Raw genomic sequence first — 57127 nt, forward strand, 5'->3', positions numbered from 1 at the left:
AAGTGTTATTGGGCTGTTGGTTCTTTATAATCAGTTACGGCCACGCCACCCGTTGGCATGTGGGAATATGTTGCGATTCCAGCCCCATTTAGGATCTTGGTTCTGTGCATCCCAACGTTCAAACTCTGCTAAAAGACGTTTAACTTGTTCTGGGTGTTTGTCGGCGAGATCGTTTGACTCACTGATATCTTTTGAAATGTTATACAGCTCAGGCTTTGGATTTTTAACCAGTGTGTTATGGATCACAAGTTTCCAATCGTTGTCACGAATTGCACTCTTGTTGATGGTATGCCAGTAAAGGAAGCGCTCATCAATCTCTTTTACTTCACCCGTTAGGAGAGGCAGTAGGTTTTCGCCTTCCAGCTGCCATTCGTCCTGCACTTCAACACCCGCCATTGCAAGAGTTGTCGGCAAGATATCGAGTGAAATCATCGGCGTATCAATGACTTGCTCGGCTGGAACAGTGCCGCGCCATGTTATTGTGGTCGGTACTCTTATCCCACCTTCCCAGTAGGTATTTTTATAGCCATTTAATGGCGTATTGAATGACCCGTTACCGTTTGGTTTTCCGCCATTATCAGACATGAAGATGATCATGGTATTTTCCATGAGATCATGCTCTTCAAGCTTATCAACCATGCGGCCAATATTAAGGTCCATGTTGTACGTCATAGCGACCATTTTACGGCGTAATTCGTCATCAATATGGGAAAACTTTTCAAGATCGGATTCTTTAGCCTGCATTGGACCATGTGATGCATTGAACGGTACATACAAGAAGAAAGGCTCATCTTTGTGGCGTTCGATAAACTCGACCGCTTCACCGCCAAATATGTCGGTAAGGTAGCCATCGAAATCGTCAACCAGTTCATCGTTACGGTGAATAGAAGAATAAGCTTTCTCTTCGGCATTCATGTTATTAAAGCCGCTGACAAAGTAGTCGGCCGCGCCATTGTTAAAGCCGTAGAATTCATCCCAACCACGGTTATGTGGCCAGTATTTTTTATCGTCACCGTCGTGAGACTTACCGATAAAGCCCGTTACATAGCCAGCGTCTTGGAAGTAGTTACCAATGGTTTTAGCACTTAAATCCAATCCTTGTTCGATATCTGGTTCACTGACAAATGGCGCGGTATTATCGTGGTAGCCATAGCGTTGTTGATAGCGACCGGTTAGTAGGCCTGCGCGAGAAGGGCCACAAACAGAAGCGGTAACGTAACCAGCTGAAAATATTGCGCCTTCAGCCGCAATTTTATCCATGTGCGGTGTCACAATATCTTGGCTTTGGTTTTGAAAGCCCATGTCAGCATAACCAATGTCATCAACAAAAATGAACAGAACGTTAGGTTGTTGCTGAATCGGTTCTACTGGTGTATCGGCAAGTGCTGGACCGCTAATAGCGGTAGCCAGTGCCAGCGTGAGCCCATGCTTTTTAAACGCAGATTTCATTATATTCAGTCCTTGGAGAATGAGAAAACGGCCATTTAGAATGGCCGTTGGAAAGGATAAATCAGTGTTTATTCAGCGTCTGGGTTCATGACCAATTTGATATCTGCAAGACCGTATTTAAAGCCAGCAAGATTTGTAAAATCAGCCTCACCATCTTCCGTTGCTCTTTGTTCAATATGCGTCGTTAGTTTTTCGACATATTGCAGTCCATTTAAAGATGTCGTTCCATTTGGCTTCACAAAGAAATCATGAAGAGATATTTTAACGTGGTGTGCTTCACCGTTAACAACACCAGCTTGCGTTAAGTTATAAGACACAGTTTGTGAAGTAGGATAACCACCATTAGGAAGTCCAATAGTATTATTTACTGGCGTGTCCAGCGTTAGTACCAAATATGTATCATCGCCCGCTGGAAGGTGTGTAGATGGTAATAGAAGCGTCATTTGTAACTCGCCATTTGCCATGTAATGACTCATGTCTAAACGAGGTACTGTCATATCTTTTAGTTCTGATGCTTTATTAATGGCAAAAGCAAGAATACTACGTCGAGTTGAGTCGAATTTCTCGTCGTACTCAATACCTTTGTATCGAATCGTACCTTCATCAGTATTGTTGCCTGGGTTCGGGTTAATACCCTTACCACGAGTAATGCGAACATCATCTGCTTCGCCTTGGATGGCCCACGCACCATCTGTTCTAATGTCTTGATTAATGATAGTGGTGCTATCGATCAGAACTTTGCTGTTGTTGTTACTTAAACAACCTTGGACTTCTTGTGCGCCGGGTTGTTCTGGCACGGAATTAGACGCTAGGCGAGCTTGACTAAATTCATACTCAATTGCACCTTCACTTTCGATGCCCATAGCAAAATCAACACCACCTAGATCTAGCCCTTGCTCAACAAAACAGCTTAGTGGTACGCGGATCCATTGTGCAGTCCCCGTTTCAGTTACAGCAGCTGCAGCCATTGCACTTGTGATATCAATACTATGGGTATTATTACCATTACCCATCGTCAGCATGACTTTGTTGCGTTCTTCGCCTTCACCGATATCGTAATGTTTTGTCTGAACGTAGAATTGAACAGTACCGCCTTGGTCGTCGGCACTGTTGTTAGCCGCATTAATGTCATATTCTTGATTAGCTTTGAATACAAGCGAAGCCTTATCATCGCTTACTTCAACGGTTAATGGCTTAACATCGTAGAAATCACCTGTAACTTGAATATTATCCAGCGCACCATTTTCCTGTCCGTCGACATCAACTTCCATACCGTGTGCATCAACTGCTGTCATAGTATAAGGGCTGGTATGATCTTTTGGGTCATTGTGGTAAAGAGGTACTTGCGCGGTCAGAGATTCAGCATCACCACTATAATCGTAGTCATCACTTAAACAACCGGTAAGGGCTACGGTTGAAGCCATCATTAAAGCTAAAGTGGATTTTTTAAAAGTCATTGTAGGGAGCCTTATAAAATTTTTGTTAGAATTCGAAATTAGCTTTTAGATGCATTGAAACGGCGTAGATCCTCACGACTTACAATCGTTCGTAAGTTCTGTTGGTATGCGCGAAAATATGGTTTTCTCGCCTCTTTAAACCCATCCGTACCACGGCCGTGCTCTTGAATGAGTTGAGCGTTTGCTTTCGCCATGTCTGCTTTGTACTGAATGATTTTGTCGGCATCTTTTTGAGACAACGATAAGAAAACTTGTAATTCGTGAACTTCAGAAGAGATGCGTTTTTGATCTCTATAAGAGAGGTCATCAAATGCGATTGCTTGGCTAGACATCATTAGTAATAGAGCAGTAGAGCAAGTAATAATTGTTTTCTTCATGGCGTAAGTCTCCGAGTTGAGCTAGTCATATAAACGTTTCAATGCAGCGATGGGTGAAACATACAGAAGTTAGTTAAACGGTTCAATAATTACAGGCAGTAGAATAAAGAATATGCTGTATTTTCCTTGAATATGTGATGTAAATCTTATTCACGCACCGATTTAAATAAATATTGAGTTAATTATAAATAGTACTTTTATTGCCAAAGCATATATGTGCCTATCTGCATTATAAATACAGGGAATAAAAAGGTGACATCCATAAGTTATTGATTTTAAATGAACTGAATATATTATCGGTACGGTTTTAATGTGACGTGACTCATATTGTCAGAAATTATATTGATTGGTCTTATATAAAGTTTGTATGTTTTTTTCTGTTAAATCAGTGCTTTATTTATCAAATGTGATTTATTGACATAGATTGACATTCATGTCGAAACGTTTATCTTACACTTATTCATTTGGTGTCAAGCGCATAAGAGATTTACTTTTATGTTTAAAATACAAATAACGTATGACACCAAATTCAAAATCATAAATAACTTTAATTTACCGATACGTGAGCAGGGTTAAAATGAAGAAGACATTGGTTTTAAGCATAGGGACATTGTTGCTTTCTAGTGGAGCTATAGCGTCACAAGTCGATTCAAGTTCATATCAGATAGATATGGATGGGGATATAGATACAATTCAAGTTCGATCTGGTGAAAGTTCAAGTGCTAGCCAACGTCGTACGAACTTCTTTACTGGTTTGGTATATAACGAAGCGGTATTTGACCGTGCACCAAAACGCTCATCGTATCGTTTTGTTTATTTAGATGGCTCAACTCGAATAAATGAAAACTTTCGATTCCGACATGTATTGTCTGAGTCTTGGGTAAAAGAAGACAAAAGAGAGAAAACAAAAGACGGTCGTGTAAGCTTTACGCTTGCACCACGTTATGAGCAGTGGGTAAACCCAAATGTTAGCTGGTTTGCTGAACCTGTTTATATTCGTCAGGCTGAAGCTCAAGGTACAGCGACGCAAGAACTAAAATTGAAACCCGGTGTACAGTTTACATTTGGCCAGCATTTTATTTCGACCACGGGTGACTATCAATTTAAGTGGCGTGAACGTTACGACCGTAGTGTTCATAGAGATAGCAAAAACTGGCAAGGTTATTCAGCTGATGTGAACTATGTTTACCGCTATAGCCCACAAGTCAACTTCGGTGCGAGTGTTTCGTATAACGGTACAACGGATCATAGTGATTATGAGACTCGCCGTAAAAGTTATAATGTAAAACCATTTGTTCGCTTTAAGCATTTTTACGATATCACGACTGAAATGAGTACTGTAATCGGTCATGAAGAAAGTGGTCAACATTGGAACGGGTATGATTATGTTAAATTTAACATTAATAACAACAAACGTATAAATTCTAACTTACGTTTTGTTGCCAACTTCCAGTATGGTGATAATGAACGCCACTCACCTGCGGGCGTTACTGACTACAGTGGTGGTGACAAGCAAGAAATGCAGGTTCGTGTAGGCTTTAATATTACCTTGTAAGTAAGTGTAAAAATAATAAAAAGGGGCTTCAGCCCCTTTTTATTGATGGTTAATATAACGTCATTTTTATAAATACAATTTTATATTGAGCTTGATGTTTTCACTCAGCTAAATGTTCTTTTTAATAAACATCTTACATATAGCCTCAAATATAACGTTACTTTTTTGATCGTATAAGGTTAAGGAGTAAGCTGTGTTTATAGCGTGGAATATTAATAATGCAAGCCAGTTGTCAAAAGTATTTCATTTTATGTATAAAGAAATTTTACATTTATACTGTTGCTTTTAAAATGGTGGGCACAGTTACAGTGTCTGCCTTCGCTCTCAAATAACCAATATTTTTCTTTGTATAGCGCTTGCGCATCCTTCTTTCGTACGAACTTCACAAAAAATGACGCGTGATTTGAATGTGCTAGTTGAAACGTTTATATTGGTTTTTTCACAGTCAATACGCCACACATTTTAGCCGTTTTCATTCGTTTTTATCTTAGCTGATTTTTTGGTTTGACCATTTCTATTCACATAATTAATTGATATAACACAATAAATAGGTTTACCTCTAATTATGAATTTTCAATACTCTACCTTAGTCAAAGGACTTGGCGTGTTGTTAGCAACAAACACGGCCATGGCTCAATCAGCAGAAGCTGCTCCAGAACGAACAGGTCAATCAGAGCAACCAAACATCGTTTTTATCTTTTCTGATGATCATTCAAATCGAGCGATTAGTGCATATGGTTCAGATCTTGTCCAAACGCCAAATATTGATCGAATTGCTAATGAAGGCGCAATCTTCGAGAACACTTTTGTTGTGAATTCTATCTGCCAGCCGAGTCGCGCATCGATCTTGACGGGCAAGCATTCTCATCAAAATGGTGTCATTGACAACACATCTCGTTGGAATCCCAATCAGCTGATTTACCCACACTTGTTAGAAGAAGCGGGTTACGACACGGCATTGATTGGTAAGTGGCACATGAAACCAACACCGGTTAATGAGTTTGGTTACTCGTTTGTCCTAAATGGTGCTGGTGGCCAAGGTACATATTACCAACCTGAATTTATCGATCAGAAAGGCAAGAAAACCGTATTACAGGGTTACTCAGCTGACTTGATCACCGATCTATCGATTGACTGGATAGATGAGCATAAAGACGCTGATAATCCTTTCCTTATTAAGGTTCAGTTTAAAGCGCCACACACACCGCGTCGACCAGCACTTCGTCATCTAACAACGTTTAAAGATCATGTCTTCCCTGAGCCTGCAACCCTGCATGATGATTACACAACACGTGGTGAACATGCTCAAAAAGCGTGGATGCAAATGTACGGTATGGGGGACGTTGGTATTAATGCTTTCCCACCTGCGGCAACCACACCTGAACTTGCTGAAATCCGTGAAGAATGGTTAGCAAAAATGACGCCGCGTGAGCGTCGTGTCTTCAATCAATGGATGAATCGCATGTCCAAAGAGCAACGTGACGCATGGCACGCAGCTTATGATGACATTAACGTTGAACATTGGGAATTGCTTAAGAAACCTGAGTACCAACGTAGTCGCGCTAACCTAACAACGGAACAAAGAGCAACGCGTTTAAGCCATATGTATCAGCGTTTTATGCGTGACTATGCCGCAACTGTATTAGGAATTGATGAAAACGTAGGTCGAATTTTAGATTACCTAGAAGAGCAAGGTTTAGCTGAAAATACGATTGTGGTTTACAGTTCAGATCAAAGCTTCTTCATTGGTGAGCACGGTTGGGCAGAAAAGCGTTACATGTATGAAGAAGGCATGAAAATGCCATTCATGATCCGCTGGCCAGCTCAAATCGAAGCAGGTCAACGTCCAGAGGCAATGATCCAAAATATTGACTTTGGGCCAACATTCCTTGAGTCAGTAGGCTTACCTGTACCAGAAGAAATGCAAGGTATGTCATTTAAAGGTGTACTGGATGGTAAAATAAGCACGAGTGAGTGGCACAAAAAGCGTGAAGCGGTGTATTACCATTACTACATGGAAGGCGGCCACAATGTACCTCGACACGATGGTGTGAGAACTGAGCGTTACAAGCTAATTGACTTCTACTCTCAGAACAACGGTGAAGGCTGGTTAGAGTTGTACGACTTAGAAGAAGATCCGAACGAAATAAACAACGTGTATGAAAATGCTGATTACACCGACGTTCGAGCCGCTATGCACAAGCGCCTAGAAGAGGCTCGTGCCAAATACGAAGTTCCAGCTGATGTTTTTGAAGTACCTTATCCGTACATGCACAGACGTGAACGTAAAGCTCTCGGCTTGATTAAGTAGTAATGGCTAACTGGGCGTAAATAAAGACAATACGTCTAACAGCAACTAAAACTAGCGGGGGCTTTATGCCCTCGTTATTTGTTTCTATTGCAAGGTTTCTACACGCAATATCTCTCACTATAAATGCAGTGTTTATAAGTGCAATGTATCTAAACGTAAATATCTATTAGTAAAAAAGAAGATAAGCACTTTTGCCGTGACCTGAAGCACACTATAAAAATCTGAAGATTGCACTTGCAGTCGAAACGTTTATATTGAGTGCCAAGTGTTACCCATTTTGATGCTTTGGATCTTGTTAACGCATCGGTTTCATTACCTGAGCTTGCAATACATCAGCATCCCTTTTGAAGTTGAAGGAATAGAAATGAAAAAGAAGTTAGCTGCGCTGCTAGTTGGAGCAATGTTACTACCAGGTATGGCATTTGCTGAAACGGTAAAAAATGAAACCGTAATTAGCGAATCGGTGAAAAGTGATCAAGAGATCATTGATAGTCTATACCGTGGTGGCTATGCCTACTGGCAGCAACTACGTAATGAAAACGGCACTTATGAAGATAAACTGTTTCTAAATGGTGACCGCAGTTATGTCGGCTCTATTGCTAACTCTGGTATGGGTTTAGTTGCTTTAACCATTGGCCATGCTAATGGTTGGGAACCAGAAGCTGAACAACTTGCTTTGCAAACGTTGCGTAAGTTAGCTGGTCAAGATCCTGAATTTACAGTTCCACAGAACGCGACTAATACTTTTATCCATTTCTACAACACTCAAACGGGTGAAGCCGTTGGTGATGACTGGAGCCCAGTTGATAGTGCGATTATGATGTATGGCGCATTATTTGTTAAAAACTACTTCAGTGAAAACGACGAAATCGCCAAGCTTGCAGATTTCCTATACCAAAATACAGATTTAACGGACTATATTGCTGATGTAAGAACCGGCCGTATTTATCTTGCTCAACATACCGATGGCACATTTAAACCACATCGAACTAAAGCCTTTAATGAATATATGCTCGTTGCAGGTTTAGCTAACCAGCAAGCTGATGACCTGAAAAATGCTTCTAATGCAGCAAACGCTAAGAAATTTTGGGATATTTGGTATTCAACAACCAAGTTCTTACCAGTCGCTGAATATAATGGTATTCCGGTACTTTCAGAAGGTAAGACGTGGTTTACATCGCAATTTAATTTCTTATTCAATAACTATTTAATGCATGACTTTTCTAATAATCCAGAATTTGTTACCGCATTAGAAAATTCAACCAAAGCGGATTATGCATTCTGGCGTGATGTTGACGTTGAAGGTGTTGAATTGCAAGAATATGAGTGGGGTAGTGGTGCAGGTTCATGTCCAAATGGTTATTGTGTAGACCGATTCCACTTTAAAGGCGACCGTCAATTTAATCATAACTTAGTGGTTTCACCGCATATTGTTGCTGGTTACATTCCATTTAATGATAGAGCTAAAGATGATTTAATTGCCACCTATCGTGATAATACCATTAATGCTAAACATGTATTAGAGGGTGGTTATGAGATTTTATGGCGCTATAGCCATGACCAACCAGAATGGAAAGCAGAATTTATTGAAGGTGTTGATTTCTCAACATTTTTGTTTGGATTGGCTGCAATGCCTGACCACTTAGGAATGGACTTCTTTAATAAGTATAATAACTACTTTGAGTAGTTATACCGTTTAGATTATACCCGAATTTAGATATCTTATTGATCCTCCCTCCGTATTGGAAGGGAGGTTTTTTTATTTCTGTGAAGAAATATTATCAGAAATAAAATATTGAAATTAATGTTTTTACCGTGCATTAAAATGCTTTTTCTCTTTATTTTATCAAGAACATAATCTATATCACATTTTAAAATCAAGGAATTGACGAAAACAGTCGAAACGTTTAAATTACAGTTGTGAAAAGGATAGAGATTCACTTCAGTGTAACTAACCTGTTAGGTTGAGCATGTTATTTTACTGAATAGCTTATGCATGGATATGGCATATGAGCATGGTTTTATCGCAAAGCGTTAAAGTTAAAAATGGTTTGAAATCATCAAGCTGTTTATTTTTATATTAGGCAAGGACAATATGAATATTAAACGCTCAACCCTTTCAAAAGGGATCGGCTTACTGTTAGCTTCTTCTGCAATGACAAGTGTTGCCGCTGAACAAGAAAGACCAAACATTTTATTTATTTTCTCTGATGACCATGCCAATCAGGCTATCAGTGCTTATAACCCAACCCTTGGCCAAACACCAAATATTGATCGTATTGCCAATGAAGGTGCTATTTTTGAGCGTGCTTATGTAACGAACTCTATTTGTCAGCCAAGTCGTGCATCTGTTATGACGGGCAAGCACTCTCATAAAAATGGTGTACTTGATAACAGCTCTCGCTGGAATCCTAATCAGGTTATCTTCCCGAAAATCATGGAAGAAGATGGTTACGATACAGCCCTAATTGGTAAGTGGCACATGCACCCAACACCAGTTAAAGAGTTTGGTTACTCGTTGGTGTTAAATGGCGCAGGTGGTCAAGGCACTTATTACAACCCTGAATTTATTGATCAGGAAGGTAAAACCCAAGTAATTGAAGGTTATTCGACTGACCTTATCACTGATATGTCATTAGATTGGCTTGAAGAGTCTTGGGAAGAAGATAAGCCTTTCTTATTGAAAGTACAATATAAAGCGCCTCATACCCCTCGTCGCCCACCGGCTCGTCACATGGACACCTTCATGGATCATAACTTCCCGATCCCTGATACTCTGTTTGATGATTACAAAACCCGCGGTGAGCATGCTGAAAATGCTTGGATGCAACTTTACGGTATGACGCCAGTTGGTATTAATGCTTTCCCACCTGCACCGACAACACCAGAAAAAGCGCGTGTTCGTGAAGAGTGGATTAATAGCATGGATGGTGATCAACGCTGGCACTTTGATCAGTGGATGAATCGCCTGACTGACGAGCAGAAAGCGGCATTCCATGAAGCATACGATGACGCAAACGTCGACTACTGGGAAAAGATGAAAGATCCTATGTACAAGCGTCGTTGGGGTGATGTGCCACGAGATCTAAAAGTAGCACGTACCGAGTACATGTATCAGCGTTTCATGCGTGATTACATGGCAACGGTATTGACTATCGATGAGAACGTTGGCCGTATTCTTGATTATTTAGATGAATCAGGTCTTGCTGAGAACACCATCGTTGTTTATAGCTCAGATCAAAGCTTCTTCATCGGTGAGCATGGTTGGGCAGAAAAGCGTTACATGTATGAAGAAGGCTTTAAAATGCCATTCATGATTCGCTGGCCTGGACAGATTGCACCTGAGCAACGTCCACAAGCGATGATCCAGAATATGGACTTCGGCCCAACATTCCTTGATGCCGTTGGTTTGAAAGCACCAGAAGAAATGCAAGGTCTTTCTTTCCTAGACGTTCTAACGGGTAAAGTGAGCGATAAAGAGTGGGAAGAGAAACGTCCTGTTGTTTACTACCACTACTACATGGAAGGTGCACACAATGTACCACGCCACGATGGTGTGCGTAGTGATCGCTATAAGCTGATTGACTTTTACTCGCAGAACAAAGGTGAAGGTTTCTTAGAGCTTTATGATTTGGTGACAGATCCAAATGAAGTAAACAACGTTTACGAAAGCCCTGAATACAAAGACGTTCGTGAAATGATGCATAAAGAGCTGGACAGAGTACGTGCTGAATACGAAGTACCTGATGATGTGTTTACACCACCTTATCCGTATATGACTCGTAAAGAGCGTAAGGAATTAGGTCTTTAAACCGACAGTCTAGTCTGTTAATAAATCAAAAAAGCCACCTCTGGTGGCTTTTTTTTATGGTTTTTATTCTTAGCCGCTTGAGCCTTATATCTCTATGAACATACAAACCACGAGTTGGCAGAGGCGGTAATGTATGCCTCGTTATACCATTCAAGCCTCTCCCAAGCAGGTGCTGTTCGAATATCGCCTTGCCATTTTTCGGTTGCTAATACTTTCACCGTGCCATTGTTTACACTGTAAACCTGCCCTCGATAGGTATATCCATGTGGTGAATTATTGGGGTGATCATAAATACACACAGTAGCGCCGATGTTGGAATAGATAAATTCACTTTCATCGCTCCAAGTATTGACAGTATTCGTTGATACGGGGGACGCATAAAGGGGAGACATTGCCGCCGCGGGCACTGTGAGTACCCGGTGTGGTGTGTATGGCTGATAACCGAGAACTTGCGAGGATTGGTACCACTCCGTGATTGAAGCCGTCGTATTTTCAACCATTTTTAATGTGACGAAAGGTCCATCAAGACATAAATCAGCCCATAATGCTGTGCTAGATATTCGAGCAGAAAAAAGCGGTCGTTCATCAAATGTATTGGCTGCGGTAACGCACCATGCGCCTGACGGCTGGTAAATTAATTGCCCTGTATTCGCCTCGCACACGCGTTTCGCAAGTGCTAGGTACTCTGCAATGTCTTCTGCTGCATTTTGTTCGCTTGTTGAGCAGTATCGATAGGTAAATGAATAAGCATTTTTGGGATAAAATAACCCTTTATCAACAACAGCACCACTGCTGCGTATTTCATTTAATGAGATAAAACTCTGGGTTGAGTCGTAAAAGCTGTATTCCCCCGTTTTACGTACAGTAGAGTCAGGGGTAGAACTACAACCAATTAATATCATGCTAAGGCAAGTGGAAAGTACTGCGATGGTTATTGATCGAATATGCATACACACACTACCTTAGGTTCAAATTCGAATAGTAATAAGTATATAGCGTGCTGGTGTGGCTGGTTGAAATGTTACAAGTGAATTTGCTTCTATGTCATAGTTGAGAAAGCACTGTTGATAACAGTGCTTTCTATTTATAAACGCTTGGTATTTATTGGGTTACAACGGTCGCTACTGCTGTGGCATTTGCTTGTAATTCATAAGTGATATAGCTTACAACAACGCCATTAACGCGCTTTTGTTCGGCGTGGTGCGCAGTATTATTAATCAGTATTTGCGGGTGATCACCATAAAAGCGTGCTTCCCAAGTCAACGCTTGATCTGAAGTATTGGTGATTTCAGTATGGTTTAAACCTTCGTGACGAACTTTAAGCTCATGCTCTCCCATTGGTAAGTATTCCACCTCTAACCATTCAACATCTTGTGGTAAGTGAGAGGCGGTAACGATGCGATTGTCTGCAGCATTGGGCTCAATACCCATTAAACCTTCGATAGTATTTGAAATGAAGGTAAATGAGATTTCAGGGTAATCACCATTGGTACCTTGCGTCGGGCGTTCATGTGGCAAGTCTTTTTTATTGATGATGTAGTTCATCCACTTCCATGCTTCCTCGTTACGGTTATACGGGAAGTAAGTTTCAGGGATATAGGTGTAAGCCTCAATATTGTTTGGTGCCTCTGGTGTTGAGCCGATGCCATCACCGAGGTTTAATGAGATAAAGTCGAGATAATTATCATTTCGTACACCCGGTTCAGTAATGAGTTTCATCGGCATGAACCAGCTGTTCTCTTTACCAAAATCATTTAATCGTAGGCCATCTTTTTGGATAATATTGACGTAGTTATCTAATGGCTTATTAGGGTCTTTAATGCTCCACTCTTCATTAAAGAACTGTTTTAAATCATCCGCTTTTTCAGCCCATTCAAGAGCTGCATCTGTTTCGCCACGTGCTGTAAGCATGGCGGCATACGAAACCGTTGCTTGGTACTGGGAACCTATACCATCTCCCGCTTCAATTGGAAATTCGCCACGCTCATTGTATGTGGCAGAACCTTCAAATATGCCACCATAGCCTTCTGCGATGCCATTGGGTTCTTGATCGTCATGTAATTCGATGTAGTCAGTGAGCACCTTGGTATAGAAAGTCCATAACTCTTCATCTTCGATATAGCGTCGGTCACCTGTCCATAAAAATTGCTCGTAGGCTTTTTCAACAAACTCGAACTGGGCGGGAACTTCACGGACAAAGTACTCATCATGGTGATAATCAATTGTGTGTGGTGTGCCATCGAAATTAATCGCCCACAAGGTATACCATTTGCGTGGTTCGGTAGAGTGACGAGCAAATGTTTTGAACATCGAGAAATTTTCAGGTGCAAGCCCTGCCAGCCACGCCCCTGATGCTTGGTGAAGGAAGTCACGTGAATAGAAGGCTGTTCGATCAAAATACCCAGCCCAGTACGATGGGATATAGTCAGCTCGGCCGCTGCCATCGTTATTGTTTTCATCTCGGTTTACGAGGCCATTTTTGCCTGTCATGACAAACTGGTTGGTTTTATCGATTGCCCAGTTGAATGAATCTTCTAAATTCTTATTGGAAGAGCTAATCGTTACCTCTTTATCTTTGACGGTTGCAGTTGCCGTCCAGTTTTCTGTGTTCCCTTTTTTGTCGGTAACAGCAATCGTAACTGGGTTGGTGAAGTTTAGTTGATCGCCATTACCAATCGATGCATAGCTATCAGGCGAGATTGAGATATTGGCAATTTCTAAGTTAGTGATGTCAGTACCATAAGGTACAGCAAACTCGACTGTGCGGTTGTCACGATGAATACCGGCCATTCCCGTTTGCTCAGATACGGAAAAATTAATCACTTGGTTAAAAGGCGGTTGTTTGTTCTTTTTTGACTTAATGAGTTCAACGTTATCAATACTGACAGCGCTGCCATCAGAACCAGCAAAGAAAACATTCAGCGCCTCACCTTTTTCAAGTGGGATATGTTTTAGCGTGACTTGTTTATATTTTTTTTGCTTAGGGATCGATTTAGATACTAGCAAGTCATTGTGTAAGTTTTTCAAACCTAGCTGCCCCCCTTTTTCAGGGCTTAATACATAGGCTGATAAGTCGTAATAAGCGGTTTCTGGTACATTAATCGTTTGGCTAATATGATGATCAGAGCCGATAGCGATACGGCCGCGATAAGTACCTTCATAAGCGTTATCGCTGCGAATATTGGCGAAATGATAGTGCCACCCTAATCCTTTATCTTCAAATCCAGGGTTAGAGATAATGTTGTTTTCTTGTGGGGAACTGGCGAAACTACTTGTCGATATCAGGATGGTTGAAAGTACTGCTGCAAGGTAATGCTTTTTCATGCTTAGCCTCATGTATTGAATGTGAAATATTGTTGCTTTAAATAAAGTGAGGGTGACTTCTTATCATTGTGATTTCCCTCACTGGTGATACACGGCACATCATTACATGTTGAAATCGCTTACATCGTCTCGATTAACGTTTAGGTTGTCCTGTTTCCTAAGATCTTGGAAGGTTGAGGGGAGTGAATATAATAAAGTTGGGATCAACATCGATGATAGGCACATATACATTGAGCAGTGATGATGATCATTTGGGGTGAGTGCGAAACAGTGAGGTTCCTATTCCGTAAGTTCCGTTTTCACTGTTCGCACAGGTAGCAATATAGTTACTGGCTAAGTGGCAGGCTAGCACCTAAAAGTGCAAATACACCGCCACAACTTCGGTTAAATATCTTACCTTTACGCTCTAGCCAAGGGCGTAATGTATAAGCCGTGCAAGCCAGTAAGTATTCGACGAAAAATTCAACGAAAGCAAATGTAGCTGCCATAACAAAGAACTGTTGAAGCAAAGAATGATCGGGTGACATAAATTGTGGCAAAAACGCCCCGAAGAACAGCAATACTTTGGGATTTGAAATTGCGGCAAGTGCTCCCTGTCGAAATAAACTGAGGTTGCTTCTGTGATCCTCGGCTTTCAATTCACCGATTTGAATACTAGGGCTGCGCCATAACTGGACACCGAGATAGATTAAGTACCCCCCGCCAACCCATTTAAATACCGTTAATGCTTGTGAAGATGCCAGCATGATTGCCCCAATGCCAAACATAGACAGTGCAATTAATATGATAAATCCAGATATCCCACCTGAAATGGTCGCGAGAGCTTTTTTCTTGCCATACATTGCCCCATGGCTTAGTGCGAGAAGTCCATTAGGGCCAGGAGCAAAAGCAAGGCCAGTTACAGCAAATAGATAGAGAAGCCAAGTCTCGAATGACATAGAGTACCTTAGGGTAATTTTATAGGTTAATGACGGCAGTATAGGTGGAGAGAGGAAATATATTATGGTGAAAACTGGACTATATAAGGTACAATTTAGACACGATTGAAAAGTTAACGTTTTAGGCGATGTTCATGGCGCAATTACAGAGTTCAGCAGATGTACGGTTTTTATTACTGCCATTACCTGAATTCAATATGCTGCCGTTTGGTGGTTTTCTCGACAAGTTACGCTTTTCCGCCGATGACGAAGATTATAGCCAACAACGTTATTGCCAATGGATTGTCGCGGGGCTAGAAGCGGGAGCGATTGTGTCGAGCAGTGCCATTACGGTTGAGGCTCAGTACGCTCTGTCAGAGGTTGATATTGAAGAATATGACTATTTGGTCGTGTTCGGCAGCCGTAGTGCTCAGTCTAGTATGCGGCTTGCTGAAAGCTATAAACCATTATTACGCAAGGCTGCATCGAAAGGGGTAACCCTAGTGAGTGTAGATAACGCATGTTTTCTATTTGCTGCTGCGGGTCTGCTAAAAGGAAGAAAAGTCGCGGTACACTGGCGACATATACAGGAATTTAGTAGTGCTTTTCCTCATATATCAATACAAGCAGAGCAACTATACTGTATCGACGGAAAAAGAATTAGCTGTGCCGGAGGGACTGCTGCGATAGAACTTGCTGTGGAGCTCTTATCTCGCCACTGCGGGAAGACGAAGGCACTAAAGGGGTTAGCTGATATGTTGGTCGATGAAACTCGACAGCAGCAGCATCACCTGAAGTCTCTAGAAGAAAATAATCAGTCAAGCGTGTATGTCGGCCGACATGTTAGACGTGCTATAGGCTTAATGCGACAACATTTAGCACATAATGAGACTGTAGAGAGTATCGCAGCACAACTTGGTGTGAGTCGGCGTCAATTAGATCGACTTTTTTTTCAAGGGTATCGTCAAACAGCGAAAGATTATTGGTTAGCAATGAAAATGAATCATGCTAAATGGCGTTTAACTAATTCAGCGATGAGTTTGCAGCATATTGCGGAAGAAGTCGGAATATCAGATGTCAGTAATTTTTGTAAGGTATTTAAACGATTCCATGGTGCCACACCTGGTTCACTGCGGTAATCTAATAAAGCACAGCCTAATGGCGTGCTTTATTAAGGCATACTTATATTGGTAGCTCTAAAAAATTATTTATCACAGCTCTATTAAGGCGGCCTTTAAGTAAAGGGAACCGATAAGATGTAACTTTATCATTAGGCTTTAACTGAATAGCATGTAATGGTTGAGTTAAATTACACGCTAATGATGGGAATATCTTATAATTTTGCTTTTTCATTGCTAGTAGTCGCTAATTGGTTATATATAAATACAAGTTTATTTTTAATTATCTAGTATATATTGAAGGTATCTTGGTTTATTTTTTTAGATGCGAATTTTTATTACTTCACGGCAATTGGCACAACGGTAAATAGATGAATAAAAGATTTTAGTTAAACCTCGACGCTTTATTCGTTGGTAATTTTTTCCTTTACAGCAATTCATATGAGCTTCCTTTTTATTATTTGTGTTTTATTGCGCATATTATGCGTGGATACAAATGCGAAAAGTGTGATATTGCTCTAGGTTTTTATTGTTCGCATTGTTGCATGCAAAAGGGTGCTGATGGGTAAATACTGTGGTGTGCTATTAATTGGGCAGTAATGGTGGATTTGATGCTTATATGTACTAATTACAGTACACGTCTCTGTTGTTTTAAATTGTTTTGTTACATATGAGATTGCTGGAAAACTCATTATTTAATAGCTGATAATAGTATTTAGAAGCTATTATTTGTGACTGGTAACGTTATTTCGTTGCTGTAAATGTCTATTTTGGTAAATATAGAAAGAATATTTACCAAATGGGCCAATCTGCAGCATCAACAGAATCTAAACCACCATCATGTTTATCGCCTTGCCATTTTTTAATAAAAATACCATTAGGATCGAATAGTGAAGATTGCTGTTCAATATCATAATGAGGCGGTGATTGGGCGTTAGTACTTACACCTGCAAAATATTGCCAGCTTCCCCAGTTTATCGCAATGTCATAATCAATCAGGTGTTCTTCGAAGTAGCTCGCTCCATAACGCCAATCAAGGCTTAGTTCATTGGTTAGGCAGCTAGCGACAATTTCACGCCCGCAATTTGGCATATAACCAGTATGTTTCAGTTGGTTCATTAAGGCATTGACCAATGGGTAGGGGGTGTTGCCTTCACACCAACGCTTAAAACGTTCAGGGTAGAATGCAGTATGGGGTGCACTTTCTTTGATACCCTTAAACTGGAATAGTTTGCAGCCATATTTATGCGCATACCACTGGAAATATTCTCGCCAGAGTAGCTCGTGTTTAATCCAATCGGAGGAACCTGTCGGCTCAGTAGCTTGCTGTTGATCCTGTTCTAACGTTTGTATCACTTGTTTAGCAGACAGACAGCCAAGTGCTAGCCAGGGGGAGCACTTTATTGAATATTCTCTGGAATCAAGTTCGTTATGTGTCTCTTTATAAAAGCTTGGTTTCTGCGTTAAGAAAAAGGCTTGGAGTTGTTTTAGCCCAGCAGTTTCGCCGCCTTGAAAAGTCGATCGGCTTATTGTATTGAGCATTGGCGAAATTACATCATATGCCCTAAATGAAGGGGGAGGAGGCGGTAGTTTATGAACTTTATCAAGCGCTGATTCAATTGGTTGGTTTTTGATAAGACGACGAAAGGTTGAAAAAGAGGTTGGTAAAGAATCAAGCGTAAAAGGGAGTTCTGTTTGATCAAAAAGGGTGTGAGTTGAGGCCTGTTTAAAGCTGATATACGGGTAGCGACCTTTCAGGGTGAGCCAATTACGCTGCTCGTACGTACCGACATGTTCACTTGAGTAAATTGAAGAAATATTATAGCGAGTTATCAGCTCTGGCAGGATATTTAAAGGGTGTTCTAAGAGAACCAACAATTGTTGATTATGTTGTTCCAGCCTTTGCGATAAATCATCAAGTGATTGAAGTAGAAACTGAAACCGGTGCTTGCCATATTGTGAAATCGAGTAAGGGTAATTATTAACGCGGCCGTTGGGCATGCAAAAGACACAAATTAATCGATCAACTTCAGCTGCAGCCAGAGATAAGGCAGGGTTATCATGGAGCCGAAGATCATTTTGAAAAAGGAACAACCCTGTCGCCATTTGAACTTCCTAGAAAAAACGAATGTCTTAACTATAGGAAATAAATGAGGACAAGGTTGTAGCATTAAGCTTTTTATTGCTCTTCTTGTTCGGAGGCTATCACTTTCACAACCTTTGCTGGTGAACCCGCGACCAGACAATCAGGTGGCACATCTTTGGTTACCGTAGAATTTGCGGCAATAACAGAACGGGCACCGACAGTCACACCTTGGCAAATAACCACTTGTCCGCCAACCCATACATCGTCTTCAATCACGATAGGTTTACTGTAGGTTTCCCATCGGCGACGGCTAAGGTGGTCGAGTGAATGTGAAGCCGTATATAGCTGGGTATTTGGACCAATAAGTACGTTGTTGCCAATGTGAATCTCGGTATTATCGAGCATGGTTACACCCATATTAAGGAATGTATCTTTACCGATATGGATCGTTTTGCCAAATTCACATAAGAACGGCGGAGTGATCCAACTATTTTCGCCAAATGTGCCGAATAGCTCTCGGTAGTAGTCAATAACAGGCTCACCCATGCTGTTGTTTATTTTGTGCTTGAGTACATCAGCTTTTTTACGGATTTGGCAAATTTCAGGATCTAGCCCATTGAATGGCTGGCCACTGCACATCTTCTCGAATTCAGTCATTGCATGCTCACGGTATTGCGATTAATAGCACTATTGTATTGGTAATAGGCTGAATAGTGGTTGATAAAGAGCAAAAAAACTAGCACAAGGATTGATGTCTTTAAATACCGTATTTACGGAAAGGTAATATTTAGTCATTATCTCCATAAGGCTTCAGTATGCTAATCTTTGATCCTCGTATCATTTTATAAGGTAAGTAAAAGAAAGAGGGTGGTATTATCTACGTTTTTGAAAGTTAACATAATTCATAATGTCACTGGATATTGTGTATTGGTGCATATTAATTTGAATTTTATTCACATAAACATTACTTGTTAATACTATTTAGAGGGTATTTTGTACCTGTTGATTTTCATGTATTACTTATCCTTATATTATATATAGGCCCATTTCATACAGTACCGCTTCAGCTGGTAAGCTCATACTGAGTCAGTAATACATTAGGCGATTATTCTATTTAGTACATATTATATGGTATGTAAAAGCGTTTTTGTGCGCGGGTGAAGGGTTTAAGCAAGTTGGATTTAAGATATCAACTATTTAAATATCGAATAGTTGTAGACAATGCATATTATTAAGTAATATTATTATCAAAAAAAGTAGCTTGCACATGGATAAATTAAATGACGTAGCATTAGATTTTAATTTGTTACGAATATTTCAAGTTTTATATATTACTCGGAGTACGGTGGAAACCGCTGAGAAGTTGAATATTAGCCAATCGCAGGTTAGTAGGTCACTACAAAAGATGAGGGCTTATTATGACGATGTACTTTTTATTCGAACAAAACAAGGGTTTTCTCCAACACCATTAGCGATACACCTTGCTGATGTAATACCAAGAGCTTTAGATATTATCGAGATTGGTAATTTTCATTTAGATTTTAACCCAAACACATCAAATGATGAAGTAACAATTGCGTTGAGCCCAGCATTTCAAAATTCGATGACATTTAATTTATTGGATAAAATATCTAAAAATGCGCCTAATATGAAAATAAATTTTTTAAATTGGGATAAAATACAAACTTTAATATATCATCAAATTTTATAGATATTGGAATAAACTACTCTTATATAACTGTGACTAAAGATATATACACAGAAAGAATGTATAAAGATAATTATAACTTTTATACAAGAAAAGGTCATCCTATAAATAATAAATTAGATATCTCATTAAAAGATGTTGTTGAGTATGAGTTATGTTTTTCTATTCTTAAAGGTTTTAATGATAATAAACCTATAGCGATAGATATTCTTAGTAGTTTAGGCTTGGATGTAAGTGTAAAATTACGCTCTGAAGTAATGTCCATTTTGATCAATTATGTTAAACATAGTGATGCAATTTTATTGGGAACAGAAACGTTTATTATGGACAATAAAAATGACGTTCTAAGGGTGAATATGGATATGGATAATTATGATAGATATAATGAATCAGAAGGTCTTTACACAAGCCTATTTTATCATCAAAGCAACCGGAAAAATGACAAAACTATTTGGTTGGGTGAGATGATAAAAAGTGTATTTAGAGATGAAGGAATAAAAATATAAGTAAGGACTATTTATGGATGAGATGTCATTTAATTCTCTACGAGAAATAAAAAGTGCGTCATGTGATTTTTCGTATGATAATTTTTCATGTTTATTAAAATCACACAGGAATAACAATAAATTATCCCAGCAAGAATTGTCGTTATCATTATCTATTAACCATGATGTTTTTGAAAATGTAACACAATCAATGGTTAGTCAATGGGAGAATGGAAAAAATTTACCATCTCTTATGCGTAGAGTTGGTATAGCGACATATTTTAATGTTAATTACCATTATGCAAATTTTGAATTGGTTCTTTTAAAACGTTCTTTAAAAAATGAAATGTTCTATGACCCCCATATAATTATATATCCGATTAGAGTTACACATACGGAAAATATTAAATGGAATAATGCTAAAAGTAATATAAAAGAACAAATACAACACGCTTTTAGCGTGAGGCACAGAGGTTGCTTGGGTGATTTTATAAATCATAGAGAGTTATCTGATGTGAAAATAAGGTGTTACTATTATGATAATATGCTTGTTGGTCATATATTATATTGTATAAATGATGGAGTTTTTCATTATATTTGCGCTGCTGGGATGAATGCTAATATACATGCAAAAGTTTTGTTTGATATGAAGGGGTTATGTTCAACTAAAACAGTTTACATGCCTGCGACTATACCTGCAATAAAGTATTTTTTAATGTCAATTTATGGCGTTGAAATTTGTAGATTAGATACAACCATTATATATTCTTTTAATATGGAGCGTTTTTTTTCTAATCCATATGTAAAAGCTTTATTTGTTAAAAATCAAGATTTTATTTTACTAAGTTACCAAGTGTATATCGATAACTTAGGATGGAGATATATACAATTCACTATAGGAATAAATCAGTTTTTTATGTCTGATTTATTCTTATAGCTTTGGTCTTACCGATATTGTAAGAGTATCAGTATATAAACCTGAAAGCTTCGATGCTGTTGTATCTTCAATTTTAAGGCTCATATTTATTCTTTTGTTTTTTTCTGAATTAATAATGAAATTTTTTATGTTTTTATTTTTATTAGATAAGTTTGGTTTGAATTTTAATGTATCTATACTTACTGAATAATGTACTATATTCTCTGAGTATTTTGTATGAGTAAGCGCACCTTTTTTAGATTCAATGTTTAACTCGAGTCGCGTGTTAGTGCTAATATCTAATGGTATATCAATACTTGTCCCCTGTGTAAATGGTTTGAAGTTTATTTTTTTTGTTTGTTTTGAGTTGTCTAAGAGTTTTATTTTTGCTGATGGTTCAATATTATATTGGACTTCGTGATTTCTAATGTTTTTTCCTTCGTGCTTTGTTGCTAGACCTAGCTTTAAATTGCTTAGGTACCTTCCGGGTTTAATATCTATTGCATAAGGAACAGATAACCATATTGTATACTTTTTACTGTTTGATGCTCTGTTTTTATTTATGGTAGTGAAAGTTTGGTTATTTCCTTTGTTCTCAAAAGGTTGTAAGTCTTCATTGTATATTTGTGATAAAAAGATGTTATTGTGGCTCTTGAAGTAAATTCTTTGTTCTCCATCGATTATAATTCCTTGAATGCAGTTATTTATTAGTGGTTCTTTAAACGTTATCTCGACTGGAAGTAATAGAGTATCCTTATTATAAGTTATAAGCCTTTTGGGGTTACTACTGACACGCCACTCTATATCTGAACAACTAGTATTTAGTGAGCTGCTCATTGCGGTTGAATACTGGCATATCATCGCAATAACTAAAAATAGTTTGTATTTATTCATGAGCAACAACCTCTATGATTTTAACTATTGAATTGTTGTTTTTTGGTATGGTAATGATTGCATTCGAAAGTTTATGATTAACTTTTAGGGTGTATTCACCATCTCTTACCCCTTCGAGTACAAAGCGACCTGCATTGTTAGTAAAGAAACTAACAGCATGCTCATCGTTTTTTGCAAACCCGCTGACAAGAGCAATGGCTTGTCCTGTACTATCAACCAATGTACCTATAACTGTTTTAGAATATTTTGAGCCAACAGTTATGACGTGTCCGGTGTATGTACCAGGTGCTACATTGATCAGGCCATCCCCAATGCTATAACCAATGGGGGCATTAGGTGTGTCATAGAACACAGTGTTATTTAGGTGGGGAATAAGCGTGTAATGATTATCTAAAATACTACTTGATCGTACATCATATTCATTTTTAAAGGTTGGATTAATTACGACATCGCTACCAAGGTCGTTATAAGGGTGAAACAAGGCGATAGCACCAATAGGCTGGCTACTGATTGAATAGTAACCATCAACTAGTGCGAAGGTTGAGCTCATAGAACCTGTTATGTTGGTATCGTTATTACCTTCATTAGAGACTGTAGAACTAATATTACCTCTGAGTTTTGCACGATTACTCAGGTAATCTGCTTCTAAATCCATTTGTTGATAATCATCATTGTATTCGTATGTTAAGTACCCCCCTAAGCTACCTATTGTCGAGCCTTGTCCTTTACTTAACTCAAGCCTTGCTTGGTTGTCTCTGCTTTTATAATCAGCAGAAAATCTGACGTTTTTTATTGGTGTTGATGTATTGTAACGTAGCTCAAAATATAAGGTGTTATCGGTTTTATTTCTTTCTTTTTCAAACTCGTATCCAAAACGAAAATTAAAGTTATTTATGTAGTAGTTGATGGCTGCACCGAGGTTATACTCTGAATCTTCATCTGAGAAGTTAATGTAACTTCCAGTTATATCAAGATTAGTATTGCCAGTAATATCTTGGTTAAGAGAAAGGCGGTAAGTATCGTAGTTTTGACTTGAAGAGTTTGCTACCCAAGGGTCGGTGCGGTATTCGTTAAATGTTTCAGCATTCATTCGGATTGAAGTACTGAGGTTTCGCTGTGTGGTTAAAAACGCATAGGAGTAATTAAAACTAAACGCTGTACCTGCTTGTTCATACTGCTCTGAAAGTTGTGCATAGGAGTAGTTGGCGGTAATTGAAAAGTTACCAACGTTAGACCCAAATACCCCTGATGATCCTGCAACAACTCCATCTGGGTGATAGAAGAATGCAGCACCTAAAGTAACATTATCTGTGACACCATAATTGTAGTTACTTGATAACAATATATTCGATTCATGTTCGCCGATGAATGTGTCGCTATAATCAACCGGATAACCAATAGCAAAATTAAAGTCATCATAACCTTTAGAGAGGAGGTTCGCGTCATAGAAGTTACTTATCTGAAATTCTTCATAGCGACCGGAGGTATAGTTAACCTGTAAAGTAATGTCGTTAGCCCCACTACTAATTGGTAAGTCTTTTAAAGTGTAGCGACCAGCAGGCAATGATATTCGTTGGTAGAAATATCCGTTAATTAAAATAGTAACTTGTGCGCTTTCCAACAATAAAAATTCGTCGTTAGGTGTTGCATTGGTTTTTTCTGTTGGGCGTAATTGCGAACGAGATCGTGAAATACCAACACCGCTGACTTCTACAGATGAGATGTATGATGAACTAGGGGTATTGATGTTACCGATAGAGAGAATTAAGGGTATATCAGGTCGCTCAAAAAAGGCCTGAATCGGTCCCCGTTGGTTGCTGTAGCCACTTTGTTGTGAGTAATTTAAATTGCCGCTCCAAACTAGGTTCCCCCCGTATACACCACCTATATTCATTGCTCCAAGAGCCTCAAGGTTATAATTTGTTTCTCCTGCATATGTAGAGTGGTCAATGTTAGTATTAAATGTGTTCTGCAACGTGTAATTGGCAGAGTTTGCATAGTTTGGCAGCGCGTACCCATCACTTAAAAAAATGTCTTTTTTCACTAAAATGTCACTATCAAAGTTGACGTTTAATTCAACTTGTTTTGGTTTGTAATCTAAGTAAATACCATAGTGTTTAGCGTCTTCAATAGATAATTTTATTGGGTTATTTGTTGTTATCTTATCAATGATGTCTTTATTAATATATTTCTTTAAAACGTATAGTAAACTATGAGAGTCAATGTTAATTATATTTATTCCGTCGCTTTCAATGATGACTTCTTTGACTTCTGTTCCATCATAAATAAGGGGTATTTCCATTTGCCACAAAGATGCACAAAATGAAGAAACAGAGAAGGTTAATATAGTAGTAAATAGGAATAAATATTTCATAATACTTACTCGTTAATCGCGATACTAACTAAAGTACCTAATTCATTAGGTATCTTGTCTTTGGATATGAAAAATGACCGTTCACGGTTCGGTAGTATAAATTGAATGCCAGAAAAATAACTGACTTCTAACCAAGATAGTTGTTTTTTTGATTTGGAACCAATTAAACTTACGTTATATTGTGAGAGATCAAGAACTTTGCTCCCTTCATTTTTAATGGAAATATTAACACCATTATCTATGTTTTTAATATTTGATATGGCGACAGGCTTACTATTCTGAGGTGATACAAATACAAGCGAACTAAAGTTAAAGAGCATTTTCACCGTTGCTTCTTTTGTATCAATATTATTCTCTAGCGATAATTGATTAAAGTTGATTCGGTAGGCTTGTGTTTTATTATTAGTGCTAGTTCCAATGTATCTGACTCTGAATGTTTGGCTTTCACCAGCTTGAAGAAGGGATTGAGGTGGCATAATGAAGAAGTCTTCGTCATTAGGTTCAGATGTTTCAATGTTATTATTATCTAGATCTACCTTTAATACATTTGTCTCAACAGCAATAGCGGTATCTTTATCGTTTTTTACAATAAACAAAGCCGAAGATTTTTTTCCTATTGAATCTAAGTAAGCTAAAAATGGAGTGACTTCCATTGCTTTACAGGTGTTACATAAGAGAAGTGTTATTACAATAATGACCATTTTCATGATTTACCCCGCAGTAAATATGATAGGGGAAGCAAAGCTTCCCCTTCGGTATACTAGAGAGCTGTTGGAGAAATAGTTAATGTTATTTCTTCGCTATAATTTCCTGAGCGTTCCCAGCCATTAATAGCGATAGGCTTGATGTATAACTTCTTAATCTGAGGGGTTTTCGCGATTACTTCAGGATTAAATGCTTCACCATCAGTACTTGCCCAAATATTCTCAACAAACTTTTGACGCTTGCGTAAGTTAAAATATTTGTCGTCACCAAGGGTGGTATTATTATGGAAGCGGAATAAGTAATCGATTTTACTGGCAGAATTACCATTTACATTATCGCTAACAAACTGACCATTAACTGCATCGACAGCCACGTCTGCTTTACCTGTTCCATCATTACACCAAACAACAACTTCAGCAACTTGCTGTTCTAGATCATTTTTAAACATGACAGTTGCGAGCTGATTAGTCCCTGCAATATTATTGTTATAGAACTGCATCTTACACACTTTTTCGATGTTCCCACTTAACTCTAGGGTAACTTCATCACCGCCATTAACGAAGCTACCAGCAGAATTATTGCTTAAGGAAGCCGTATTATTATCTGCAAGTGCTGTTCCTGCGATGAACGACGTAACTATTGTAGCCAATACTAACTTTTTCATAACAGTTGTCCTTTTATTGTTTCTCCGAGGTTCGATATAACTGTACGAAATTTTCCCTATGTTAACATGGCCTAAAAATCACTATTTAACGGTATTACAGGTACTATTTTAATTGAAATTAACAGCTAAAAGTTCTTTTCTTGATGAAACACCAATCTTTGACATGATATGTGACACATGGTTTTTTACTGTATGGACACTGATGTATATATGGGTTGCTATTTGCTGGTTACTTAGCCCCTCAAGCATATAGAATAAAACATCTCTTTCTTTATGTGTTAGTTGATATTGATTAGCAATTAGTTCAGCAATACATTGATGAGAAATACCATGTTGATGGTGGTTTTTAATCGCGGATGATAGTTCTTTTCTGCTATACCAATATTCGCCATTATCAGTGAATACATTCAGTGCTTTTACCAAATTAGAGATGGTTCGATGTTCATAAAAAATGCCACAAAAACCATTATCAATCCAAAACGATGCTGATAACAAACAGCTTTCAGGAATGTTTATTACAAACCAAGAGTTACCTGAGTCAGAAGTATTAATATCATTTATTTTTTCTATTTTAGTTGAATTATAATCTAGAAGGATAATATGGTTTTTTATACCATCAATTGAAGATATATCAGAAATGGCGAAAAAAACACTTTCATCATAGAAAAAATCACCGATAAGTTTTTTAATGATATTAGCTTGATGTAGGTCGCTTGAAATTAAACATATATGATATGATTTACCTTTGGACATAATATCAGCCTTAGTTATATAGTTACTTTAATACTGATACTATGGTAGTTATTGTATTGCTTTCTATTTCATTAAGATAAAATAAATTAGAAATGACATAAAGTTGACTAAAGAGTAATTATTTTTGAGCTAGATCATATATAGAACGAGCAAGAAGACTTTAACAGGCTCATGTGAGCCTGTTAAAGTTGATTAAAAATGCTGCGAGCGCTTCGCAACTAAAGTGAACTTATAGTCTGATGATTTGAAGTAGTTACGGCTGAACTCGAACACTGTCCCGTCGTTTAGGTAGCCTTTAGTGATCTTCTTGATGATAGGCTGATCCGCTGCGATCCCGAGTTGTTCTACGACTTCTTCAGGTGGTAGAACTGGGATGATTTCCTGTTCACTACGGTCGATCACCATTTTCTTCTGGCCTTCAACATACTCATATTTCGAGCCCTGCATGACTTCATAAGTTAAATCAGGGAACAATGAGAGTGGCATCCAAGTTTCTTCGAGCGTCGCTGGGTTATCGTCGATATACCTGATCCGCTTCACATAGAAGACACGTTCGTTATCAGCAATTTCCAATGCTTCGGCAATGGTGATTGAAGCTGGCTTGATCTCAAACGCTAAAATGTCACTGCGGGTTTCAACATTCAGGAGGCTCAGTTTCTCATAGAAGCTGGTGTACTGGTACATATCGTAGTTGGCTTTGTTTTCTTTTACATAAGTCCCACTACCTTGAATACTATTTAATACATCCTGCTCGACTAATAACTTCAATGCTTGGCGAACCGTTACTCGGCTGACTGAGAACTCTTCTCGCAGTTGTGCCTCGGTTGGTAAAGCCTCTCCTGATTTGTAATCACCAGTCTTGATTTTTTCCCTTATTGCGTCAGCAATCTGACGATACATCGGAAGGCGTGCCACGTACATCTCCTTCGGCAAGGCATGTTGCCTCACCCTTACTTATCGTTAGTACCCTTTGGCTCATTTATTGCCGCATTAAATGGTACAAGCATGGTTATATTTTACCTTTAATTCAGCTCTCTTGAAAGTTGTCACATACAAAGTCTAAAATCAGGTAATACAACATTAATACATATATTAATACTTACGTGATCTTCATCACGGTTAGATTGTGTGAAATACGTATTATATTTGTATTAACGTGGCGTAGGGTACTTGAACATCTATAGATCAACAGCGCAGAGGGTTGCAGTACCTACCATAAGTCGTTGAAGTCTTGGTAAACGACACCTTAGGGCTGAGAGACTGTCTTTATGCATTAGATGAAAAGCTCGACCTGCAAGGTAAGCTTTATGATACGAGACCTTACCCTGATATTGTTGTTCGTGATTAATAAATAGAAAAACAAGATAGTACACAGAACAACAATACAAAATTGATAATACAACGACAATACAAGTGAATGGTGTGAGACGAATGTTAGTGTACTGATTACCTTGTCGATAACTGCCGCTAGACCTTATATAGCGCCTTGAAATTGAATGTGGTGAGATTTTTCTGGACGAAAGGCCATTGTATGTAATGGCAATCCTGAACGAGAACAGAGTAAATGTCCGTTTAGCCAATTGAATCGGTGTCAGGCAAAACGTTACGAATTCGATTCTAAGTTCTCACTCTTGTCTTTACGAGGCATACCAACTTTACGTGAATTTATTTCGTGTTTCTGACGAGCATCCGCTCGGCAGGTTTTCACGGATCGTGTTGATAAAGATAAAATAAAGAGTAAGAAGATTATGTTTAAACTCGGTAACGTTATTCAAAATTATGTGTGGGGTAGCAAAACGGCGATGAATGCTTTATTTGGGATTAACAACCCAGATAATCAACCGCAAGCAGAGCTATGGATGGGCGCACACCCAAATGGTTGTTCCCGCATAGTTAAAAACGAAGAAAGCCAGTTATTATCTGATTATATTGAACAAGCACCAGAGCGAGTTCTCGGACGTTATACTCAAGATAAGTATGGCGATTTACCATTTTTGATGAAAGTACTCTCGGCAGACAAGCCATTATCCATTCAAGTTCACCCTGAAAAAACAAAAGCGATGCAGGGCTTTATTCGAGAAAATAAAGCCGGAATTCCGCTAGATGCACCAGAGCGTAATTATAAAGATCCAAACCATAAGCCAGAGATGGTGTATGCCTTGACCAACTATAAAGCAATGAACGGATTTCGTGTAATTAGCGAAATGGTTGAACTGTTTGAGCAGGCAGACTGTGGTGTCTTAAAGCAGGATGTTGAGGAATTAAAGGCTTATTCAACTCCGATCCAGCTCGGTATTTTTTTCCGCCGTGTCATTTCTTTATCTGGCAACGAGAAAGATCTGGCTATTTCGCAACTGATGGCCGGTATCGAGTCTAAAGGGATTAGCAATAATGCCCGCGAAGCGTTTGAGTTAATTGTTGAGTTTGCAAAAGATTATCCATCCGATGTTGGTTTATTTTCACCGCTAATGCTAAATGTGATTGAACTCGAGGCTGGTGAAGCGATGTATTTAGATGCTGAAACACCTCACGCCTATATTAAAGGTACAGGCATTGAAATCATGGCAAGCTCAGACAATGTGCTGCGTGCGGGCTTAACCCCGAAACATATCGATGTGGAAGAATTGCTGAAAAATACCCGTTTTGAGCCAATTCCTTACTCGTTCTTACGTTTAAAGCCGCAGGTTCAGGGGCACAAACAGCGCTACCTTGTACCTGTTGATGATTTTCGTTTTGAAGTACTGAATTTATCTGCTCAAGCGTACACCGAATATGTACGCAGTGCTGAAATTGTGATGTGCCTTCAAGGTGAGATAAAACTGGAAACCGCTGACACAACCTTGACGCTAAAAACGGGTGAGTCTGCGATGATTCCTGAAAGTTGTTCGAATTACAGTTATACCGGTATTGGTAAAGCGGTACGTGCGTTTAATTGAGTGCCTGCACTACTAAATATTTGAATTAACTGAGCGTTTTTACCGAACTCCCCCTTTCGGTATAAGCGATAGAGTGAGTAGTTACTTCTGTTTCATTACAGAAAATAAAAGAGCCTCGTTGAGGCTCTTTTGCTATTTTGGGCTTAAAAATCCAGTAGCTCTTTACCAAGGTGATCGACAATTTCGAGTATTCGTATTTGTGACTCTCGGCGATAAGGTGAAATACCATCAACCTGTTCTTCAAGCCCGATATTTAAATGCGAGGTTTGATTAAGTGTCGAGCCTTTATGGCTTATCGCAACCACTTTTAGCCCTTTACGTTTGGCATTATGAGCCATGTCGATCACCGCTTGGGTTTCCCCTGATTTGCTCACAAGTAAAACGGTACCTTGCTCTGCGCGCGTAAGCTGGTGGATATCGGTGATCACCAAATGGGGAATATTAGCCAGTGAAAGAAAGCGTGATAGGTAAGTTACGCTAACAATCGACGCCCCACGTGAATACAAGTAAACCACTGGGGAGCTATTCAAGGTATGCGCGATACGACTGATTTGCTGCTGCTGTTCATCATTGGATGTGATGTTAGCCGTTTGTTTTTGCAGGTCATCGAATAGCCGGTACCTCAGTTCGGTATAGCTGGCATAGCCCATTTTTTTGCAGACACGGTTGACTGAAGTTGTGGTTGTTAATGCCTTGTTTGCTATGGTTTTCGCCGAGATGGTGCCGAGATCACGAGCGTGGCTGATCAGATACTCATAGATCATACGTTCGATGCCTTTAAAGGTGTTCATCGCATACACTTAAATCAGTAATGAATTCGTCATATTAGGCGTGAAATTATTAAATTTTTCCTTGATAACCATCACAAAAGTACCGTCATACGTGAGTTGTACTACGAAACAGTGTAGAGATTAATGGCTGCTTAATATACTGGCCGCAGTTGATAATTATAACGGTGAACAACCATGAGTAAGAAAAAGCTCGTTGCAGTGACCGCTTGTCCTACCGGCATTGCACATACCTTTATGGCGGCGAAGAAAATTCAGAGCTGGGCCGAAAAGCAGGGATATGACGTCAAGGTTGAAACCCAAGGTAGTGATGGGGTTAAGAACAAATTGACTGCCCATGATATTGCCACCGCTGACGGTGTGGTATTGGCGGTTGACGTGCCGATCATGGACATGGAACGCTTCGATAATACCAACCCGCTAAAAATTCGTACTCAAGAGTTGATTAAACGGGTGGATGAGCTGCTGCCAACGGTTTTCTCTCGAGGTAAAGAAAAGTCTGACGCTGTTGAAATGGTTGAAGAAAAACGTTCAGCGTATCAAGTGGCTATCGGTCATATCATGACAGGTATCAGCTACATGCTGCCAGTGGTTGTCCTTGGCGGTTTATTAATGGCAGTGGCCAAAATTACCGGTGAGTTCATCGATATTTCCGGTACGCCAATGGAAACTCTCGACAGACTTGGTTTCATGACAATCAAGTTCATGTATCCGATCTTCGCTGCATACTTGGCGTACTCGATAGCAGGTAAACCCGCACTGATCCCAGCCTTTATTGGTGGCATCATGAGTGATGAAGTGTATAAACGCTTTTTCGATCTTGAAGGGTGGGCACCGTCTGGTTTCTTTGGCGCGATTGCGATTGGTTTCCTTGTCGGTTATCTAGTCCGTTATCTTAACGACACAATTAAAGTGAAGACGGAGTTAACAACGCTCAAAACTATGTTATTGGTGCCTGCGGTCACGGGTGTGGTCATGGTACTGACCATGGAATATGCCATTAACCCGTTCTTTGGTGCGTTGAACATTGCCATGATTGAGCTGTTCACTCAAGCAGGTGACGCTGGTCGTGGTGTGTATTCAATGGTTATTGCTGCTGGTACGGCCTTTGATTTAGGTGGTCCAATTAACAAAGCGGCAGGTTCGGTTGCCCTTGGCCTTAATGGTATGGGTGAAGGGTTCGATTTGGTAGCCCGTGAATTGGGTATTGTTATCCCGCCAATCGGTGTTGGCTTGGCAGCGCTTCTTGATGGTAAATTCCGCAAACCTGTGTTTTCAAGCGAAGAGCGCACAGTAGGTAAAACATCTTTAATGCTTGGTTTGATTGGTATTTCCGAAGGTGCTATCCCGTTCATCCTTAAGAATCCGAAGATGATCCCTATTATGATCCTCGGGTCAATCATCGGCACCCAATTAGCTGTAGTACTGGACGTTTGGCAGAGTCTACCTCTTCCGGCTGTATGGGGTTGGTTCCTATCATCAGATCCAGTGAGCTACACCATCTCGGTTATCGCGGGTTCGGCATTTATTGCTGTCGCACTGCTGGTATGTACTAAACCAGTCAAACAACCGGTTAACGCTTAATTCCACTCGGGCGGCGCCTGCCGCCCTCCCAATGAAATAAAGATTGAGAGCTTCCCCATGGCTAAAGTTCATGTTATTCCCCACACCCACTGGGATCGCGAGTGGTACTTCACTCAACAAGACAGTGATGTCTTAGCAACCTACAACTTCACGAAGGTGATCGAGACACTGGAAAATCAGCCGAGCTACAGTTGCTACCATCTCGATGGTCAATCAGCCATTGTTGAAGATTACTTAAAAGTGCTTCCGCACATGCGTGAACGCTTGGCTAAGTTGGTTACCGGTAAAAAATTGTATATTGGCCCTTGGTACACCCAAACCGATACTTACAACGTAGCTGGTGAGTCGATCATCCGTAACTTGAAATACGGCATGCACATTGCCGAAGAGTTAGGCTACAGCATGAAGGTGGGTTACCTGCCGGATACTTTCGGTCATAACGCGCAAATGCCGACCCTGTTTAAGGGTATGGGTATCGACAATATCGTGTTCTGGCGTGGGATCGACTATGACGATCAAGTCGAGAAATCTCATTTCTTCTGGCAATCTGTCGGTGGTGATCAGATCTACGCTTACAACCTAGTTCATGGCTATGGTGCAGCGAAGAATATTGTGCCGGAGCCTGAACATCTGGATAAGAAAATCTTCCCGATGATCGAGAAAATTAAATCGTTATCTGGGTTAGATGAAGTGCTTATCCCATCGGGTGGTGATCAGGTTAATATCGATCCTAATCTACCTGCGACACTTGCTGCCGCGACGGAGCGTTCGCCACAGGGCGATGTTTATGCGATTTCGTCGATGGAAAGCTTTGTTGACTTCCTGCGCGCTAACAGTGCTGACTTCGAGACTTATCGTGGTGAATTTAAGGCACCGCGCTATACCCGTATTCACAAAACCATTGGCTCGGTTCGCTATGACATCAAGAAACTGAATTTCGAAATCGAGCAGTTCCTGATGAAAAAGTTGGAGGTGGTGATTGCCATTGCCAAGGCACAAGGTATGACCGTACATACCGAGCTGGTGGATATTGCTTGGAAGAAAATGTTGGAATGCCATGCCCACGATAGCATGGGGGGCTGTAACAGTGATGCCACCAACGCCGATATTATGCATCGTCTTAAACAGGCTGAAGAAATTTGCCACGGCTTGTATAACCTAGTGGTGAAAGAGATCGCCACCAATACCTGTGATGATAACGAGGTAATGATCTTCAATGGACAGATTAAGCCATACAGTGGCTTGGTTAACGTTGTGGCATTCTCTAAATACGAGCGAGTGGCGTTATCGGACGGTCAAACCGTGTTGAAATCTGAGGTGATCCAACGTGAAACCTTAGATGGCGGCAGGGTGATTGAAGTGACTAAAGATGGCGAGAAAGAAGTTGCTGTACCACCATATTACCGTTTTGAGCTGAATGTCGAAGTCGAAGCATTACCAGCGATGGGCTATCAAGTATTCCAGTTGCAGGAATGCAATGCGGCTTCGCAAATGTCTGCAGGCGAGCAGAGCACAATTGAAAACTCGATGCTGACGTTGAGCTTGGTTGAAGGTCAGCTTCAATTAGAAGATAAGCATTCTGGCCGAGTCATTTCTCAATTATTGTCATTTGAAGAACAAGCCGACGATGGTGATTCTTACGACTTCTCGCCATTGGAAGGGGATACGCCAATCTTGAGTGGTGAGCTGAGTTGGCTAACCACAGAAGTTGGTGAACTTCAGCAGTCGATGACAGTTCGCGCGGTATTAGCAGTCCCTGCTGATCTGCAAGCCCGTGCTGAGTGCGAGAAAAATGCCGAGGCAAGTTTCGATATCACACTGACATTGCTATCGGGTAACCGACAATTACAGGTAGAGATAGAAACTGTTAACCAAGTTGCTGATCACCGTGTACGTGTGTTGATCAACTCTGATCTACAAACCGACCAGTCAATCAGTACTCAACCGTTCGCCCTAATGACTCGCCCAGTTGCACCAAGCATTGAAGGTTGGCGCGAGACATACCGCGAGTGCCCTATTGATATTGAAACGACTGATGGTGCGGTTGCCATTGCCGAGCAGGATAAGGCCCACTCACATACTAAGGCAATGGTAATTAATGGCCGAGGCCTGAAAGAGTTTCAGATCCTAAAAGGTGAACATAGCGATAAAATTGCCCTGACCTTGTTCAAAGCCACAGGCCGCTTGGGTAAAGACGATCTGTTATGGCGTCCGGGGCGTGCTTCTGGCATCAACAACACCGTGGTGTACACACCAGATGCACAGCTACAGCAGTCGATGGTATTTAGCTTTTCGTTGGCACTGACCACTGATGCTGATCATGCCACGGTACGCAAATTAGAACGTGAATACCTAGATACGCCATTCAGTTACCAGAAACAGAGTCTGAACAGTTTTGAAAACCGTTTAGAGCGCTTTCAAGTATGTTTCGAGCAGCGTGATAGCAAGAAGCATTACAGCTTATTTGATATCGACCAAGCATTAGAGTTATCGAGTATCGGTCATTCTTTTTATAAAGAAAATGCGGTGATTGTTCGCGTGTTTAATGCGACTGAGTGTGAGCAACAGCTTGATATTACTCCGTTCGCCCATTTTGCTGCAGTAGAGCGAGTGAATTATCGCGAGCAAGTACAGGACGGTGATTGGGCGGTACAGCCAAACAACACTATCGATCTTCGTCTGACGTTCAAAATTTAAGTTGGTCTGGAAATAAGCATGATGAACGAAAACATTTATCAAAAAGTTGCGCTTCTATATGGTGAAGAACAAGCACAATTGATCACTGCAGATATTTTAGCACTGATAGAAAAATGGCGTGGTAAAGCACCGCAATACCCTCAGTGGGTAGACGAGAGCAGTACTTACCTGATCACTTACGGTGATAGCTTTCAGCAGGAAGGTGAAGTTACACTGAAAACCATGAAGTACTTTGCCGATAAATACCTGAAGGGGGCGATTAGCAATATTCATATTCTACCGATGTTCCCTTATACATCGGACGATGGCTTCAGTGTGGTGGATTACCGTAAAGTTGACCCTAACCTAGGGGAGTGGGGAGAACTAAACGACCTTGCTGATAATTTCAACTTGATGTACGACTGCGTGATCAATCATATCTCGAAGAGCAGTGATTGGTTCCAGCGTTTTCTTGCGGGTGATGAAGCATATCAGGACTACTTTGTTGAGTCAGATCCAACAGTAGACTATTCAAGTGTCACTCGTCCGCGTGCGTTACCACTGCTTACACCATTTACCAAGGCGTCAGGAGATGTTTCCCATGTTTGGACTACGTTCTCTGACGACCAAATTGATATCAACTTCAAGAGCCCACAAGTACTGCTTGAGAGCATTGATATCCTATTGATGTACGCCGTCAATGGTGGACGTTCAATTCGCTTGGATGCTATCGGTTTTATCTGGAAGGTACTCAATACAAGTTGTATTCACTTACCTGAAGCTCATGAAATCATTAAGTTGTGGCGTATTATCCTTGATGATGTCATGCCGGGCACGTTAGTGATCACCGAAACCAATGTGCCGCATAAAGAGAATATCTCATATTTCGGCAATGGCGATGAAGCACATATGGTGTATCAGTTCCCATTACCGCCACTGACATTACATGCATTTCTGAGTGAAAACAGCAGTGTGTTAACCAAGTGGGCGAAAGGGCTAACGGAAGAAGCGATGGCTTCATTGGCTGCTGGCCGCAAGACAACCTATTTTAATTTCTTGGCGAGTCATGACGGTATTGGCGTACGTCCGACAGAAGGCATTTTGACTGACGAAGATCGCATGATGATGTGCCAGCATGTCGAACGTAAGGGGGGGCGAGTTAATTTCAAGAACAATGGTGACGGTACGAAATCACCTTATGAGCTGAATATTAACTACCTCAGCGCCATTACTGAGCCAGAGGATGCCGCCGCGCTTAAAGCGCAGAAGTTCTTAGCAGCGCAGTCTATCTTGTTGTCGTTTATTGGTGTGCCGGCAATTTACTATCACAGCTTCCTTGGTAGTGAAAATGATATTGCGGGTATGGAATCGTCAGGGATCAACCGTCGTATTAACCGTGAAAAATTTGATATTGATACCCTTGAAACTGAATTAGCGTTAGAAGGTAGCCTTCGTCAACAAGTGTATGGTGAGATGATCCGCTTGATTACGCTGCGTCAGCAACAGAAAGCGTTCTCACCAACATCGCCCCAACACGTTTTAGATCTTGGCGATGGCTTATTTGGGCTGGTACGTGGTGAAGGATCAGATGCGGTATGTTTGGCTGTAAACTTGTCATCACAACCACAAGCGACGAATTCACTATCGGGCTTTGATTTAGTTTCTCAGCAACCGCTGGAAGCTGGCTTTATGCTGCAACCTTATCAATTTGTTTGGCTGACACAGCAATAGGAAAGAACTATGAAACTTGCACAACTGACTTCAGAAAACCTTATTTTGCTTGATGCTGTGTTCGATGATCGCCTAGCAGCCATCAATGCTTTGACAGACAAGTTGGAGCTGACTGGCAAGCTCACCGACAAGCAACGCTTCCTCGATGCTGTATTGAAACGAGAAGAAGAGGGGCCAACGGCGCTGGGTGAGTATCTTGCGGTACCTCACGGCAAATCCGATGCTGTGATTGAGCCTGTATTTGCCTGTGCTTTCGTCAAAGGTGAGCTTATGTGGCAGGGGCTTGATGGTGATGAGCCCGTTAATATGATTTTTCTATTGGCTATCCCGCCAGCACAAGCGGGATCGACTCACATGGAAGTGCTGACTACCCTGACATCTTCACTAGTTGATGACGATTTCCGTGAGCAGCTGTTACAAGCAAAGAGCCCGGCAGAAGTCATGAGAATGTTTGGCGCTGAAGAGTCAGAATTCGCCGATTCAAAGCAAGCTACGCAGCAAGAGCAAGTTAATAACGAAGACGACAAAGATATAAGCAGAATGGCTTATCCAATGATGCTTGGTGCTGGGGTGCTGATTTCTACATTCTTATTCTTGTTGCTCTAGGCGGATTCAGAGCAGAAATATTGCTGAACTACCGTTAAGGTAGAAATGTAGAAATGAGGGTGTGAGCACTAGCTTCACACCCTCATTTTTGTATTCGGGGAATGTTTAGGCCTGATTAGGCACAAATTTAGCTAATAAAATAGTCGAAATATATATTTTATATTTTATGTTTCATCCAGCATGGCTGGTGGTTGCTGTTGAAGTAAAGTCGTTGAGAAACAAGCAGATTGCTCAAATGAATGACATTATATTTAATGGAGGTTCATTCGTTTGATTTGTGGGTGACTCCATCAGTACTCTCCGTTACTTAACACCTATCTTTTTCCTTATATTATTGCCTTGTATTTTCGGTCAAGCCTTGGCGGAAGAGGCTGATGATTTCGATAAGGGTACCTCTACCCAGGGTACGTTTGTGCAAGGTATAGATGAAAGTTATATTGCTTTTGAAGCTGAAGACTACCATCTCATCACTCGTCATCATGGTGAAAATGATGGTTTTAATGTCGTCGATATTAATGAATTCAATTCAGAATTTGGCTCTGATGTGTTGCCAGAGAGCAGCGAATTTCCAGCATCTGGTGGCCGAGCTTTACTTGCGGATATGCGCTATAACACCAATGAAAAGCGGTCGACGGTTGAGTATCAGTTAGTCTTCAATACGCCGGGTACTTATCAAATGTATTTCCGTAGTTCGTTGTTTGAAAGAGGGGGAACGGATTCATACGGAGGGGAAGATTCGTTTTACGTGGCATCATCATTTGGGGAAGAGCCAGATAAAAAGCTGGGGACGCGAATGCCTCAAGACAGTGATATTGAATCTAACCCAGTGACTAACCCGCAGGAAGGAAAGTTCTTTTGGTATCGTATTAATCATAACTTCGTCGTTACAGAGCAGGACGTTGGCAAGACGCTGAGTTTTAAAATACAAGATAGAGAAAAAGGCTTTGCTCTCGACCGGCTTGTCTTTAGCTTGAACCACAAACTTGATGTTGAAGAAGTAGGTAAAGATGGTGACGGAAATGAATTAGACAAACTTGGCAACTCAGTCGGTAATGTGGCACCTAAGACTAGCTATGTTTTTCCAATGAATTACGTTCCGTATCGTGAAAGTGATAACGAAATCATACTTCGCGAGCGAGAGCTGCAGGCGGTGTACGATGAATATTTTTCCTATCTTGAAAAGCAAAACTCTGCTGGTAATGCGTCACATATCATCGATGGCTTTATTACTAAAATAAATGCTCAAGGTGATGCTAAAAGCGCGCTTAGGACACTGATCATGTTAACCATTGAAGCGGCATACTATCCGGAGTGGAAAGATGAAGTTATACGCCGATTTCAGCAAGAGGGGGAGCTAGCAAGGCTGCGAGCGGTACAGATAATCGAAGAAAGTGACGGCAAAATTAATGATTTAAAGCAAGTGACGCCAATACGGCATTATATTGACTATGCTTGGGGGCTTTATGAATTAAATGCGCTTGATATTGATACCCCTGAAGCTGTTACATTCAAGGAAAAACTCGAGAGTTTTATTGCAACTTACATTGAAGGTACCCAACCTTATTACGATAACGCGTATTACACGACTGGGTATAATAAAGAAGTGTTCGCAATGGATGTGGCATCGACAATCAGCTTGCTCTATCAAGACAGTCTGTTATTCCCCAAAGTCAAAGAGGCATTTGATGCCTTTTGGCAAAATGTTACCCAGATGTCTTATGATGGCGATAACTCTCCCCACTACGATGCCAATACTGGCTTTCACATCATTTTGAATATGGCTCTTCGTCATGGTCTGGAAGCCGATGTGATTGATTCTGAACACCTGCTGAGAATGATGGATCGTATGGCACGAACAGTAATGAGTAGCGGTCAGTCGGCAAAATGGGGGAAGTCGATGGAGACTATTTCCGCAGGTCAGATCCGAATATCGGCTGGTGGAAGCTTACCGTGGGATTTAAAGATGGGATACCGTTTGTGGCAGAACCCATATTATCTTTATGTGGCAAGAAAATACGAAGCTTTTTATCGCCAGCAGCATGGCAAGATAGCAGCGAAAACGTATGAAGCTGACTTATGGCCGTTAGGTATTGATGCCTCTGATGTGGTGTTGGTTGAGCCTGCACCGGTTGATATTACTTCAAGGGCTACGCAAAGGATCACCTCTTGTTGTGAGTACAACGGTTTGCTACTGGGGCGTGGAGATACCAATTACGTTGATGTTCAAGATAAATTAGTGCTCTCGACAGGGCATCACCCACGTGCTCCATATATGCTAATGGACTTAAGTTATACTCAGCATAAATCAGCAAAAGATCATCGCTCGGGGATCGATGTCCACAACTATAATGGTGCGCATACTGTTACTAGGAAAAAACGCTGGTCTGAGGCGAATAAAAATAACGGTATTTATATCAATCCGACCGCATTTAGTTACCCGAGTGCGCCATACCCATCAAAGGAAGTTTCTGCGCCCGGAGATATAGAACGATTCAAACAAGTGATGGGGTATGACCCAGCTCATGGCTATACCATTGAAGGCTATGGCGCGATGGGAATCGCAAAAGATGCAGCCTATGGTTATGTTGACTACCGTCGCTACCAATACAATGGGGTTGAAGCGAAACGTCAGATCGTAATGCTGCACAATGGTATTACGGTGGTATCAGATACGATTGCCGCAACGACAACCTATTGGGGCAGCCACAATGGTGGGGTGCTCTACCAGATCTTGCCTGAGTTTAAATCTGACATTGGTGAAAATTGGGTATTATTGCGGGGACAGCAGAGAATGCTACCGTTCACGCCAATGGTCGCAGAGAAAGCAGGATTGGATACATTGGTTGTCTTCCCTTCGGCTTCCGAGGGAACAAAAGTGAAGCTTACAACCAATAGCTTTGATCCCGAGCAGAGGGAGTGGCTTAGTGCCTATAAACCATTACAGGCTGGAGAAAGGTTTACATTGATTTCGTTAGTTATTCCATTACTAAACGCAAACAATATAACGTCGCTGGTCAGGAGTATCGAGGTTGAGCGGCATAATGAAACTGATACGACCGTACGGATCCCTTACAGCAAGCAGCAATTAATTCAGGTCTCGTTTAATGAGCAGCAAGGCGCAGGTTATGAATTAATTAGCACTCAGTAATTACTAAATATGTAATATATGTTTTTCATTATGAGCAATTAAACAATGAAACTACCTCTGGATACTATTTATTGATATATAAGTCATAACATCAGGGAAATAATGGTGATGCTATTATGTAACTGCTTTTATAAGCAGATTATAATAGCATTGTCGAATTAAGATATTATTTGTGACCGAACTTCCACATGAACCTTCATACATCGAATGTATGATCATACCTTTTACCTCTTCTTATTCGCCTTTTATAGTGGCCTCGAAACAAAATACCACTATTTTAAATAGGTTTAATAATGAAAAAACATACTCTGATTTGTGCTGCACTATTGGCAAGCACGGCTTATCCTACTTTCGCTGGCGAGACAAAATTAGACGTTCGTTTAGGTTATAACACTACCTCTGAAAATAAAGATAGCCGCGTAAAGTTTATGCACACCTTTGATAATGGCTTTTATTTCAGTGCGGAAGCAGCGCAGATCCACAACGACAGTTATTTTGGCGGTAATGATTCAAACGACGAAGATAAGAATGGCCTTAAAGCTGCTGCGCAAGAGTTTGAAGCGACGTATAAGTTCAGCATTAACGAAAGTACCTACTGGTCGCCTGGTTTAGTGTTAGTAACCGCGCCGAACTGGACTGAATACCGCCCATACCTGAAGTTGGGTACGAGCTTTGATAACGGTTTGTCTGTTACTGGCCGCTACCGTTACAACTGGTCGAATGATGCTAATGGTAAAACTTACCTAGATGGCAGTGGCAACACTCGTGGTGCCTCTAATCAGTTTGATTTGTGGCTTTCTAAATCTGTAGGCGACTGGGGTTTTATGTATAACCCTCGTTACCGTTTCCAAGATGGTGTCGACCAAGGTACAGGCCGAGATGATTACTGGGAACATACTGTGATGGTCAATTATCAATTAAATGAAACTTGGACACCCTATATGGAGTTAGTTTCTCTGGATGAGACATATGTTAATGAGGCCGGAAAACGAGAACAAGATTATGCCATTCGTTTTGGCTTTGTGATGAATCTTTAATTACTCAGTTCATTTTTAAAAGTAGAACTCTAATGTGAAAATAAAAACCCATATTTCGATTTGATATATCGAAAGGTGGGTTTTTACGTATAATAGTTATTTAGGCCTTTTTTATTGAATACTAATACTTCCACTCAACACCCAGCATAATACGGTGGTTATCCCGCTCGTCTGCTTGGCTTCGTTCATATTGCGAGTAATTGTACTCAGCGCCTAGGGTAAGGTTGGGTTTTACCGTCCAAAGCAAATTGGCCATGGCATATTGGGTCGAAGTAAAGGTGTCATGGCGCAATACATCTTGCCAATCAAGTGCTTCTGTCGATACTTTGCCGTAAGCAAAAACAGATTTCAGGCTTGGCTGCCATTGGCGGGCGTAAGACACCATCACGCTTTCAGCTTCACGTAGGTCAATGGTTTGTGTGTTGGCATTCCATGTAGGACCTGTGCTGTTAAGGCCAAGTAAGTAGCGATCAGTGCCTTCGCCTCGGTAGGCTAAGAAGGTGATACGGTCCTTGTCAGTAAAATCCCAACCGCCTGATAGCTGAACTCCATAACCCGACTTTTTGTGCTCTTTGTCTTGGTAAGTGAGTCGTAACTGGTTGAAGAGGGCCGTTGCTCTGAACCAAGCGTTTTCGTGAACCCATTCGCCGCCAAGGGCCAAATCGGGTATGGCACCGGTTGTATCAAGCTTCTCTTCAAATGGGTTTTGAATATCATCGTTAGTACTGCTTTCTAGCGCGACATCATATTTGAAGGAGCCAAATTCCTGTGACCACCTTATCAGTGGCTGACGTTTAAATACGGCGCCACTCAGGGTCGCTTCTGCCAATGACTGAGGGATATTGCGCATATCCATGAAAGTCGACCAGGTTTGCCCTACAAGCAATTGTCCCTTTTCGCTAGACCATGTTAAGTAGGCTTCACGTAAACGAGGTGACATACCGCCATCGTTATTGGCGTTAAAATCCAGGACTACCTGCGAGCCTATACTCGTGCCGTCATTAAAGGTTTGTGAAGCGCCAAGTTTAAATTGCGACAATGAGGCATCAATTTTAGTGTCGCTACTGGTACTTTTACCTAATAGACTATTACCCGGGATATTAATACCGGCACCAGCAATATCGGTATCGTGGAGCATGATGGTTTTAATTGAACCACCAAAATTAAAATCAATATCTGAAGCTTGGCTAGAGGCGTAGCCGGAAGTGCTCGCAATAGCGAGGCTACAAATAAATGAGAGTTGTTTAATTTTCATAAAATTATTTGGTATTAGCGTCAAAAAAATCCACCGCTAAATTAGAGGTGGCTTAAAATATTATTTAATTAACTTAGAAGTAGTGTCGAACACCAATCCAAGCTTGAGTTTCCCAATCGCCGCCTAAATCAGTTCCGTTTACTTTAAGGTCTGATTTAGTAAAGTCGTAACGGGTATTTAGCCACCAAGTGCGTGAATTGTTCAGTGGGACATTGATAGATGCTTTAACCGATAGGTTTTGCATGTCAATTTCGTCACCAGACAAGTCTTGCCATTCAGGAACAATAGATAGATAGGCACCGTTCTCCCCCAGGTATTTCGCGGTGATTAACCCTAGGCTATAACCAGTTAGATCATCTTTACTATCCATACCAGCAACTTCCATACTACCTGTCATCACACCAGCTCGTGGGAATACAAGCAAGCCAGCAGTATATGCCGGGTTTATGGCTGCAACGGCACCGATAGATAGCAAATCATTTTTAATCGTATTTGTACGCGTGTTCACGTAGTCTAGCGAAGCCCCTATTTTGGGCATGGCTGCTGAACTTGTGTTAAATACGTGGAAGTATTGAGTGCGAGAGTTTTGGTAATCAAACCCAAACTTATTTGGATCGTTATCATTATTGTCAAATGTTGCTTCGCTTAATAAAGCGAATTGCTGACCATTCTCTAGTCCACCAGCAATTTGGCCTTGCCATTGGAATTGAGAGTTACCGCTGAACATAAGTGCAGACTGAGTATATACTTTGGTGACGTCAGCAGGGTCGATAACTTGCTCTTCTTCTGCCATAACAGGTGCAGCAAGACATGCTGCAAGCGGTGCTAATAAAGCAAACTTTTTCATTGTGTTCTCTTAGTTTGCTTCGTCCTTGAAGCGATATTATGTTGGTTTATTTGTCAGCAAGCAGCTTCGCAGCTTGGCGCATGAATGTCGGTGCTTTGAACTCACCGTAACCGGAGTGGTATGGATTAGTTGAGAAAACGACACCCACAAAGTCACGGTTCGGATCAACGTAGATGAACTGACCTAAGTTACCGCCTTTCGCCATTGCGCCATCGTCAAAGATGAAGTCAAACTGGTATGACTGAGATGAAGAGGCTTCGCCAACAGAGCTAATTGAACTCTTTTGCTTAGTCGTGTCGGTGTGAGTTTCAGGATCACCGCTGGTTAGAATACGGTCAATAACCGCTTGTGATACAACAGGCTCGGTAGCAGCAGCTTCCCAGCTAGGTGTGAATAGCATGCCGTAGCGAGCCATGTCTTCTAACGTAGTTAACATTAGACCAACGGCAATAGCCATACCGTCCGGCGTTTGATTGAATAGGGCTGGCTGACGAGCTGTCATCTTGCCCCAAACACGATCTTCAAACACTTTTGTAAATGTTGTATCTTCAAGGTGCTCAATCATTTTGGTCAAGATCATGGTATTGATTGATGCATAGCTAAAGCGAGTACCTGCGGGTTCATCTGCTTTCTTTTCAGTATCTATTGCGACATCTAGCCAATTTTCAACCTTGCCTGTAGAAAAGCGAGGTGTGCCAAAGCTTGATGCAAAGAAACGTACAACGGGTGAGTCTGGATCAAGGATCGATTCTAGCGTTTCTTCGTTATCAAAACCGGTAGTGTGATTAAGCACGTTAAGTACTGTGACTTCGTCCCAAACCGTATCTTTTAGTTCTGGGACATATGTTGTAATAGGCTTGTTTGGATCAACTTTACCTTCTTCAACCAATTGAGCGACAATTAAACCGACAGTCGTTTTAGCTGCTGAAGCCCAAACATGGCGGTCAGTTGGCTTCATACCTGGGTAGGCTTCGTAAACAATCTTACCTTCGTGAATTAGCATGAAGCCTTGAGTACGGAACGCTGGATCAGCCAGGTACTCATCCATTGTCAGCTCGCCTTTCGCTTGCGTATTGACCGTCAGTTTACTGAGTTCTGGGTTAATCGCTTTAACAAGCGGCTTATATTCTTCATTAGGGGAAGCAATCGCGGTCGGCATGAACTCATTCATGCTCATGTTGTAGTAAAGTCCGTGATCACCCCCCATTTGCCAGTGGAAGTTATTGTAGTTCGCACGGGCTGCATCGACAAACTCAGGTGCAAATTGCCCTTTAGCGGCCTCAACAGGAAGAGTAACTAATGCACCTTCAGCTTTTAGTGCAGCTTCAACTGGGTTTTCAGCAACGGCATCGTTTGAGCTAAATGCATAAGAAGTAGGAATAACTAATGTAGAGGCCAATAGAGCAATGGCTTTGAGTTTCATAGGTATCTCCTTGTTTGGATGAGGAGATTATATTTTTCTAACAAAATACCTATAGGTCAGATAACGACATTAACTAGCATGAAAGTCGTTATATTTTGTGTTTGCATTATTTATCACAAATATAAAAAACCACCCTGAAAATTAGAGTGGTTTGATTATTTTAAAGCTGTATACAACCTTAATGAGATTATTATTTGGCTTAATGTTAGCTTAATAAATTAAATGATAAATAATCACTGATATATTAATGTCTCATTAATCTAAGCAAATTTCGCGTCGTTTTTCCCCATTAACTTTTTCGCGAATTCGTTGAAATAGCGCGTAAAAGCCTGGAGTAATAACCGTACCTAAGACAAGTACACATAAGATGCCGCCAAGTAGTGTTAAACCAGTACCTGTTTGTGCAACTGAGCCTGGACCAGATGCAAATGCGAGTGGAACGATACCGAGGATAAATGACCAAGACGTCATATTTACCGCACGGAAACGCATTGTGCCACCTTTCTCTGCCGCCTCTTCAATAGATAGGCCCTTCTCTTCGCGTTGAACTTTTGCAAACTCAACAATCAAGATTGCGTTCTTCGCTCCGATAGTAATCAATAGGATTAGGCCAATTTGACCATACAGCGTCATTGCCAGCCCTGTTGACACAAGTGCAAGATAAGCACCTAATGCCGCTGTCGGTGCCGCAATAATGATCGCAACAGGCAGCGCCCAAGATTCGTATTGTGCAACGAGGAACAGGTAGATGAAGATCATCGCGAAGATAAAAGCATAAACAATGGCATTACCCGCAAGCTTTTCTTGCAGTGCCATGGTTGTCCACTCGTAGCTATAGCCTGTCGACAGGGTATCAGCAGAAATAGCTTCAACTGCTGCCATTGCTTGACCAGAAGAGTAGCCCGGCTCTGGTGCAATAAAGATTTTCACAGCAGATAACATGTTGTATTTAGACGTTACATCAGCTTCTAGACGAGACTCAACAGTTACAACAGCAGACAGTGGAAGCATCTCACCTGCCGTCGATTTCACATGGATGTTCTTCAGGTCTTCAACATTAACGCGTTGTTCAGCTTTTGCCTGCAGGGTTACGTAGAAAGTGTTGCCCCAAAGAGAGAAATCACCACCACGTGACGTAGCAAGATAAGTCATGATTGTGTCGTTGATAGCGGTTACAGAGACACCGTATTGGCGTGCTTTTTCACGGTCTACATCAATGAAGTAGTGCGGTACATTGGCACGGAATAATGTATATGAAGCTGCAATTTCTGGCGCTGCATTCAATTTTTCAATAAGGTTGTTTGCAGATTGAGCTAGTTCAGTTTGAGAAACACCGGTACTGTTTTGCAACATGTACTCAAGGTTAGTACCTGAGCCAATGCCTGAAATCGCTGGTGGCGCTATTGTCATTGCAATACCTTCAACAATACCGCTTAACGCACCATTTAGACGTTTCTGTACATCAAATACTGTGTTGTTGCCTTCAAGCTGCTTACGCTCTTCCCATGGTTTAAGGGCGATAAACATTGTCGCGTTGTTAGGTTGGATAGAAAGCGTGATGGCACTAAAGCCACTTGCACCACCAACTAATTCAACCGCCGGATCTGCTGTAATGATCGCAACAGCTTGATCCAATACCGCATCGGTGCGATTGAGCGATGCACCGTCAGGCAACTGAACCAATGCGAGCATAGCGCCTTTATCTTCAGGCTCAACGAAAGCATTTGGAACCATGGTATTCAGTACATACGTTGCTGCAATGGTACCACCGAATACAATTAGCAGAACCGTTGTTTTACGTACAACCAGACTTACTGCTTTGCCGTATATATTAGTCACTTTATCAAGGCCGCGGTTGAACGCGATAAACCATTTCGCTGGCTCTTCAACTTTCATAACTAATGAACAGATTGCAGGCGATAGGGTTAGCGCGTTAATCGCGGAAATGATAAGCGAAATACACAGCGTAATACTGAACTGCGAGAACATTACACCAGTGATACCCGGCAGCAAGCTAATCGGTACGAATACCGCGAGCATAACAAGGGTGGAGGCAACAATAGGGCCTGTTACTTCCTGCATTGCAATGTAAGTTGCTTTTGGGGCTCCGTACTCAGGGTATTCCGTCATGACGCGTTCAACGTTTTCGATAACTAAAATCGCGTTATCTACGACAATACCAATCGCTAAGATCATACCAAACATAGTGATGGTATTGATGGTAAAGCCAAGTGTATTCATGAAGAAGAATGAACCAACAAGTGATACTGGTATCGCCACCGCTGGTGCAATGGTTGCACGGATACTACCTAAGAATAAGTAAGTAACCAATATTACAAGGATTACTGCAATGACCAATGTTTCAGTTACCGTAGAAATAGAATCAGATACAAACTCAGTGACGTCAAATGGGTAGGCAAAAGCGACGTCTTCTGGCAGCTCCATTGATGACAGTAACTCTTTAACGGCCTGACCCGTTTCTAGTGCGTTCGCACCAGGTGCTAACGAGATAGTCATCAGAGCCGCAGGCTGACCATTTAGCATTGTGGTCGTTTCGTAGCGGTTGTCGCCCAGTTCAATATCGGCAATGTCACGCAGGTAGATGTTTGCACTATCCGCGTCAGTTCGTACGATAATATTTTCGAAATCTTCAACAGTTTCTAGGCGCCCTTGGCTAAGCAGCGGGATCTGAAGCATGCTGTGTTTGTTAAGCGGACCAGCACCTAACTTACCGACTGGGAATTGACTGTTTTGGTCGGCAATTGCACCACGAACTTCCGCAGGTGTAATACCCAATGCCGTCATTTGGTCAACATCTAGCCAGATACGCATTGCATATTCAGTACCCAGAGGGGTCATATCACCCACACCTGCGATACGGGAAATACGGTCAACGAGGTTTAGTGTCATCCAATTATCAAGGTACTGACGGTCGTAGGTTTGCTCTGGTGAATACAGAGCAATCGCCATTAGCGTATCAGAAGAGGCTTTCTTAACACGGACACCAAGGTTGTTCACAATCGGTGGTAGCGCAGGAAGGGCTGCTGCAACACGGTTTTGAACATTGACCTGTGCCAAGTCAGGATCGGTACCGATCTCAAAGGTAACTTTAAGGATGTAGGTACCATCGTTGGCGGAACGTGAATCCATGTACAGCATACCGTCGACACCGTTAACCTCTTTTTCAATAGGCGCGGCAATGACTTGTTCAATGGTTTCAGCACTTGCACCTGGGTATAGCCCGACCACGTTAATAACGGGTGGGGTGATTTCCGGGTACTCAGAGATAGGCATGAGTTTAATCGCAATGGCACCGATCAAGGTCAGTACAATTGAGATAACCAATGCAAATTTTGGTCTAAAAATAAAAAAGCGGCTTAGCATGATTATTTCTCATTTTGCACGTGAACAAATGCATTTGGACGAACTCGTATTAGCCCGTCGGTAATGACTTGATTGCCTGCTTCAATACCATCGGTAATGAAGACTTGGCCTTGATGGCGCTGTGATACTTTAATGTCACGGCGCACCGCAGTACTGTTGTGTTCGCTAATCACGTAGACGTATTGGATTGTTAAATCTTGAACTAGGGCAGATTCTGGAATCCAAAAACCGTGCTGTGCTTCGGCATTCTTGATGGTAACGTGTGTGACTTTATGGGGTTTGAAGCCATATTCGCTGTTATCGAAGCTAGCTGATATTTGAATCGTGCCTGCAGTAGGGTTCACTTTGTTGGCAACATAGTTAACTTCGGCTGGAACCTGAGTATCTCGAAGGCGTACGCGCTGGTTATCAGGATTATTCAAACCGTATGACTTATAAGCGTTGAAATCCATATTGAACGTTACGTTCATTGGCGATAGCTGTATGATATCAATCAAGGCACCCGCTGCAGGAGAAACCAGATCACCTTCAGAGAAACGAGCTTTTCCTAATTGCCCATCATAAGGCGCGACAACAATGGTTGAGGCTAAATCATAAGCCGATTTTTCACGGTTTATTTCTGCCGCACTTAGTGCTGCTTTGGCGGAATCCAGTTGAGATTGAGCAAGCTCTAAGTCTGACTGTGTTGAACCACCAGGTCCTTGAAGCTGTACCACACGGTCAAAGTGAAGCTCTGCACTTTTGTGTGCAGCTTGGGCTTGGCTTACATTTGCTTCTGCGAGGCTGTGATTGTGACGATAAAGAGTATCATCGAGTCTAAATAACACATCACCTTTGGCTACCAATGCACCATCTGCTGCCTTTTGTTCAACAATATAGCCAGTTACACGAGGTGTGATTTTAGTGTGAGCTTGAGGTTCAAATTTAGCAACATAGTCTCTTGTCGGATTAGCGGTCGTTAATTGTGCTTCAACTGTATTTACAGCAACACCTGATGCATTGGCTGCACCTGATACTGCCATGGCGATAATACACAGAGCGTGGATTTTTTTAACCATTTGTTACCTCGGTTGTTTCTGTCTTTTGAATGGTTTTTTCGATACTGGCGTTTAATGCCGTAATATCGTTTTCTGAAATCTCGCCTGCTAAGAACTTGATGAGCAGGGCACTTTCTATAAAGGAGAAATACGCGTTAAAAAGCTCAGATTCCGACGCGTAATAATCACGAGTTGCGTCAAGCACCTCGCTCATGTTTCTCGCCCCAAGCTCATAGCCTCGTTGGACTGAAACCAACGCTTTATTTTGGGAATTCACAGCCTTTTCGAAGGCATCTATCTGCATCATTGCTGATTCAGCTTGCCTTACAGCAAATCTCACGTTTTGGTAAGTTTGGCGACGAGACTCTTCTTGGATCTGATACGCAATATCCAGTTCGGTATTGGCAATATCAACGAAAGCTGAAAGGCTAGACCCGCTATAAATTGGCACATTCATAACCAGCGCGACTTCACCCGATGTTAGGCTTTCGTTGGCAGCAATAGGTTGACCTGTTGCTGTCGATTCAACATCGCCATTAAAACGCTGGTTTAGCCTTGCCACTAAAGATAACTGAGGTTTGTGACCTGCTTGGGCTCGAGTGACTTCTAACTTGGATTTTTCTATCGTGATCCCTGCCAGTTGGATATCGCGATTATTCTTCATTGCGGTATCTAGCCACGAAGAGCCAGTATCCGAGACTGGTAACTGTGGAGAAAAGTGCTCAACCTTTAATGGTTGTACTGCCGAGAATTCATGACCTGACAGTGTTTGCAGTGAGTCTAATGACAATTGGTAGGCTGTTTCAGTATTAATAACTACAACCTTGGACTGATCTCGGCGAGCTTGAGCTTGGAGTAAGTCGATCTCTGATGAAATACCCGCCTTGTTGCGGCGTTGGGTAATTTTAAGGTATTCGCTCAGCGCTTTTTCATTCGCTTTTGCGTTATCCAGCAATGACTGGGTTCTAAGCACATCAAAGTAAGCTTTGGTTGTGCGAAAGATAAGAGCTTCATGTGCTTTGGTAACAAGCACTGAAGCACTTTCGTTATTTTTATCAGCGATAGCAATGCCAGCCTGAACGGCAGGGGTATAAATGGCTTGTCGTAAATTGATACCAACATTGCCCATGGTGCCGCTACCGCCATAAGTTGACTCGATTTCATCAGAGTCAAAAAAAGCAGTTGCATTGAAGTAGGCATTGATTTGTGGAAGTAGGCGACCTTTCTCACCATCAATTGCATAACCTGCTTGCTGTTCGGTAAGTTCTGCAATGCTCAGTAATGAGTCGTTTTGTAACGCTAGCTGGTAGAGGCTCTCGAGATCAGTACTATCATATTGTTTAGCGTTAACGCCAAAGGAAAGTACGCTGAGAAGTAGTGTGCATAGTTGTTTATTCATTTCGTGCTGCCAAGTAAAGAGAACACATATATTTAAGGTATGTACATCAATGTTTTGTATTTGTAAGGCTTCCCTGCCTGAGCGCAGCAAGAGTAAAACATTGTATTTTCTGCGGTAGGTCACTTGGCGACATGAGATAGGTCAGTTAGCGACATAAGGCTGGGCTTATGAGTTGAAACAATGCTACGGTGAGTCTCTAGGCTAAAATTGAAAACTTATAAGTCATTAATTAAATGTAACTCTACGGCATAGCATGAAATCAACATCATCGACGACTGACATTCTTTTGAGCTCGGCAGGCAACATACGTCCATTTATTGAGTACTGTGAAAAAAATGGCCTTGATTGGAAAGGTGTCGCTGTAGAATGCCATTTGCCTGTTGAGGTCATGAAGCTGCAGCATTGGTTGCCGACAAAAGATTTGATGTTGTTTTTATATGGGCTAGAAAGAAGGTACGGCTATCTTATTGGTATTGAGATTGGCCGTTTTGTGACAATCAAGCAGCTATCACCCGACGTTGAAGAAAAGGCTCAACGTTGTCGTTCGCTATCAGAGGGAATTCAACTCTTAGCAAATGAAATACCTAAGTTGAGTAATCACGTTATCATTTGGACTGAAATGGTTGATGGGCAATGGTGGCTTTGTCATAGAAGTGCTTATCGTGAATTTACGCCTGGTTTTGAACAAGCTGAATGGTTTAGAACATTAGCCTTGGTTAATTTCTGCCGTCGGTTCATTGATGGTTATTGGCAACCACAGCATGCAAAGTTGGTTTCAGGTGATGCTAACGCCAGTAAACTTCCTGCGCATTTTCGCAAGACTCAGATTGAATTTAACCAGTCATTTGGTGCCTTCACTGTCCCTCTTCCAATCGACTTTCATCAAATACCGAAAAAAGAGTTGGAAGTCTGCTGGCATCAGTCGGTACATAGTTTGATTAAAACTTATGCGTCATTACCATGGTTCAATATTAACTGGTTTGCACGGTTATTAGGTATGACGTCTAGAACCTTGCAACGGAATTTAATTTCTGAAGGTTTAACCTTTAGAGAAATGCGTGATGCCGAAAGGCGGGATCTTGCGATAGAGTTACTGGGTAAACCAGAACTGAGTGCTCAAGAAGTCGCATGGCGGGTAGGGTATGACGATTTAAGTAACTTTAACCGAGCATTTAAGAAATGGACTGGGTATACGGCGCCAGCATATCGAAAGAAAAATTTGGGTTAGGTTTAGCGGGGATCAGGTTAGGCTATGTTGTTTCCTCTAAAACACTCGCTCAATATTTGCATAGTTCTATATTACCATTTGCCCCTTCACTACCGACAATGAAACTGTGAACGAGCAATACGCAAGAATCCGTATTGTGGGTAATGATAGAGACTTGGAGCAGATGAATCACGGATGAGCTTTTTACAATAATAGATCTGGTTTCCCTTCCAGATCACTTCAACCTGCGGCGCAAGCTGTAATACATTATCGTGCTTGTTCTTTTTTCTGAGCTTCTTTTTGTTCTGCTGCTTTTTGACGCAAAAGGAAAATTTGAGTGAGTGCTAACATTTCGATCATAATTAACGCCTTTTTTTGTAATTTAATTTCACTTTGTGCTTGTATGATATTGAAAAGTGAGATATTCATCAACAAATAATGCCGGTTAATGAAATAATAGAACAAAATGTTGAGTTGGATAGAAGTGTGACCCATGTCACGGTAATTAATTGTGAAAAGCAGGATTTAATAGTACACCCCTAAAGGTTAGTTTCTGCAGGTAGGTTTGGCTCGTTTAAACGCTTATCTCAAATAAAGCCTACACTTACAGTCACTATAAGTGTCTTAATATGCATAGGTAAGTGTGATGAGAAATAGGCTTCTAGTTGGTGCGGTGCTGGCTGTTTTCCCTGTTATATCGTGGGCAGAGCAGGGACGGGTAATTGAATATAAGGTCAATGACCAGAACTACGAGGGTTATTATATAACCCCAGATGAGAAAGATGCACCACTAATCCTACTGATCCATGATTGGGATGGTTTAACAGACTATGAAGTAAAGCGTGCTGAAATGCTGGCGGAAGAAGGGTATGCCGTTTTCGCCGCTGATTTATTTGGGGCCGGGGTGCGCCCTACTGAAGTCAAAGATAAGCGGCAGCATACCGGTGAGCTGTATAAAGACCGCCAGAAAATGCGTGATTTAATGGATGGGGCTTTGTCGATGGCTGATTCTCTCGGTGCTAATACCGATAATACCGTCGCGATGGGCTATTGCTTTGGTGGCGCTGCCGTATTGGAATTAGCACGCTCTGGCGCTGATATGAAAGGGTTCGTTACTTTCCATGGTGGGCTTCAGACACCAGAAGGGCAGGACTATACCAAGTCAAAAGGCAATATCCTAGTGATGCATGGTGCTGCAGATGCGGCGATTCCGATGGCGGACTTTGCTGATTTATCACAGGAACTAGAAAGTGCTGGCATTAGCAATGAAATGATAGTTTACAGCGGTGCCCCACATGCTTTTACTGTTTATGGTTCGAAGAATTATCGCGAAGAGGCTGATTATAAATCGTGGCAGCGATTTTTAACCTATCTTGATGAAAATGCGTTATAGCTGAATGTGACGCTGTTAACTGATAGCCGCTTAAAATCTCGCTAAGTTAGTCATAAGAACCAGAAGTGGATAGGGAGTGAATATGGAAAAAAAGCAGATTCCAGCAGAACTATATGGACAAGCACTTGATTATTTTGGTAGCCAAGCAGCGACAGAGTCGTGGTTCATGACCGAAAATATTGAGCTCGGTTTGGTTACACCTGCCAGCTTATGTCGCTCAGCCAAAGGTACAGAGCAAGTAAACGAATTGCTTAAGAAATTGGAATCTGGCGTTTAATTGATTGAAGTGGCTGGATACGCAATGACCTAACATAGTATCAGATTGAAAATGCCAGATAGAGAACCTATCTGGCATTTTTGTTTACTTTTAACTCTCAAGCTGCAAATGGTTAGTTATAAGCTCGGGCAAAAGTACCTTCAGAGTTAGCATAATATGCTTCGGTGCAGGCGGTGATAAATATAGATTCACCCTTGTTCACTGTCATGGTTTCGCCGTCGGCATGGGTGACAGTGAGTGGGGTATCCAGAGCCAGTAATATCTCTGCACTGTTAACCTTGAGAGGTGTTTTGTTCGCGTTGTGATATACACTGAATTTAAAATCGGGTACAGGTATTGGGTAGTTATCGACGTCGCTATATCGGTTGGGTATTAAGCGTAGCTTATCAACACTCGTTGGCGTGAAACAGGTGCAATCAACCAGCTCTTTTACATCCATATGTTTTGGCGTTAGCCCTGCGCGCAGTACATTATCGGAGTTTGCCATGATTTCTAGGCCAGTACCTTTAATATAGGCGTGGGGAGTACAGGCTTGAAGGTACATCGCTTCGCCTTGTTCAAGCGTGATGGTGTTTAGCATCAGTGGCGAGAAAAGACCGATATCACCAGGATACTGCTCAGCAAGTTCTAAAATTAATGAAAACAGCGCATCATCACGGTGATTCTCTGCATAATTGATTAGCTTAGTGACGACAGTTGTCTTGGTGGAACCATTTAAAGACAGTATGGACTCGAAGAAACGTTTTAACCCCGTTTGGTTTTGGTTGGCTTGGAGCAAGTTAACCAAAGCAGAGATTTCTTCTATTTCGATAGCACTGAATAAGCCCACTATTTCATCATATTCACGAAAGCCATTCATCGCTTGATAGGTGGTTAAGGCATAAATTAACTCGGGCTTGTGATTAGGATCTTTATAGTTACGGTGGCTATCAGATTGTGGTATTCCCATAGCCTCTTCATAAGCGAAACCAACTTTAGCTTGTTCTTTACTCGGGTGAACCTGAATTGACAGGGCTTTATCTGCTGCCAACACTTTAAATAAATACGGTAAGTCCCCAAATAACTTATCGGCTTTCTCACCGATTAATTCCGTCTTGTGGCGATATATAAACTCGGAGAGTAAGACCGGTTTGTCAGCGACAGTGATCTTAGAGCAGCCATTTTGATGAGCGCCCATCCATATTTCTGCTTGAGGTTTGCTTTCGGGGTTCTTTATGCCAAACAGCGAACTGATGGAGGTTTTACTGCCCCAAGCGTAATCTTGAATAACGTTATTCATTTGATAAAAGTGAGGGAATTTAGGTGGAGTTGTCATAACAATCCTTATGTCAAATGCTGACTCCGTTACGTTGGGTGATATCCGTTTAATCGCAAATTTCAGCAGGACTTACACCCCATTGTTTTATGCGTGGCTTAATTTAGCTTAGTTGCATATTGTGAAAAGGTTTAAAAAAACGCTTTTTATTGTTAAGTAACGAGTGTATTAATTAAGGCTTTGAATATTCACTGAGTTCCACTATGTGGGATACTTATCCCGCAAAATGGAGCATTGAGCGTCATCACATTTTATGAACCTACTGACAGATCAACGAAGAGGAAGAAGGTTTTACCATGATTGAGGTGCCACTGGATAGCCCTAATGCGCTTGTAAGTATCCAGAAGTAAGTGGAGCACTTCGGCAGTGATTACTACATTGGTGCACAAGGTTTGGTCTAGGAGCTGCGCTGTATAAGCTAGGCATGTCGGCTGATGAAGTACGTGTGATTTAAAAGCCTATGTAGAGGCTTTTAAATCACTGTAGTGAGACAAGACTTGGTTAGGTTACTGTAATTTCTCAGTAAATTAAACAGTCAAAAAGTATCGCCATGCAAGCATTTGGGGTTAGTTAGTGCTCACATGGCGTTTTTTAACAATAGTCAATTTTAGCTAATTGAAGGGTAGAGTGTATTGTATTAAGGCATGAGCCCTTGCCTAACTTTATTTAATAATTACGTATTAAAATAAAGATGAAGACATACTTTCAAATGATATTACAACCGCTAAATAAGATAATATACCAAATAACTAACAGTTATCTTTATTCACGAAAAACTGTAATTCACCATATTCACTGTTTCCAATAGCAATAAAGCATTCAGATTTTAAAATGGTTTCTTTTGTGTTTTCTTTACGATTGGTAATTAGTAATGTTGTCTTTACTTCATTATATTCACTTGAAGCATTAAGAACGGTATATCCATCAAGAGTTACAACTTTTTTAATATCAATGTCATGCATTCTTATATGGCCAAATGTTGTCGTTACTGTTTCACCATTACCAAGATTTAGCTTTGCATTATCGATGCTATCGATGCCATTCGTGATTGACTTAGACAATACGATTGAATCCGCAGCTTGAATTGCACTTATCGCAGCATCTAATGTAGCTTCTCTAGCATCATTTTGAATACCTGAAAATTTAGATGCGGCAGTGACAGCAAGCACACCAAGAATAACAATAACAATTACCAGTTCTATTAATGTGAATCCTTTATTATTTTGCATTAGAACTTATAACCAACCATGAAATTAATAACTTTTTCAGTGCCAACATCAATTGTTGTGCCTCTAACATTCATATCACCGAAGTTATACCAGTCAACACTAACACGCGCTGATAACCCGTTATCGATTGGCATGAATTCAATACCTGCACCATATGTTAAATTCAAAGTACTATCAGAATATTTAGAACTATCACGGTATGATTTTACTGTTATTTCACCACCACCAACAAAGACTCCACCTTTAGCGTATAAACGCGCATATTCATTTAGTGGTAATTTTAAAGCGGGTGTAAGTGAAATAGTCCACCAATCTAGTTTTGCACTATAATAACTATCACTGTCTGAATCACTATTTTTATGCACTGATAGCTCTAATGCAAAGTTTTCTGTTGCATCAACACCAGCTGTTGCACTAAAGCCACTTGATTCACTTGCTTTTCCAAGTCCAATAAAAACATATGGTTCATCTTTATTTTCAGTCGCAGCTGCACCAAATGCAATTGTTGATAACGTAGTGGCGATAATTGTCTTTTTCATGTTTATCTCAATTGTGTGAACAATCCATTGAGAGTTAACCAAGGCTTTCCAAAGCCTTGACATTTTACCTAATTAAATTTTTCTTGGACTTTTCTAAAATTATTCTTGTTCTTTCTTTAATGATTTTTGAAACCAACTTTTTATCTTTATTGCTGATAATTTATTCCTTTTCTATTTACCTACTTCGCCGAAGCGGGTGTATTAATCCATTTTCATTTAACGATTACAACCCTGCTTATTAATCGTTTTTTTCGATGGGAGCGATAGATAAAACCTTTGATTATGTATCCATAACTCAGCATGGCATAATAATAACCAATCAACACGTGTAACAATTAGTCTCATTTCCAGAAAGAATATTAATAACTATTAATTTATGTTTCCAGATGATAATGCCCGACCAGTTAAACAC

Annotated in this window: 42 protein-coding genes; 18 read left to right on the top strand and 24 right to left on the bottom strand. The window is 41.0% G+C overall.

What is annotated here, in order from left to right:
• Positions 1 to 30 precede the first annotated feature (30 nt).
• The 3 genes from L4D78_RS16160 to L4D78_RS16170 all read right to left on the bottom strand — a co-directional run bounded on the left by L4D78_RS16160 (position 31) and on the right by L4D78_RS16170 (position 3283).
• Positions 31 to 1449, bottom strand: coding sequence for a sulfatase-like hydrolase/transferase (locus L4D78_RS16160; RefSeq protein ID WP_428467886.1), 1419 nt, complete (start codon positions 1447 to 1449; stop codon positions 31 to 33).
• 68 nt (positions 1450 to 1517) lie between these two features.
• Positions 1518 to 2906, bottom strand: coding sequence for a putative glycoside hydrolase (locus tag L4D78_RS16165; protein WP_428467887.1), 1389 nt, complete (start codon positions 2904 to 2906; stop codon positions 1518 to 1520).
• A 38-nt stretch (positions 2907 to 2944) separates the two neighbouring features.
• A complete protein-coding gene (locus L4D78_RS16170; RefSeq protein ID WP_428467888.1) occupies positions 2945 to 3283 on the bottom strand; it encodes a hypothetical protein in 339 nt (112 codons plus the stop codon).
• Positions 3284 to 3860: 577 nt separating this feature from the next.
• Here L4D78_RS16170 and L4D78_RS16175 point away from each other — a divergent pair.
• The 4 genes from L4D78_RS16175 (at position 3861) to L4D78_RS16190 (ending at position 10960) form a co-directional block, all read left to right on the top strand.
• Positions 3861 to 4838, top strand: a complete 978-nt coding sequence (locus tag L4D78_RS16175; RefSeq protein ID WP_428467889.1) for a hypothetical protein — start codon at positions 3861 to 3863, stop codon at positions 4836 to 4838.
• A 565-nt stretch (positions 4839 to 5403) separates the two neighbouring features.
• A complete protein-coding gene (locus L4D78_RS16180; RefSeq protein WP_428467890.1) occupies positions 5404 to 7149 on the top strand; it encodes a sulfatase family protein in 1746 nt (581 codons plus the stop codon).
• A 364-nt stretch (positions 7150 to 7513) separates the two neighbouring features.
• Entirely contained in the window at positions 7514 to 8836 is a 1323-nt protein-coding gene (locus L4D78_RS16185) for a hypothetical protein (RefSeq protein WP_428467891.1), read from the top strand.
• Between the two features lie 408 nt (positions 8837 to 9244).
• The gene (locus L4D78_RS16190; RefSeq protein ID WP_428467892.1) at positions 9245 to 10960 is read left to right on the top strand and encodes a sulfatase family protein; all 1716 of its coding nucleotides are present in this window, start codon (positions 9245 to 9247) and stop codon (positions 10958 to 10960) included.
• A 92-nt stretch (positions 10961 to 11052) separates the two neighbouring features.
• Here the strand turns inward: L4D78_RS16190 and L4D78_RS16195 are convergent, their stop codons facing one another.
• The 3 genes from L4D78_RS16195 to L4D78_RS16205 form a co-directional block, all read right to left on the bottom strand.
• On the bottom strand, positions 11053 to 11910 hold the full coding sequence (locus L4D78_RS16195) for a hypothetical protein (protein WP_428467893.1): 858 nt from the start codon (positions 11908 to 11910) through the stop codon (positions 11053 to 11055).
• Positions 11911 to 12061: 151 nt separating this feature from the next.
• Positions 12062 to 14284 (bottom strand): hypothetical protein, encoded by a 2223-nt coding sequence (locus tag L4D78_RS16200; RefSeq protein ID WP_428467894.1) that lies wholly within the window; start codon positions 14282 to 14284, stop codon positions 12062 to 12064.
• Between the two features lie 326 nt (positions 14285 to 14610).
• Complete coding sequence (locus L4D78_RS16205) at positions 14611 to 15222, bottom strand: LysE family translocator (RefSeq protein WP_428467895.1); 612 nt, start codon at positions 15220 to 15222, stop codon at positions 14611 to 14613.
• A gap of 134 nt (positions 15223 to 15356) precedes the next feature.
• Between L4D78_RS16205 and L4D78_RS16210 the strand changes: the two genes are divergently transcribed.
• The gene (locus L4D78_RS16210) at positions 15357 to 16340 is read left to right on the top strand and encodes a GlxA family transcriptional regulator (RefSeq protein ID WP_428467896.1); all 984 of its coding nucleotides are present in this window, start codon (positions 15357 to 15359) and stop codon (positions 16338 to 16340) included.
• Positions 16341 to 17111: 771 nt separating this feature from the next.
• On the opposite strand, the gene L4D78_RS16215 is transcribed toward L4D78_RS16210, so the two are convergent.
• Entirely contained in the window at positions 17112 to 18425 is a 1314-nt protein-coding gene (locus L4D78_RS16215) for a DASH family cryptochrome (RefSeq protein ID WP_428467897.1), read from the bottom strand.
• A 73-nt stretch (positions 18426 to 18498) separates the two neighbouring features.
• Positions 18499 to 19062, bottom strand: a complete 564-nt coding sequence (locus L4D78_RS16220; protein WP_428467898.1) for a sugar O-acetyltransferase — start codon at positions 19060 to 19062, stop codon at positions 18499 to 18501.
• A gap of 610 nt (positions 19063 to 19672) precedes the next feature.
• Here L4D78_RS16220 and L4D78_RS16225 point away from each other — a divergent pair.
• From L4D78_RS16225 to L4D78_RS16235, 3 genes are read left to right on the top strand one after another with little or no spacing between them, the layout of a single operon-like run.
• The gene (locus tag L4D78_RS16225) at positions 19673 to 20116 is read left to right on the top strand and encodes a LysR family transcriptional regulator (protein WP_428467899.1); all 444 of its coding nucleotides are present in this window, start codon (positions 19673 to 19675) and stop codon (positions 20114 to 20116) included.
• Between the two features lie 56 nt (positions 20117 to 20172).
• Positions 20173 to 20619 (top strand): hypothetical protein, encoded by a 447-nt coding sequence (locus L4D78_RS16230; RefSeq protein WP_428467900.1) that lies wholly within the window; start codon positions 20173 to 20175, stop codon positions 20617 to 20619.
• Between the two features lie 13 nt (positions 20620 to 20632).
• The gene (locus L4D78_RS16235) at positions 20633 to 21535 is read left to right on the top strand and encodes a helix-turn-helix domain-containing protein (RefSeq protein ID WP_428467901.1); all 903 of its coding nucleotides are present in this window, start codon (positions 20633 to 20635) and stop codon (positions 21533 to 21535) included.
• Here L4D78_RS16235 and L4D78_RS16240 read toward each other — a convergent pair.
• The 6 genes from L4D78_RS16240 to L4D78_RS16265 all read right to left on the bottom strand — a co-directional run bounded on the left by L4D78_RS16240 (position 21530) and on the right by L4D78_RS16265 (position 27819).
• On the bottom strand, positions 21530 to 22408 hold the full coding sequence (locus L4D78_RS16240; RefSeq protein WP_428467902.1) for a hypothetical protein: 879 nt from the start codon (positions 22406 to 22408) through the stop codon (positions 21530 to 21532). The two genes, L4D78_RS16235 and L4D78_RS16240, sit on opposite strands and share 6 nt — an antisense overlap.
• Complete coding sequence (locus L4D78_RS16245) at positions 22401 to 24782, bottom strand: fimbria/pilus outer membrane usher protein (protein WP_428467903.1); 2382 nt, start codon at positions 24780 to 24782, stop codon at positions 22401 to 22403. The genes L4D78_RS16240 and L4D78_RS16245 overlap by 8 nt, the downstream gene beginning before the upstream one ends.
• Positions 24783 to 24787: 5 nt before the next feature.
• Positions 24788 to 25489, bottom strand: coding sequence for a fimbrial biogenesis chaperone (locus L4D78_RS16250; RefSeq protein ID WP_428467904.1), 702 nt, complete (start codon positions 25487 to 25489; stop codon positions 24788 to 24790).
• Positions 25490 to 25542: 53 nt separating this feature from the next.
• A complete protein-coding gene (locus L4D78_RS16255; protein WP_428467905.1) occupies positions 25543 to 26151 on the bottom strand; it encodes a hypothetical protein in 609 nt (202 codons plus the stop codon).
• Between the two features lie 108 nt (positions 26152 to 26259).
• Positions 26260 to 26904 (bottom strand): LuxR C-terminal-related transcriptional regulator, encoded by a 645-nt coding sequence (locus tag L4D78_RS16260; RefSeq protein WP_428467906.1) that lies wholly within the window; start codon positions 26902 to 26904, stop codon positions 26260 to 26262.
• 192 nt (positions 26905 to 27096) lie between these two features.
• Positions 27097 to 27819, bottom strand: a complete 723-nt coding sequence (locus L4D78_RS16265; RefSeq protein WP_428460379.1) for a GntR family transcriptional regulator — start codon at positions 27817 to 27819, stop codon at positions 27097 to 27099.
• Positions 27820 to 28652: 833 nt separating this feature from the next.
• On the opposite strand from L4D78_RS16265, the gene manA (L4D78_RS16270) reads away from it, so the two are divergent.
• Positions 28653 to 29840, top strand: a complete 1188-nt coding sequence (manA, locus tag L4D78_RS16270; RefSeq protein ID WP_428467907.1) for a mannose-6-phosphate isomerase, class I — start codon at positions 28653 to 28655, stop codon at positions 29838 to 29840.
• Between the two features lie 143 nt (positions 29841 to 29983).
• On the opposite strand, the gene L4D78_RS16275 is transcribed toward manA (L4D78_RS16270), so the two are convergent.
• A complete protein-coding gene (locus L4D78_RS16275; protein ID WP_428467908.1) occupies positions 29984 to 30631 on the bottom strand; it encodes a MurR/RpiR family transcriptional regulator in 648 nt (215 codons plus the stop codon).
• 174 nt (positions 30632 to 30805) lie between these two features.
• Between L4D78_RS16275 and L4D78_RS16280 the strand changes: the two genes are divergently transcribed.
• From L4D78_RS16280 to L4D78_RS16305, 6 genes are all read left to right on the top strand, one after another.
• Positions 30806 to 32212, top strand: coding sequence for a PTS fructose transporter subunit IIC (locus L4D78_RS16280; RefSeq protein WP_428460376.1), 1407 nt, complete (start codon positions 30806 to 30808; stop codon positions 32210 to 32212).
• A 57-nt stretch (positions 32213 to 32269) separates the two neighbouring features.
• Entirely contained in the window at positions 32270 to 34909 is a 2640-nt protein-coding gene (locus L4D78_RS16285) for a glycoside hydrolase family 38 N-terminal domain-containing protein (RefSeq protein ID WP_428467909.1), read from the top strand.
• Positions 34910 to 34927: 18 nt separating this feature from the next.
• Positions 34928 to 36619 (top strand): sugar phosphorylase, encoded by a 1692-nt coding sequence (locus L4D78_RS16290; protein WP_428467910.1) that lies wholly within the window; start codon positions 34928 to 34930, stop codon positions 36617 to 36619.
• A 9-nt stretch (positions 36620 to 36628) separates the two neighbouring features.
• Positions 36629 to 37225 (top strand): fructose PTS transporter subunit IIA, encoded by a 597-nt coding sequence (locus tag L4D78_RS16295; protein WP_428467911.1) that lies wholly within the window; start codon positions 36629 to 36631, stop codon positions 37223 to 37225.
• 277 nt (positions 37226 to 37502) lie between these two features.
• Complete coding sequence (locus tag L4D78_RS16300) at positions 37503 to 40373, top strand: hypothetical protein (protein ID WP_428467912.1); 2871 nt, start codon at positions 37503 to 37505, stop codon at positions 40371 to 40373.
• A 293-nt stretch (positions 40374 to 40666) separates the two neighbouring features.
• A complete protein-coding gene (locus L4D78_RS16305) occupies positions 40667 to 41410 on the top strand; it encodes an oligogalacturonate-specific porin KdgM family protein (RefSeq protein ID WP_428467913.1) in 744 nt (247 codons plus the stop codon).
• A 121-nt stretch (positions 41411 to 41531) separates the two neighbouring features.
• Here the strand turns inward: L4D78_RS16305 and L4D78_RS16310 are convergent, their stop codons facing one another.
• The 6 genes from L4D78_RS16310 to L4D78_RS16335 form a co-directional block, all read right to left on the bottom strand.
• Positions 41532 to 42665: a DcaP family trimeric outer membrane transporter gene (locus tag L4D78_RS16310; RefSeq protein ID WP_428467914.1), complete on the bottom strand. Its 1134-nt coding sequence runs from the start codon at positions 42663 to 42665 to the stop codon at positions 41532 to 41534.
• Positions 42666 to 42738: 73 nt separating this feature from the next.
• Positions 42739 to 43512, bottom strand: a complete 774-nt coding sequence (locus L4D78_RS16315) for a hypothetical protein (protein ID WP_428467915.1) — start codon at positions 43510 to 43512, stop codon at positions 42739 to 42741.
• A gap of 46 nt (positions 43513 to 43558) precedes the next feature.
• Positions 43559 to 44935 (bottom strand): serine hydrolase domain-containing protein, encoded by a 1377-nt coding sequence (locus L4D78_RS16320; protein WP_428467916.1) that lies wholly within the window; start codon positions 44933 to 44935, stop codon positions 43559 to 43561.
• Between the two features lie 255 nt (positions 44936 to 45190).
• Complete coding sequence (locus tag L4D78_RS16325) at positions 45191 to 48319, bottom strand: efflux RND transporter permease subunit (protein WP_428467917.1); 3129 nt, start codon at positions 48317 to 48319, stop codon at positions 45191 to 45193.
• A 2-nt stretch (positions 48320 to 48321) separates the two neighbouring features.
• A complete protein-coding gene (locus L4D78_RS16330) occupies positions 48322 to 49377 on the bottom strand; it encodes an efflux RND transporter periplasmic adaptor subunit (RefSeq protein ID WP_428467918.1) in 1056 nt (351 codons plus the stop codon).
• The gene (locus tag L4D78_RS16335; RefSeq protein ID WP_428467919.1) at positions 49370 to 50755 is read right to left on the bottom strand and encodes a TolC family protein; all 1386 of its coding nucleotides are present in this window, start codon (positions 50753 to 50755) and stop codon (positions 49370 to 49372) included. The genes L4D78_RS16330 and L4D78_RS16335 overlap by 8 nt, the downstream gene beginning before the upstream one ends.
• 253 nt (positions 50756 to 51008) lie before the next feature.
• Between L4D78_RS16335 and L4D78_RS16340 the strand changes: the two genes are divergently transcribed.
• The 3 genes from L4D78_RS16340 (at position 51009) to L4D78_RS16350 (ending at position 53632) form a co-directional block, all read left to right on the top strand.
• On the top strand, positions 51009 to 51983 hold the full coding sequence (locus L4D78_RS16340; protein WP_428467920.1) for a helix-turn-helix domain-containing protein: 975 nt from the start codon (positions 51009 to 51011) through the stop codon (positions 51981 to 51983).
• 625 nt (positions 51984 to 52608) lie between these two features.
• Positions 52609 to 53355, top strand: coding sequence for a dienelactone hydrolase family protein (locus L4D78_RS16345; RefSeq protein WP_428467921.1), 747 nt, complete (start codon positions 52609 to 52611; stop codon positions 53353 to 53355).
• Positions 53356 to 53437: 82 nt separating this feature from the next.
• On the top strand, positions 53438 to 53632 hold the full coding sequence (locus L4D78_RS16350) for an antitoxin Xre/MbcA/ParS toxin-binding domain-containing protein (protein ID WP_428467922.1): 195 nt from the start codon (positions 53438 to 53440) through the stop codon (positions 53630 to 53632).
• Positions 53633 to 53744: 112 nt separating this feature from the next.
• Here the strand turns inward: L4D78_RS16350 and manA (L4D78_RS16355) are convergent, their stop codons facing one another.
• The 3 genes from manA (L4D78_RS16355) to L4D78_RS16365 form a co-directional block, all read right to left on the bottom strand.
• Positions 53745 to 54947, bottom strand: a complete 1203-nt coding sequence (gene manA / locus L4D78_RS16355; RefSeq protein WP_428467923.1) for a mannose-6-phosphate isomerase, class I — start codon at positions 54945 to 54947, stop codon at positions 53745 to 53747.
• Between the two features lie 749 nt (positions 54948 to 55696).
• Entirely contained in the window at positions 55697 to 56176 is a 480-nt protein-coding gene (locus tag L4D78_RS16360; RefSeq protein WP_428467924.1) for a prepilin-type N-terminal cleavage/methylation domain-containing protein, read from the bottom strand.
• Positions 56176 to 56715, bottom strand: coding sequence for a porin family protein (locus tag L4D78_RS16365; protein WP_428467925.1), 540 nt, complete (start codon positions 56713 to 56715; stop codon positions 56176 to 56178). The genes L4D78_RS16360 and L4D78_RS16365 overlap by 1 nt, the downstream gene beginning before the upstream one ends.
• Between the last annotated feature and the right edge of the window lie 412 nt (positions 56716 to 57127).

The organism is Photobacterium minamisatsumaniensis (assembly GCF_050336695.1).
GTDB classification, from domain to species: domain Bacteria; phylum Pseudomonadota; class Gammaproteobacteria; order Enterobacterales; family Vibrionaceae; genus Photobacterium; species Photobacterium minamisatsumaniensis.

Coding starts and splice junctions, on each gene's coding strand:
- L4D78_RS16160 (WP_428467886.1), bottom strand. CDS start 1,449: ATGAAATCTGCGTTTAAAAAGCATGGGCTCACGCTGGCACTGGCTACC.
- L4D78_RS16165 (WP_428467887.1), bottom strand. CDS start 2,906: ATGACTTTTAAAAAATCCACTTTAGCTTTAATGATGGCTTCAACCGTA.
- L4D78_RS16170 (WP_428467888.1), bottom strand. CDS start 3,283: ATGAAGAAAACAATTATTACTTGCTCTACTGCTCTATTACTAATGATG.
- L4D78_RS16175 (WP_428467889.1), top strand. CDS start 3,861: ATGAAGAAGACATTGGTTTTAAGCATAGGGACATTGTTGCTTTCTAGT.
- L4D78_RS16180 (WP_428467890.1), top strand. CDS start 5,404: ATGAATTTTCAATACTCTACCTTAGTCAAAGGACTTGGCGTGTTGTTA.
- L4D78_RS16185 (WP_428467891.1), top strand. CDS start 7,514: ATGAAAAAGAAGTTAGCTGCGCTGCTAGTTGGAGCAATGTTACTACCA.
- L4D78_RS16190 (WP_428467892.1), top strand. CDS start 9,245: ATGAATATTAAACGCTCAACCCTTTCAAAAGGGATCGGCTTACTGTTA.
- L4D78_RS16195 (WP_428467893.1), bottom strand. CDS start 11,910: ATGCATATTCGATCAATAACCATCGCAGTACTTTCCACTTGCCTTAGC.
- L4D78_RS16200 (WP_428467894.1), bottom strand. CDS start 14,284: ATGAAAAAGCATTACCTTGCAGCAGTACTTTCAACCATCCTGATATCG.
- L4D78_RS16205 (WP_428467895.1), bottom strand. CDS start 15,222: ATGTCATTCGAGACTTGGCTTCTCTATCTATTTGCTGTAACTGGCCTT.
- L4D78_RS16210 (WP_428467896.1), top strand. CDS start 15,357: ATGGCGCAATTACAGAGTTCAGCAGATGTACGGTTTTTATTACTGCCA.
- L4D78_RS16215 (WP_428467897.1), bottom strand. CDS start 18,425: ATGGCGACAGGGTTGTTCCTTTTTCAAAATGATCTTCGGCTCCATGAT.
- L4D78_RS16220 (WP_428467898.1), bottom strand. CDS start 19,062: ATGACTGAATTCGAGAAGATGTGCAGTGGCCAGCCATTCAATGGGCTA.
- L4D78_RS16225 (WP_428467899.1), top strand. CDS start 19,673: ATGGATAAATTAAATGACGTAGCATTAGATTTTAATTTGTTACGAATA.
- L4D78_RS16230 (WP_428467900.1), top strand. CDS start 20,173: ATGTATAAAGATAATTATAACTTTTATACAAGAAAAGGTCATCCTATA.
- L4D78_RS16235 (WP_428467901.1), top strand. CDS start 20,633: ATGGATGAGATGTCATTTAATTCTCTACGAGAAATAAAAAGTGCGTCA.
- L4D78_RS16240 (WP_428467902.1), bottom strand. CDS start 22,408: ATGAATAAATACAAACTATTTTTAGTTATTGCGATGATATGCCAGTAT.
- L4D78_RS16245 (WP_428467903.1), bottom strand. CDS start 24,782: ATGAAATATTTATTCCTATTTACTACTATATTAACCTTCTCTGTTTCT.
- L4D78_RS16250 (WP_428467904.1), bottom strand. CDS start 25,489: ATGAAAATGGTCATTATTGTAATAACACTTCTCTTATGTAACACCTGT.
- L4D78_RS16255 (WP_428467905.1), bottom strand. CDS start 26,151: ATGAAAAAGTTAGTATTGGCTACAATAGTTACGTCGTTCATCGCAGGA.
- L4D78_RS16260 (WP_428467906.1), bottom strand. CDS start 26,904: ATGTCCAAAGGTAAATCATATCATATATGTTTAATTTCAAGCGACCTA.
- manA (WP_428467907.1), top strand. CDS start 28,653: ATGTTTAAACTCGGTAACGTTATTCAAAATTATGTGTGGGGTAGCAAA.
- L4D78_RS16275 (WP_428467908.1), bottom strand. CDS start 30,631: ATGAACACCTTTAAAGGCATCGAACGTATGATCTATGAGTATCTGATC.
- L4D78_RS16280 (WP_428460376.1), top strand. CDS start 30,806: ATGAGTAAGAAAAAGCTCGTTGCAGTGACCGCTTGTCCTACCGGCATT.
- L4D78_RS16285 (WP_428467909.1), top strand. CDS start 32,270: ATGGCTAAAGTTCATGTTATTCCCCACACCCACTGGGATCGCGAGTGG.
- L4D78_RS16290 (WP_428467910.1), top strand. CDS start 34,928: ATGATGAACGAAAACATTTATCAAAAAGTTGCGCTTCTATATGGTGAA.
- L4D78_RS16295 (WP_428467911.1), top strand. CDS start 36,629: ATGAAACTTGCACAACTGACTTCAGAAAACCTTATTTTGCTTGATGCT.
- L4D78_RS16305 (WP_428467913.1), top strand. CDS start 40,667: ATGAAAAAACATACTCTGATTTGTGCTGCACTATTGGCAAGCACGGCT.
- L4D78_RS16310 (WP_428467914.1), bottom strand. CDS start 42,665: ATGAAAATTAAACAACTCTCATTTATTTGTAGCCTCGCTATTGCGAGC.
- L4D78_RS16315 (WP_428467915.1), bottom strand. CDS start 43,512: ATGAAAAAGTTTGCTTTATTAGCACCGCTTGCAGCATGTCTTGCTGCA.
- L4D78_RS16320 (WP_428467916.1), bottom strand. CDS start 44,935: ATGAAACTCAAAGCCATTGCTCTATTGGCCTCTACATTAGTTATTCCT.
- L4D78_RS16325 (WP_428467917.1), bottom strand. CDS start 48,319: ATGCTAAGCCGCTTTTTTATTTTTAGACCAAAATTTGCATTGGTTATC.
- L4D78_RS16330 (WP_428467918.1), bottom strand. CDS start 49,377: ATGGTTAAAAAAATCCACGCTCTGTGTATTATCGCCATGGCAGTATCA.
- L4D78_RS16335 (WP_428467919.1), bottom strand. CDS start 50,755: ATGAATAAACAACTATGCACACTACTTCTCAGCGTACTTTCCTTTGGC.
- L4D78_RS16340 (WP_428467920.1), top strand. CDS start 51,009: ATGAAATCAACATCATCGACGACTGACATTCTTTTGAGCTCGGCAGGC.
- L4D78_RS16345 (WP_428467921.1), top strand. CDS start 52,609: ATGAGAAATAGGCTTCTAGTTGGTGCGGTGCTGGCTGTTTTCCCTGTT.
- L4D78_RS16350 (WP_428467922.1), top strand. CDS start 53,438: ATGGAAAAAAAGCAGATTCCAGCAGAACTATATGGACAAGCACTTGAT.
- manA (WP_428467923.1), bottom strand. CDS start 54,947: ATGACAACTCCACCTAAATTCCCTCACTTTTATCAAATGAATAACGTT.
- L4D78_RS16360 (WP_428467924.1), bottom strand. CDS start 56,176: ATGCAAAATAATAAAGGATTCACATTAATAGAACTGGTAATTGTTATT.
- L4D78_RS16365 (WP_428467925.1), bottom strand. CDS start 56,715: ATGAAAAAGACAATTATCGCCACTACGTTATCAACAATTGCATTTGGT.